Origin of the sequence: Rhizobium sp. CC1099, assembly GCF_029714385.1 — a bacterium.
Taxonomy (GTDB): Bacteria; Pseudomonadota; Alphaproteobacteria; order Rhizobiales; family Rhizobiaceae; genus Rhizobium.
The window spans coordinates 3,221,209-3,278,879 of sequence record NZ_CP121641.1; the positions used below are offsets into that span (position 1 = coordinate 3,221,209).

Below are 57,671 nucleotides of genomic sequence, written 5' to 3' on the forward strand. Positions count from 1 at the left end.
ACGAAGAAGAAGTAGTTGATGACGTGCTCGGGTGTGCCCTTGAAGCGCTTGCGCAGAACCGGGTCCTGCGTCGCAACCCCTACCGGACAGGTGTTGAGGTGGCACTTGCGCATCATGATGCAGCCCGCGGCAATCAGCGGCGCGGTTGCGAAGCCGAACTCGTCGGCGCCCAGCAGCGCGCCGATGATGACATCGCGGCCGGTCTTCAGGCCGCCGTCCACCTGCAGGGCGACACGCGAGCGCAGCCCGTTCAGCACCAGCGTCTGCTGGGTTTCGGCGAGGCCGATTTCCCAAGGGCTGCCGGCATGCTTCAGCGAAGTGAGCGGCGACGCACCCGTGCCGCCGTCAAAGCCGGCAACGGTGATGTGGTCGGCGCGCGCCTTGGCAACACCGGCGGCGACCGTGCCGACGCCGACTTCCGAGACGAGCTTGACCGAGACGTCGGACGTCGGGTTGACGTTCTTCAGGTCGTAGATCAGCTGCGCCAGATCTTCGATCGAATAGATGTCATGATGCGGCGGCGGCGAAATCAGCCCGACGCCGGGCGTCGAATGACGGGTCTTGGCGACCGTCGCATCGACCTTGTGACCCGGCAGCTGGCCGCCTTCGCCGGGCTTTGCACCCTGCGCAACCTTGATCTGCAGCACGTCGGCATTGACAAGATATTCGGTCGTCACCCCGAAGCGTCCCGAAGCGATCTGCTTGATCGCCGAGCGTTCCGGGTTCATCGAGCCATCGCGCAGCGGCATGTAGCGGTCGGACTCTTCGCCGCCTTCGCCGGTGTTCGACTTGCCGCCGATCTTGTTCATTGCGATTGCGAGCGTCGTGTGCGCCTCGCGGCTGATCGAGCCGAAGGACATCGCACCCGTCGAGAAGCGCCTGACGATATCGGCAGCCGGTTCGACCTCGTCGATCGATACCGGTTTGCGGCCGAGCTGCCCTGCGCTCTTGACCTTGAACAGGCCGCGGATGGTGTTCATGCGCAGCGCCGTGGTGTTCACCATTTCGGAGAATTCGCGGTAGTGATCCTCGGCATTGCCGCGAACGGCATGCTGAAGGGCTGCAACAGCGTCCGGCGTCCAGGCATGGCTTTCGCCACGCATGCGAAAGGCATATTCGCCGCCAATGTCGAGCGTGCTTGCAAGCAACGGGTCGCGGCCGAAGGCGGCCGTATGGCGAGCAACGGTTTCCGTGGCGATCTCTTCCAGCCCGACGCCTTCGATCATCGTTGCGGTGCCGAAGAAATACTTGTCGACGAATTCCGACTGCAGTCCGATCGCATCGAAGATCTGCGCACCGCAATAGGACTGATAGGTCGAGATGCCCATCTTCGACATGACCTTGAGGATGCCTTTGCCGACCGCCTTGATGTAGCGGTAGACGATTTCGCTGGCGTCCACTTCCTTCGGAAATTCGCCCTTGGCATGCATGTCGAGCAGCGTGTCGAAGGCGAGATACGGGTTGATCGCTTCAGCACCATAGCCCGCGAGCAGGCAGAAGTGATGCACTTCGCGCGGCTCGCCGGTCTCGACGACAAGACCGACCGACGTTCGAAGCCCCTTGCGGATCAGGTGATGGTGGACGGCAGCGGTCGCAAGCAGCGCCGGGATCGCGATGCGATCTGGCCCGATCTGACGGTCGGAGAGCACGATGATGTTGTAGCCGCCCTTGACCGCCGCTTCGGCGCGCTCGCAGAGACGGTCGAGCATATCCGGCATGCCTTCGGCACCACGCTCGACATCATAGGTGAAGTCGAGTGTCTTGGTATCGAAACGGTCTTCCGTGTGACCGATCGAGCGGATCTTTTCGAGATCGCCGTTGGTCAGGATCGGCTGGCGCACTTCGAGACGCTTGGCGTTGGCCATGCCGGTATGGTCGAGGATGTTCGGCCGCGGCCCGATGAAGGAAACCAGGCTCATGACAAGCTCTTCGCGGATCGGATCGATCGGCGGGTTCGTGACTTGGGCGAAGTTCTGCTTGAAGTAGGTGTAGAGCAGCTTCGACTTGTCGGACATCGCCGAAATCGGCGTATCCGTACCCATCGAGCCGATCGCTTCCTGACCCGTCGTCGCCATCGGCGACATCAGGATTCTCGTGTCTTCAGTTGTGTAGCCGAAGGCCTGCTGGCGGTTGAGCAGCGAAACATCGCGGCGCAGCGCACGCGGTTCGACCGGCTTCAGGTCTTCCAAAATAAGCTGAGTACGGTCGAGCCAGCTGCGATAGGGATGCTGGGTCGCAAGCTGCGACTTCACCTCGTCATCCGAGATGATGCGGCCTTCTTCCATATCGATCAGCAGCATCTTGCCGGGCTGCAGGCGCCACTTCTGGACGATGTTTTCTTCCGGAACCGGCAGCACACCCGCTTCCGACGCCATGATGACACGATCGTCATTGGTGACGAGATAGCGCGCCGGACGCAGGCCGTTGCGGTCGAGCGTCGCGCCGATCTGCTTGCCGTCGGTGAAGGCGACAGCAGCCGGCCCGTCCCATGGCTCCATCAAGGCAGCGTGGTATTCGTAGAATGCCTTGCGCTCAGCCGCCATCGACTGGTTGCCAGCCCAGGCTTCCGGGATCAGCATCATCACCGCATGCGACAACGAATAGCCGCCGCGCACGAGGAACTCGAGCGCGTTATCGAAACAGGCTGTGTCCGACTGGCCTTCGTAGGAGATCGGCCAGAGCTTGGAAATGTCCTCGCCGAAGAGCGGTGAAGACACCGACGCCTGACGCGCCGCCATCCAGTTGACGTTGCCGCGCAGCGTGTTGATTTCACCGTTGTGGGCAACCATGCGATAGGGATGCGCCAGCTTCCAGGACGGGAAGGTGTTGGTCGAGAACCGCTGGTGCACGAGGGCAACCGCGCTTTCAAACCGCGGGTCCGACAAGTCCTTATAATAAGCGCCGACCTGATAGGCGAGGAACATGCCCTTATAGACGACGGTGGATGACGAAAGCGACACCGGGTAGAAGTTGCTCTCCTCGCCTTCGAACTCGTCGTAGATGCGGTTGGAGATCACCTTGCGGAGCGTGAAGAGGCGGCGCTCAAACTCGTCGTTCGTCGCGGCATCCTCGCCGGTACCGATGAAGACCTGAACATGATGCGGCTCGGTGGCGGCGATATCCGGCGCCTTGGAGAGCGACGAGTTGTCGACCGGCACGTCGCGGAAGCCGAGGAAGACCTGGCCTTCCTCGGTGATCACATCCTGGATCACTTTCTTGAAGTGCTCGATCTGCTGTTCGTCGGGCGGCATGAAGATATGGCCCATGCCGTATTCACCGGCCTTCGGCAGGATGACGCCCTGCTTTGCCATTTCCTCACGGAAGAAACGGTCCGGAATCTGCACGAGAAGACCGGCGCCATCGCCCATCAGCGGGTCAGCACCGACGGCACCGCGGTGCGTCAGGTTTTCGAGGATGAAAAGGCCGTCCTTGACGATCTGGTGCGACTTCTGGCCCTTCATATGCGCGACGAAGCCGACGCCGCAGGCGTCATGCTCGTTGCGCGGATCGTATAGACCCTGTTTTCGCGGCAAACCGGAGGCGGATTTACGCGTATTGGCCGTTGCGCGCGCGTCTGCTGCTGCGAACTGGTCAAAACCCGTGGATGGCGTCTTCGTCATCTTTCCCTCCTGTCAAAGCCCGCGAGCGGGCGTCTCTTTGTCGCGCGCCGTCCCTTGATATGGGGTTCGGCGCGTGACAGCGCTGTTGCATTGTCGAAGATCCGGTCGCGTTGGCCCGCCAAAAGCGAGCCGCCGCGCTCCGCGCCTGCCAGTCGCCGCAGCGCTGCCAAGGCTGCGCTCGAGTGGACTATAGCGTGAAACCCTGCAAAGGTCAGGGCTTTCGGCGCCTCTTCGGCCGTAAAGGCCAAAATAGGACAGCAACACTGTCCTAATTCATCAGTTCTATGCCAGAAACCTATGCGCTCCGCAAGAGCGCGCGATTAAAAAATCGTCGATTTGCGACGGAAGATTGCCAAACGGACGAAAATGACGAAATTAAATTACCCGGCGCCGCACTATTTTGTTTATTGATTGCGGAATTCAATTTTTGTGATGCATTGCGACGCAGATGTTTGATCGCGTGAAGCTTTGGCGTAATGTCCCTGCCGAACTTGCCAACCCCACATTTCCCTAACGGTTCTTCCATGTATTTTGCTTCCGACAACTGGGCTGGCGCCCATGAATCTATTGCCCAACGCCTGCTCTCGGCTTCCGCCGGTTTCGCGTCCGCATACGGCACCAGCGATCTCGATAAAAAAGTCGAGGCACGCTTTTGCGAGGTCTTCGAGCGTGAAGTCGCCGTCTTTTTTGTCGCGACGGGTACGGCTGCGAATTCCCTTTCGCTCGCCAGCGTCCAGCGCCCCGGCGGCGTCACCTTTTGTCATTCGGAGGCCCATGTCATCGAGGATGAATGCGGCGCACCGGAATTTTTCTCCGGCTCCGCCCGCCTTGTTGCCGTGCCCGGTGCGTCCGGCAAGATCGATCCGGCAAAGCTTTCGGCGAAGATAGCAGGCTTCCCTGAGGATGCCGTGCATCACGGCCGCGCCAGTGCCATCACCATCACCCAGGCGACCGAGATTGGTACGGTCTACACGTTGCCGGAAATCGGCGAGATTTCAGCCATCGCAAAGAAGCGGAACCTGGCTCTTCATATGGACGGCGCCCGCTTCGCGAATGCGCTCGTCGCGCTTGGCGCAACGCCTGCCGAAATGACATGGAAACGCGGGGTGGACATGCTTTCCTTCGGCGGCACCAAGAACGGTTGCTGGTGCGCGGAGGCGATCGTCTTCTTTCATTCGGATCAGGCCAAAGAGATGCCTTTTATCCGAAAGCGTGCGGCGCAGCTCTTCTCCAAGTCGCGCTTCATCGCCGCCCAGTTCGACGCGTATTTCGACAACGATCTCTGGCTCGATCTTGCCCGCCATGCGAACAGCATGGCCGATGGCCTCCGTGGCGGCATCGGCGCCAGCAATTCCGCCAGGCTCGCCTGGCCCACCGCCTCCAACGAAGTCTTCGCCGTCGTCACCAAGAGCGCGGCGAGAACTGCTGAAAATAGGGGGGCGACGTTCTACGAGTGGCCGATTCCGGCCGCAACGCCTGACCTCGTTAACGACAACGAGACGCTGATCCGCCTCGTCACCAGCTTCGCCACGACAAAAGCCGATGTCGACGGCTTCCTGAAGTGCCTGGCGGCATAAAGCCCGGCAGCACCTAGTTCTGATGGCCGTAGACGGCGGATTGCGGGGCACCGTGATCCGCCTTTTCCGCTTCGTGCCCGATCACAAGGATCATCATTACACAGGCCACCAGCCCGGATACGAATAGTGCGCCATACATCATCGGTCCGTCCTTTCTTGCCCCGAACGACGACCAGATTGGATCCTAACGTAGAAGCCGGAATCTAACCAAATAGCTAAGCGACAAGGTTGAGAGGGGCTTAAAATGGCAGGCAACCGGTTAACCGCTGACAGCGACCGCCGTTTAAAATTCGTCCGCTGCTGCTGGAACTTTTCGGGAACAACTTCATTGATAGCTAGAAAGGTGAAAAGCGATGAAAAAGTTAGCTGTCGTGCTCATCTCAGCTGTGACTGCATTGACCAGTGTTCCGCCTGCCGAGGCATTTCCTGCGATCAATCTCGAAAAGCCGAAAGTCGTATCGAACATAGAGCAGGTTCGGGATCGCGACTGGAGCGGATGGAGCAATTTTGCTAGGCGCCGCTATCTTAAGAGTATGCGTAGCAATCGCGGCGCATACTATGGCGGTTCTCGTGGTTATCGCTCCAACAGATATTATGGCCGCCGATACCGCGATTATGACAATGACAACGACGCCGCCGCAATCATCGGCGGATTGGCGCTCGGCGCGATCGTCGGCGGTGCGTTGGCTCAGCCACGCTACTATGGCCCCCCGTCCTCCTATGCTTATGGCGGCAACGGTCATACGCGCTGGTGCTACAGCCGATATCGCTCCTATAGGGCCTGGGATAATACGTTCCAGCCGTACTATGGCCCGCGCCGGCAGTGCGTTTCGCCCTATTGATCGGCAAGCAACCGAAACTTGATCGGCAAGCACCCGAAACCCGCCGCCCGGCGGGTTTCTATTTTTGTGCGCCCGATCGCAGGCCCCGCACCTTCCCAAGAATGTCCTCCGAAAGCGCCGACACCAGCGCCTGATCGGCCCCTTTGCGCGGCACGAGCACGAATTCCACATCCTCCAGCAGCGGCAGCCTTGCCGTGCCGATCTCTTTCAATCCCGAGGGGGCCATGCTGCGCGGCTGCACCAGTACTCCCATTCCCGCCCGCGCCGCGGCCGTAAGCCCGCTCAGGCTGCCGCAGGTGCAGACGATCCGCCAAGGCACCTGCATTCGGCTGAGGGCCTCGAGCGCAATGCTGCGCGTCACACTTGGCGGCGGGAAGGCGATCAGCGGCAGCGGCCCTTGTGCGAGCACATGGTCCGGATCGCGCGCCAGCCAGACCAGCGGCTCGCGATAGACAAGCCGGCCGCGGGCATCGCCGAGCCGGCGTTTGGCAAGCACAAGATCGATCTCGCCATTGTCCTGCATCTCGTAAAGCGCACCCGACAACGCGACTGTCAACTCCAGATCGACCGATGGATGCGACCGCACGAAATCCTCCAGCACGGCCGGGAGCTGGCTGGTCACAAAGTCTTCCGAGACGCCGAGGCGGAGGCGGCCGCGCAGACTGTTCTCCTTGAAAAGCGATTGAACCTGCCCTTCGATCGAAAGCATCAGGCGCGCATGCGAAAGCAGCGCCTCGCCATCTCCGGTGAGCACGACCTTGTGGGTGTCGCGCGCGAGAAGCCTTCGCCCGAGTGAAGTTTCCAGCCGCTGGAGGTGCTGGCTGACGGTCGATTGACCGAGACCCAAACGCTCTGCAGCGAGCGTGAAACTGCCCATCTGCTCGACGGCGACGAAGCTGCGCAATTGCGTGAGATCAAGCATGGGCATCCCAATTCGCGATAACTGTTATTCCTTGCATCCTGATTCATAATGGACGACAAAACAACGAAATTCTAAAAATGCCGAGAAAGCATCATGCGCCGCTTCTTGCCCGATACCTTCACGATCCTGCTCGTTTGCACCGTCATTCTTGCCTCGCTGCTTCCGGCAAGCGGCATTTTCGCGGATTATTTCGGCGTCGCCACCGGACTTGCCATCGCCCTGCTGTTCTTCCTGCATGGCGCCCGGCTATCCAGCGACGTCGTCATTGCAGGCATCCTGCACTGGCGGCTGCACCTCGTCATTCTTCTGACGACATTCGCCATCTTTCCGCTGCTCGGCATGGCGCTCGGCCTCATCCCGGATTCGATCCTGCCGCAGCCGCTTTACCTCGGCATCCTTTTCCTGTGCGTCCTGCCATCCACGGTGCAATCCTCGATCGCCTTCACCTCGATGGCAGGCGGCAATGTGCCGGCCGCCATTTGCTCGGCCTCCGCTTCCAACATCTTCGGCATGTTCCTGACGCCGCTTCTCGTCGGCCTGCTCTTTTCCGTCGGCGGCCATGGCGGCTTTTCCTGGGACGCGCTGGAGCAGATCCTGCTGCAATTGCTTGCTCCCTTCGTGGCAGGCCAGATCCTGCAGCCCTGGATAGGCAATTGGATCCGCGCGAAGAAGAAAATCCTGATGCCGGTCGATCGCGGATCGATCCTGATGGTCGTCTATCTCGCCTTCAGCACGGCGGTCGTCGAGGGCCTGTGGCACACCTTCTCGGTAAGAGACATCGCGGTCGTCGTCGTGCTCGACATGTTGCTGCTCGCAATCGTCCTTTTGCTCACCATGCATGGCAGCCGCCTTGTCGGCTTCAACAAGGCCGACGAGATCACCATCACCTTCTGCGGCTCGAAGAAGAGCCTGGCAAGTGGGGTGCCGATGGCGAGCGTCATTTTCGCCGGCCAGTCGATCGGTGCCATCGTTCTGCCGTTGATGCTCTTCCACCAGATCCAGCTGATGGTCTGCGCGGTGATCGCGCAAAAATATGCCGCAGCGGCTGCGCATCAGATAACAAAAGAGGAAGCTGAAGAGGCTGCGAGCCCAGCCTGATCCGCGGCCAACAAAAAGCGGCGCCCCAACGGAGCGCCGCCTGTCTTTTCCTATCCTGGGAGGGATCGGTTAGTTGGCGACCTGAGCCTCGATAGCCTTCGGCGCGCTTACCGGCTCTGCGGCAATCGCGATCTTGCGTGGCTTCATGGCTTCGGGGATGCTGCGAAGTAGGTCGATATGAAGCAGGCCGTTCTTCAGCGAAGCGGCGGTCACCTCGACATGATCGGCAAGCTGGAAGCGGCGCTCGAAGGCGCGCTTGGCAATGCCGCGATAGAGGAACTCACTGCCCTCGGCGTTCTCTTCGCTCTTTACGCCCTTGACGGTCAGCGCGTGAGCTTGAGCCTCGATGGAGATTTCGCTTTCGTCGAAACCGGCAACGGCCATGGTGATGCGGTAGGTGTTCTCACCGGTGCGCTCGATATTGTAGGGCGGATAGGTATTGCCCTGATCCGGCTGAGCCAGGCTGTCGAGCATGGTGAAGAGACGGTCGAAACCGACGGTCGAACGATAGAGTGGAGAAAAGTCGACGTGACGCATGATGTCCTCCTTAAGGAAGCGACGTGTTGCGATAATGCCCCTGAAACCCCATATTCGGCAGCTTCGGGACGGTTCAGCGGACCCGTTTGGCACCCGCAGAATTCAGATGGTGATCGACTTTCCGCAGTTCAAGACCCTTTTGAAGCCCGGTGAACGGGGCATGAACGCGAGGTTCGGCATGCGTTCAGCAGCACCTCTGTAGAAGTAGCAACTGTCGGGTGATTAAACCGCCCGATGGCTGAAGTGCATCGTCCCTTCTTCTTCAGTCCGATTTTACGGCCGGCGCCGGGCACCCCTCACATCGCCCCGCCGGTCTCTTTTTATTCGCTCCGCGCTTAACAGTTGATTTTCCGTCTCCGTGCATTATCCCCTAGACTCAAGGCGGCATCGAAAGCAGCGGCTCATGGACAGCGTCCTTATTTCGACACCTGACAATCCGGTCCCGGAAAACCGTACCGAAGGCTATTTCGAGACGCATGACGGCTGGAAGCTGCGCTATGCGGTGTTCCGCTCCGATGCCCCCGCTGCAAAAGGCACGGTCGTCATCCTGCAGGGACGCAACGAATACATTGAGAAATATTTCGAGACGATCGGCGATCTAACGGCGAAGGGCTACTGGGTTGCGATCTTCGATCTTCGTGGCCAGGGCGGCTCGCCACGGCTGATCAAGAAACGACAGCATGGCCATGTGAGGCGCTTTTCCGATTACGAGCGAGACCTCGACACCTTTCTGGAAAAGGTGGTGCTGCCCGACACCCGCCTGCCCTTCTACCTGCTCGGCCATTCGACCGGTGGCCTGATTGCGCTTTCGGCGGCCCCCTATCTTGCAACACGCATTGAACGCATGGTGCTTTCCGCGCCCTTCATCGGCCTGATCGGCCAGGCAGCGTCCGCATCGACCATCCGCCGCCTGGCCGCGACGGCTTGCTCGCTCGGATTTGGCTCGCTGCCATTGAGCCGCAAGCTACGGGAGCTTCCTTTCCAGGACAATCCGCTGACATCGGACGAGGTGCGTTTCGAGCGCAACATTGCAATGATGAGGGATCATCCGGAACTGATGCTCGGCCCGCCGACCGCGCGCTGGGTCCATGAATCCTTCAAGGCGATCGACAAGGTACTCATGCCGAGCCACCTCTTTTCGATTACCATCCCGACGATCGTCATTGCCCCGACCCGCGACGGCGTCGTGCCCTATATCGCGCAGGAACGGCTTTCGCGCTATTTCCGCGCAGCCCAGCTCGTACCCATCAATGGCGCGCGGCACGAGATTTTTCAGGAGCGCGACGCCTACCGCGCCGCAGCACTCGCCGCGTTCCATGCGTTTATTCCAGGCAGCGACGCCGAGACCGCTGAAGAGGTCGAAGGATTCGGCGTCTAAACGGATGGCGACTTAGCGCTGCAGGATCGCAAGTGCCTGGTCGTAAACAGCACGGCTGCCGGCGGCGATGATCGAGCCACCGTTTTCGGGCCGCCCGCCGTCCCAGGTCGTGATGATGCCGCCCGCATTTTCGATCACCGGAATGATCCCGCCGACATCGTAGGGCTTGAGGCCGTTTTCGATCACGAGATCGACATGGCCGGCCGCGAGAAGTGCGTAGGCATAGCAATCCGTGCCATAGCGGAAGAGCCGGACCTGGCGTTCGATCTCACGATATTTCTCCATTTCCAAGCCGGTGAAGAGATGCGGCGAAGTGGTGAAGAGGATCGCGTTCGAAAGCGTGCCGCAATCGCGTGTCTTCAAGCGCCGTTCGCCCTCCGGTCCGCAATAGATCGAGCCGTTCTCATCCGCGAAATAGCGCTCGCCGGTGAAGGGCTGCTCGATCATGCCCATGATCGCCCGGCCGTTCTTCTGTAGCCCGATCAGCGTTCCCCATACCGGCACGCCGGAAATGAAGGCCCGCGTGCCGTCGATAGGATCGATGACCCAGACATAATCACGGTCCAGGCCAACATTGCCGTGTTCCTCGCCAAGAATGCCATGATTGGGAAAATGCTCTTCAATCAGCTTGCGGATTGCCGCTTCCGCTGCCCGATCGCCCTCGGTAACGGGATCAAAGCCACTCGAAAGCTTGTTCGTCACATCGAGGCCGGATCGGAATCGCGGCAGTGTCTCGGCCTTGGCGGCTTCCGCCAGGCGATTGAAGAACGAGCGGTCAGGAAGCATGGATGATCCGTTTTTTGGGCGGTGTGGCACGCATTTCTTAGCGGAGTTGCGTTCGAATGCAAATCTACCAGGCATTTTCTCGATATCTGCCTAAAGATTTTGCATTGCAAAATAATGATTGACAATTGTGCAGCGCAGCAGTAGCTTCTTCATACAGTCTTCTGACTGTAAATACCCTCCTTGGGTGTTTCCTCCCTAGACTTAGCCGCGCTGAACAGCGCGGTTCTTTTTTGAGCGACTGTCCGGGAGCTTATTCGGCAGCAAGCGCCGTATCGGTTGCAAACTGCTCCACGTAGCTGGCCATCTGCCGCATGAAGCCTGTGACGGCGTTGACGATCAGCGGAAAATCCGTGTGCTTTTCCAACGTCACTTCGTCCACGTAGATCGCCCGATTCACCTCGATCTGCAGGGCGTGCAGCCCGCGCGCCGGCCGGCCGTAATGCTCGGTGATAAAGCCGCCGGCATAGGGCTTGTTGCGGATGGCGGTAAAACCCATCTCCTCGAGAATACTGATCGCCGTACGCGAAAGTTCGGCCGATGCGCTGGTACCATACCGGTCGCCGATGATGAAGTCGGGCCGCGCATTGCTGCCTGCGACGCGGACATTGCCCGGCATCGAGTGGCAATCGATCAGCACGCCGAAGCCGAATTGCACGTGGGTGCGCGCAATCAGCCGGCGCAGCGCGGCGTGGTAGGGTTTGTAGATGCTCTCGACCCGATCGAGCCCTTCCTGCACCGGCAGCCGCCGGGCATAGATTTCCATATTCTCGGCAACGATGCGCGGAATGGTGCCGAGCCCGCCTGCCACGCGCAGCGAATTGATGTTCGCAAAAGGCGGCAACAGGCCATCGAACATGCGCGGGTCGAGTTCGTAAGGTTCGCGGTTCACATCCAGATAGGCGCGCGGGAAATTGGCGAGAAGCAGAGGGGCGCCAAGCAGGCTGGCGGCTGAAAAGAGCTCATCGACATAGTGATCCTCCGACCGGCGGATGGAGATGCCTTCGAGCCGCGACTGGGCGATAAATTCCGGTGGATAAATGCGGCCGCTGTGGGGAGAATTGTAAACGAAGGGAATGGTCTGCGACACGGGCTCACGGATCTCAAAAAGCTCGTACTCGCGAATTTCCGGCACCTTTTTCCCTCTTAACCATGTCACAGGACGGCTGCTTCGCCCATGTTGCCAGTTGCCTCACCGCAAGTCCATACTATGTAGCGGGGATGACAGCCTTGGGCAGGCAATTCACCGGTTGTTTACTGGCTAAAGTCTAGTGTAAATAGCTGGCGCCTCCCACCAAAAACCTATTCACCAATCGGTCTGGATAATGACTCAGAAGATACTGCTCGCTGAAGACGACAACGACATGCGCCGCTTTCTGGTAAAGGCGCTCGAAAAGGCCGGTTACAAGGTTCTTTCCTACGATAACGGCGCAAGCGCCTATGACAGGCTCCGGGAAGAGCCCTTCTCCCTGCTCCTGACCGATATCGTCATGCCGGAAATGGATGGCATCGAGCTCGCACGCCGTGCGACCGAGCTCGACCCGGACCTCAAGGTCATGTTCATCACCGGTTTTGCGGCCGTTGCACTGAACCCTGATTCGAAGGCGCCGAAGGATGCAAAGGTGCTTTCCAAGCCTTTCCATCTTCGCGATCTCGTCGATGAAGTGAACAAAATGCTTGCCGCATAAGGCTTGCGGGCGGCGGGTCACAAAACTTCAAAAAAGCCTATTGACGGCTCCCAAGGTTTTGTGATCTATGCGCCGCCATCGGATGGGCGTGTAGCTCAGCGGGAGAGCACTACGTTGACATCGTAGGGGTCACAAGTTCGATCCTTGTCACGCCCACCATTCGATCCTCTTGAAATTACAGAGGACTTCGTCAAACCGCTGATTGACGAGTTATCTTCCAGGACGTGAGCAGTCGTGCGTTACGACGCAAAACTGCTCCCTTGCCCAACACGGCTCACACAAGCCAGCCAAAACCCCATCAAATACTTTACTTCGTAAGCGTGGCGTCTTCAGATAGAGTTGCTGCGGTTTGCAAGTTCGGCGTCTCAGGGATTGCTGCGATGAAAAACATCGTGAACGCATAAACTGAGAACAACGTCAGCACCGCGGTCAATCGAATCATTCAGTATCTCCTTATTCACACGGACAGCTTGACCCATATCGGGGTTTTCCAAAACCGTTTTCTGAACGGGAGATGAACAAAAACTTGTGACGGGCCATTTTAACGATATTTTTACAACACATTTTGGAGAGTCTCACCTTTTCCCGCGGGTGCTTATAAGCCGGAAGAAGGAGGGTTTTTGATCGCGAAGGAGGTATTGCTCCATTCGAGCTAATCCTGTGAATAGCGGGAATCGACGCCGGCGGGCTGGACATTAGCAAAGAGAAATGTTTGCTTGGGAAGGCTGGCTGAGGGGCCGGCGGTTGGGGGTAAGCGATGAATATCGAAGAACTGCTCGACATGCAGGAGCGCGGAATACGCGACCGGATCCTCGGCTACGCTTTAAGCGACAATCCCATGTCGCGACCGGAATTGATGCCGATCCGTGATGCTTGGGAGCTTGAAGTCTGGTACGCCCGCTACGAGGCATGGCGCTTCGGTTGGGCCGTCGAGGACGCCAGCCGGTGCCACTGAGCGTTTGAATGGGCGAAGGCCCCGCGCAAGCAAGAGGTAAGATACAGAGGCCGGCCGTCGCTGTTGACGGCCACGCTTCCCGGAACGGGCCGCTATCCCTGCAGCGGCCCGTTTTCTTTGAGCGCGGCAAATTTCGGACACAGAAACATGCGACCCCCGTCCGGTAAACCAGCATGACAGGATTCCTGAACAGATGAGACTGACAGTGATTGCAGCTGCGGCGCTTTCCGCCGCAGCTTTCGCCTCCGGCGCCAACGCCGCCTCCCAGAATTTTCCAGGCGCCGGCGTTTCGACACTTACAGGCAAATGCGCAAAGCTCGTCGTTGGCAACGTGGATGCAACGAAGGGCTGCAAGGGCGAACTCGCCAGCGTGGGACTGCCGAACGGCCAGGTGACCTTCATCTTCACCTCAGGCGGGAAGATGCTTGGCTTCCAGGGCGATGGCACCGCGATCAAGCCGGCATCTAATGGCAATGCCAGGATTCCGCTCAAGATGGTGACAACCGGCGTCGGCGAGAAGATGACGGGCCAGGTCAAGGTGGCAGGCACCTGCACATTCGGCAACCCTTACGGCGGCAAGCCGGTCGTGATCGAATGCTCCGCGGAAAGCAAGGATACGGCCTTTACCGGCAGTTTCCGCACCAGCGGTAAGGCTCCGAAGCAGAAATAGACCTCAGGCGCACCACCCACCGGCGGCGCCAGGCTTGCGGGCAAGACCCTCGGTAATCAGTTGAGTGCCCAAGGAGCGGCCGCCGCGCGAAATCACGTGCGGCGCACCGGAACTGTCGGGCTTGCCGGCAGCGTTCATGATGAAGGGCCCGGCATTCAGAAATTTGAGCAGCCTCGATTTTGCGGCAAAGCCGATCCTCCGCTCGCCTTCGCAACGCGCGGCGCCGACATCCGGCACTACCATGTCCGCGACCAGGATCTTCTCGCCCTTGTACCAGAATATCCCACCGTCTCCGACGCAGTTCATATGCTCCCCCTGCCCACAATAGCCGAAGGCGGCGCGCGCGTTTTGCGGGCCGGCGGGTGAGGTCGCCGTTGAGGAGAGCTTCACAGGCTGCGCGGCAGGAACAGGAACGGCTTCGGGCGGCACGGGACGCTGCGGCTGCGAAGCAATGGCCTGCCTCGGCGCGCTCTTGGCGACAGCCGCTTTCGGCGAATCCGCCTTGATTGCAGCGGTAATCGCGGCTGTGTCCGGCGCCCGTGAGGCAAGAATCGGGCGCACGCTCTTCCAGTTGTCGTAAAGCGCGATACTGCCTACGGCAACGACACCGGCGAAGAGCCAGGGCAAGGCTCCACCATGGCCCCTGCCCTTCGATTTTGCGGATGATTTGCGGCGGCGGCCGCGAGTTGCAGTTCTAGCCATCTGGTCCGAATCCCGTGATGGGCCGATTATCGCCTCCCAATCCTTTCCGAAAGGTTGGCATGGAGCCGCAACGTCGAAGCGGACGAACAAAGAGCCACAGAAGACGTTAGCTCCGCGAAGAAATGTTCACCGAAGGGAGCGCCTTTTCCATGGATATCGTTTTTGCCGACATGTTCCCTGAATCCCGTATTCATTACCCGGTGATCTTTGCCCGGCTCATCGGCGCGATTGTGCTGGGCGGCATCATCGGCTTCGAACGCGAGGCGCAAAACCATGCAGCGGGTCTGCGGACCCATATTCTGGTGAGTCTTGCGGCAGCGCTTTTCGGCATCATTTCCATCGAATCCGTGCATATGCCGGGCTTTGCCAACGATCAGCAGGTCCGCATCGACCCGCTGCGCGTCATCGAGGCCGTGACGGCGGGCGTCGCGTTTCTGGCCGCGGGCATGATCGTCTTTTCCAGAGGCAGGGTGAAGGGCCTGACGACGGGAGCAGGCATGTGGCTCTCAGGCGCGATCGGCCTTGCCCTGGGCTTCGGCTATTGGCCGGTCGCCTTCTTCGCGACGGCGGCAGCAGTCTGCGTGCTCTTTGCTCTGGGTAAGATGGAGCAGCGCCTGGAGCGGAATTCTGGAAAGCAGCCGCCACCCGAAGACGATGCCGACTCATAAAAAACGCCCGGCATGCCGGGCGCGCTTTGTCGGCGATGAGAATTAGCCAGTCTTCCCTCTTGAATTGTCCTTGTCTCCAGGCGCGCTCGTTTCGCCATGAGCAATAATTCCGGATGCCGTTTCGCGCTTCTGGATATCAATGCCGTTCTCGGAGGCCTCTTTGAGAGCCTGCCACTCGTTTTCGTGTTTCAGATAGATGTCCTGCGGCACGAGATCAGTCGTCATGGAGTCCTCACATCTTTGTCCGGGCCTTAAATGCAAAAGCCCCGACATCGGTTCCCGCGCCGCCTGAAAAATCATTCGGCGCGCCGTTTGCGGCCTGCAAGGTCTGGACCGCCTTTTGAAAGATCGCCGCCGGTCACATGAGCCGGAACGTGAATGTCGTCCATCGGCGTCTGCGGCAGCGTCAGATCGACATGGTGCGGCGGCAGCACCTGCACCTTCTGCATGCGGTTCGGCTTTGCCCGCTTCATGCGGTCTGCCGCTTCCGTACGCTTGTCGGGAGAATGGGTCGAAGTTTGCATTCGTGGTCCCTCCTTTTTTTATCGCGCCGGCAATGGCGTTCCATTGCCTCAACCAGAGCCTAACGGGCGGGCGACTGCATGGTTCCAAAGAAAAGCTTCGGCGCAGACTGTGGCCGCCTTGACTGGCGCCACAGGTCGACTACCTAGAAGGCTGTCCGCGGCCAAAACGATGCGCATGGTTGCCCCCCGTGCAAAAGCATCGGCTGCCGGACAAACACTGGTGCCGGGCCCCTCTGGCGAGAGTTTTTACGGCGCTCTCGTGATGTCGGTACCGCCTGCAAATAGCCGGCGGATTTTCACTCGATGAAAAAGCTCACAATGCCTCGCGCGCATATCCCTTACGATATGCCGCGTTTTTCACTCACATCATCCTTCAAGAACGATGTCCGCATCAAAGAGGTGCGGCCATGAAGCAACCCATCAGCCACCAATCCACGCTCGGCTATTTCCGCTGGGCTTTCATCATCACGGCCGTTGGCCTGGCGCTCGGCGCTTTGCTGGGCTGGCAGTCCACCGGCACGATCAGCGGCATGGCGACTATCTTCTTTATCTGCACGGTTCTGGCCGTGCTGGAGATTTCCCTCTCCTTCGACAACGCGATCGTAAACGCCAACAAGCTCAAGGAAATGACGCCTGTCTGGCAGCATCGGTTCCTGACCTGGGGCATTATCATTGCCGTCTTCGGCATGCGCATCGTCTTTCCGCTGGCAATCGTGGCGATAGCCGCAAGTATCGGCCCGATCGACGCCGTGATCCTCGCCGCACGGCAACCGGCTGAATATGCGCGCATCATGAACGAAGCCCATCTGCCAATCGCCGCCTTCGGCGGGACCTTTCTTCTGATGGTCGGCCTTTCTTACTTCTTCGACCCTGAGAAGGACGTCCATTGGATCGTCTCTGTTGAAAAACTGATGTCGCGCGGTGCCACGGTCAAAGGCATCGAAATCGCCTTCGTTCTCTTATTGATCCTCACTTTCGCTTCATTGCTTGAAGGCCAAGAATCGACGACCTTCGTCTACAGCGCGATCTACGGTCTTGTCACATTCCTGGTGGTCGAAGTCATTGGCGCACTGCTGGACGCCTCGCAAAAGGCCATGGCAGAAGCGGCACGCGGTGGGCTTGGCGCATTCATCTATCTTGAGGTTCTGGATGCAAGCTTCTCGTTCGACGGCGTCATTGGCGCCTTCGCCCTGACGCAGAACCTTTTCATCATCGCCATCGGTCTGGGCATCGGCGCGATGTATGTACGCTCGATGACGATCATGCTCGTCGAAAACGGAACGCTGACGCATTACCGCTACCTGGAGCACGGCGCGTTTTACGCGATCCTGATCCTTGCGATCATCATGTACGTCCAGACCCTCTTCCACATTCCGGAAGTCGTCACCGGTCTCGGCGGTGCAGCGCTCATCGGTGTTTCGCTCTGGTCCTCGATCCGCCACAACAAGCGGAAGGAAGCCCGTGCGAAAGCAGCGAAGGCGCAGGCCGAAGTCCATTCACCTGCCCGCGAGCGGCTGGAGGCCTGACATTTCCGAAGCCGCAGCGTTTGCATGCGTTGCGGCCTGACGGACAAAAATAAAGCCCGCGACCAACCGGTTGCGGGCTGTTTCATGCGTGATGTATCGGGAAATTAACGGCCGAAATGGTCGAAGGCGTCCGGTGCGATACCGAGAACCTTGAGGTCCCGGGGCTTCGGACGGCGACCCGCTTCGAATGCAGCGCTTACAGCATTTGCGGCGCCGATGACTGCGAAGGCACGGCCGAAGAAACCTTCCCGAATGGACTTGCTGTAGGAGGACATTGTCTTTCTCGCTTTGGCTTCATTATTGACACCTCATATATGATGCGCTGCAGCATTTTCCACAAGTGACGGGATTTCAGGCCTGCCATGCAAAAACAAGCGGCCGGCCCATGTTTCAGGGCCGGCCGCAAGAAAGGGTTCGAGCAGTATTATTCTTCTTTAGTCTTCGCTTGCAGCAAGTTGCGAAAGAACTTCGCCGCGGCCGCGTATTCTCAAGATCAACGGGATGATGAAGGCCGCAGCCGCAACGATCAGCAACCCGGCTGCGATCGGCGACGTGACAAGCGTCGTCACATCGCCCTGGCTGATGGCGAGCGCCCGTCGGAGCTGCTGTTCGGCAAGCGGCCCGAGAATCAAGCCGACAACCACCGGGGCGATCGGATAGCCGAAGAGCCGCATGATATAGCCAAGTACGCCAAACGCGAGCAGCATGCCGAGCTCGAACACCGAGGGATTGGCGCCGATGGTACCAAGCGTCGCAAACAGCAGGATGCCGGCATAAAGCCAGGGCTTCGGGATCGTCAGCAGGCGGACCCAAAGCCCGATCAGCGGCAGGTTCAGAACCAGCAGCATGGCATTGGCGATGAGCAGGCTGGCGATCAGGCCCCATACGAGCTGCGGATTGTTCGCAAACAGCAGCGGACCGGGTTGCAGGCCGTATTGCTGGAAGCCGGCGAGCATGATCGCCGCCGTCGCCGTCGTCGGCAGGCCGAGCGTCAGGAGCGGCACCAGCGTACCGGCTGCCGATGCGTTGTTTGCCGCCTCCGGGCCTGCTACGCCTTCGATCGCACCGTGACCGAATTCTTCGGGGTTCTTCGCCAGGCGTTTCTCGGTCGCGTAAGAGAGGAACGTGCCGATTTCGGCACCGCCAGCCGGCATTGCACCGATCGGGAAGCCGATCAAGGTACCACGCAGCCATGCCTTCCAGGAGCGGCCCCAATCCTGGGCCGTCATCCAAAGAGAACCCTTGACCGCTTCGACCTTGTCCTCGCCGCGATTGCCTTGGGCTGCGATATAGAGCGTCTCCCCGATCGCGAACATGGCAACCGCAAGCGTGGTCACTTCAATGCCGTCCAGAAGATCCGGAATGCCGAAGGAAAGACGTGCCTGGCCGGTCTGCTGATCGATGCCGACCATCGCCAGCGCAAAGCCGATGAAAAGCGACGTCAGCCCGCGAAGCGCCGAATCGCCGAAAGCGGACGAAACGGTCACGAAGGCGAGTATCATCAGAGCGAAATATTCACGCGGCCCGAAGATCAGCGCCAGTTTGACGATGTAGGGCGCGATGAAGGCAAGGCCGAGCGTGGCTATGAGGCCGGCCACGAACGAACCGATCGCCGCTGTCGCCAGCGCCGGACCGCCGCGACCCGCGCGCGCCATCTTGTTACCCTCGAGCGCAGTCACGATCGAGGCGCTTTCACCCGGCGTATTGAGCAGGATGGAGGTCGTCGAGCCGCCATACATGCCGCCGTAGTAGATACCGGCAAACATGATCAGCGAACCGGCCGGGTCGAGCTTGTAGGTGACGGGGAGAAGAAGGGCAACGGTCAGCGCCGGGCCGATGCCCGGCAGAACGCCGACCGCGGTGCCAAGCGTGACACCGACGAACGCATAAAGAAGGTTCATCGGCTGCATGGCGACCAGGATGCCCTGGAAGAGGAATTCGAAGGTGCTCATCGCATCCAATCCTAGAAGAAGAGTCTCTCGAAGGGTCCGGCAGGCAGCGTAAGCTGCAGCAGCTGCGAGAAAATGATCCAGACGACGAAGCTGAAGACGATACCCGCCGGGATCGAAAGCCAGAGCTTGCGACGCCCAAAGCCGCGCGCCGTGAAGGCAAAGAGAATGCCTGTGGCAATCGAGAAGCCGGCCGTCTTCAGAAGCAGCATTTGCGCTGCAAGACCGGCAACAATCCAGATGACGGGAGCGACTTCCTGATGTTCCCGCTCGGGAAACTCATTGCGCAACGCCTCGAAGACGGTCCAGATGCCGAGGCCGATCAACCCGAACGCCACGACCTTGGGCGCGGTAGCCGGGCCGATGCGAGCATATTGGGCGATCGCTCTCATATGCGTGGCGTCCCAAAGCATGACGGCCGCAACGACGAAAAGACAGATAGCAATGATCAGCGCCGCCCAATCCGGGCGGCGCTTCGTTGCCAAGGGTGCGTTGCCCCTGCTCATTTAACAAGCCCGATCTCTTTGAGGATGCCTTCGGTTGCGGAGACGTCCTTCTCGAGCTGCGCCTTGAAGGCATCGCCTGCGAGGTATGTGTCGGCCCAGCCCTTCGTCTTTAGGATTTCCTGCCAGCCTGCCGACTTGGAAAGCTTGTCGAAATCAGCGGTGACGGCAGCCGTCTGCTCAGGCGTCAGGCCGGGAGCGGCGGCGACCATCCGCCAGTTCTGCACGCTGACATCGACGCCAGATTCCTTCAGCGTCGGAGCGTCGACACCGTCAATGCGCTTATCGCTCGAGACGGCGAGCAGGCGGAGCTGCCCGGCCTTCACCTGCGATTCGAACTCGCCATAGCCTGAAATGCCGGCCGTCACCTGTCCGCCGAGGATAGCGGCAAGCGCCTCACCGCCGCCCGAGAAGGCGACATAGTTGATCTTCGTCGGATCGACGCCGGAGGCCTTCGCGATGAGACCGACCGTGATGTGGTCGGTACCGCCGGCCGAGCCGCCACCCCAGGACACCGAGCCCGGATCAGCCTTCAGCTTGGCAACGAGGTCACCCATCGTCTTGATGTCGGACGATGCCGGAACGACGATGGCCTCATACTCGCCGGTCAGGCGAGCGATCGGTGTGACGTCCTTCAGCGTGACAGGTGACTGGTTGGTGAGAATCGCGCCGACCATGACATAGCCGCCAACGATCAGGGCGTTCGGATTGCCGCTATTCTGGCTGGCGAACTGCGCCAGACCGATGGTGCCGCCGGCGCCCGGAACGTTCTGAACCTGAACATTGCCAGAGATGCCTTCCTTCTGCATGACGGTCTGCAGCGAGCGGGCCGTCTGATCCCAACCGCCGCCGGGTGCGGCAGGCGCCATGATGGTGTAGTCGGCCGAATAGGCCGGCAGCGCGATAGCGGCTGCGAAAAGCGTAGCAAGGAAAGTATGCTTCACGATGTGTCCTCCGTGATCGCGGTGAGCGCCGCGTATTGTTCTCAAGGGAATCGAGAAGCGTTGCCGGGCAGCGGACATTGATGGTCCGCAATAGCGACGGAGACTCCTCCCGAAACGTCTACTCTCCGCCTCCACGAAGAGAAGTACCAGAACCGCACCACATCAAGCTGTCATTTAGCTGACATCGGCAGGATATCCAGCACCAAGGACACTTTTTTGCCGTAATTCAAGCATGAGCGCCCGGTTATGCCGGTGGCGTGCATCCCAAATCCGCTCCAATAAAGCAGGTAGGCGCGAACGCTATCCCACCTACTGTGTCCGCAGCACCTCGTTCCAATGGGCGATCAGCCGCGCGCGCTTGACCTGGTCGAGATAGACCATCAGGCCCGGGCTGACCGGAACGGGCCTGAGCTGGGCGCCGAGAAGCTCCTGCATGGTGTTGGCCGTATTCTCGCCCGCAACCTCGGGGCTGACCGCCGGGATCTGGAGTTTTCGGGCCATGATCGTCTGTCCTTCCTTCGACATGAAGAAGGTGAGATATTGCCGCCCGAGTTCCGGCTCCGCGGCAGCCTGCGGCACCAGCCCGATGCGCGACATCACGACTGTATAATCCTTCGGCAGCACGATGCCGACATCGGGGTGCCGCGACGCCCAGTCCGCCGCATAGGAGCCGAGAATGTTGTAGCCGAGCACGAAGCGCCCGTCGGCTACCCTCTCCAGGATCGCCGAACTCGTCGAATAGAGCTTGACGCCCGCAGCCCCCATCGCCCGGATCACCGACCAGATGTCCCCGAACTGCTCCTGGTCGCGCGCCATGAACAGAAAGCCGACGCCGGAGCGTTCGATGTCATAGGTGCCGATGCGGCCGTAAACCGCGTTGCCTTTGCGCTTCAGGTAATCGACGAATTCCGCCCGTGAACTTGGCACCGGTTCATGCAAGAAGCTCGGCTTGTGATAGACGAAGACGGCCGGCTCGAAGGTGAGTGCATAGGCCGTGTTGCGCCAGTTTGCCCATTTCGGCCATTGTCCGCTCATCGGCAGATTGCTGACCTGCGCATAGCCGTCGTTGGAGAGCTTGACCTGCAGGTCCATCGCTGATGAAAAGGCGAAGTCCGCCGTTTTCTTCCCGGCATCCGTCTCCCGCACGATCCGGTCATAGATCTCGCCCGTCAGCATGTCTTCATAACGCACGGCGACATCCGGATTGGCTTCCTGAAAGCCATGGATCATCGGCTGGGCGAGAGGCTCGTCGAGCGAGGAATAAACCGTCAGCACCCGCGCATCAGCCTTGCCGGATTTCGCGGGATAAAAGGCCTGATCCGCGGCTGCAAAACCGGGACAGAGCAGAAGCAGCAGAACAAGAAGTCTCCTCATGAGCGCAGAATGCATCACCACGCTTCAGCGGGCAAGGACGAGTAATTGCGGGCGCTGTCTCGCAACGCGACAAGAGCATTAAAAGACGCTAAGCTAATTTAGACAACCGTATGGAGGGGATATTGGAACGACGGCTGAGTGCCATACTCGCTGCCGACGTGGTGGGTTATAGCCGTCTGATGGGTATCGACGAGACCGGTACCCTGCAGGCGCTCAACCGCCACCGCTGCGAACTGATCGATGTCAGGATCTCCGACTACAAAGGGCGCATCTTCAAGCTGACCGGCGACGGAATGCTCGCGGAATTCCAAAGTGTGGTAAACGCTGTCGCCTGCGCTGTCGAAATCCAGCGCGAGATGGCTGTGCGCAACAAAGACGTCCCGCAGGATCAGCGCATCGAATTGCGGATCGGCATCAATCTCGGCGATGTTGTCATCGAGAACGACGACGTCTTCGGCGACGGCGTAAACGTCGCTGCTCGGCTCGAGCGCCTTGCTTCGCCGGGTGGCATTGTCGTTTCCGGCTCGGTTCGCGATCAGGTCGGCACGCGCCTCAATATCGGTTTCGAGTTCCAAGGTGAGCAATCTCTGAAGAACATCAAGCAGACTGTGTCGGTGTTCACGGTTCTCCTCGATCCGCCTTCTGCAACGGCCGGTGCGTCGGACGACCAAACCCGCAATACCTGCTTTATTGCCGTTCTGCCTTTCACCAACATGAGCGGCGATCCCGAGCAGGAGTATTTCGCGGACGGCATCACGGAAGACATCATTACCGACCTCTCCAAGATATCGAGTCTGCACGTCGTGCCGCGGCACACTGTCTTCACCTATAAAGGGAGTTCGCTGAAGGTAAAGCAGCTCGCCCACGAACTTGGCGTGCGATACATTCTCCAGGGTAGCGTCCGCATCGCCGGCGCGCGTGTGCGCATATCCGGCCATCTCATCGATACGGCGAACGGCGACCATCTGTGGGCCGATCGCTACGACCGGAATCTCACCGATATCTTCGCGATCCAGGACGAGATCACCAATTCGATCGTCGGCCAGCTCAAGATCCGGCTCCTGCCGGCCGAGAAGAAGGCCATCGCCGCCGAACCCACGGCCAATATCGAGGCCTATACCTACTACCTGCGAGGCCGCCAGCTATCGCACACCTGGACGAAGTCGTATCTGCAGCTTGCCCGCAGGATGTTCTGCAAGGCTGTCGAGCTGGATCCTGATTATGCGCGCGCCTATGCGGGTATTGCCGATTGCGATGCGGCCATACGCGATTGGGACCCTGAAAATGTCCCTCTCGAAACCATCCTGCAGATGAGCGCCCGCGCCCTCGAACTCGATCCTGATCTCGCGGAGGCCCATGCCTCCCGAGGTCTGGCCTTGCATCAGAACGGCCAGGATCAGCAGGCCATTGCAGCCTTCGAGCGGGCACTTGCACTTGAACCCAATCTTTATGAAGCGAACTTCCACTATGCGCGATTCTTCTTCATGCGCGGCGATTTCGCCAACGCCGTCCGCTACTTCACGCGCGCGGCGCACATCCGCACGGACGACTATGTCTCACCCATTCATTTGATGAGCGCCCACCGCTCGCTCGGCCGCATGTCGGATACGGAAAACTGGGCCAAGCTCGGGCTGCTGCGAGCGGAACGCGCACTGAATCTCAGTCCGGAAAATTCAGGACCGGCCCATCGCGGCGCCCTGGCGCTGGCGCATCTCGGAGACAGGGCGAGGGCAAGGGATTGGGCCGCCCGCGCCATCGCGATCGATCCCGACGACATCGTTGCGCAATACAATCTCGCTTGCGTCTACTCCGTCCTCGGCGACGTGGACGAAGCGATTGATATTCTGGAGAGGCTGATGCCGCGAAGCTCGGTCTACCACATCAAATGGTTCGATAACGACTCCGATCTGGATAACATCCGCAGCGACCAGCGCTTCCAGAAACTCCTGCTGGCAGCGCAGGAGGAACAACCCCGGGAGGTCGCTGAATAGAGCAATTGAGGCCGCCAAACTCGCGTTGATTGAATGACGCCGGGTTTTCTTTTGCCGCTGATGACATCCCCATTCACGGGCTGTAATCTTCTTTGTTGAACAACAGGAAACCACCCGTGCGCATTCTCCTTACCGAAGACAATATCGCGCTGGCCGACGGCCTGTCCGCGATCTTGCGCGGTACGGGGCATGCCGTCGATGTCGTCCACGACGGCGCATCCGCCAATGCAGTCATCGCGGCAGAAAATTTCGATCTCGTGATCCTCGACCTCAACCTGCCCGAGATGGACGGGCTGGACGTGTTGCGCAGCATGCGCGCCCGGCAGAACCAGGCGGCCGTCCTAATTCTGACTGCACGCGGAGCGCCGGAGGAGCGGGTCAGAGGCCTCGACCTCGGCGCCGACGATTACCTTATCAAGCCCTTCGACATTACCGAATTCGAGGCGCGCGTGCGCGTGCTGCTCCGGCGCCAGGCGGGCCTGCATTCGGCGACGGTGATGTACGGCTGCGTGTCCTTCGACCTCAAGTCCCGCACCTTTTCCGCCGGCAATATGCAGCTTGATATTCCCGCTCGCGAAGTCGGACTGCTTGAAATCCTCTTCATGCGTGCCGGCAAAGTCGTGTCCAAAGAGGCAATCACCCAGTCGTTGACGGCCTTCGACGATGACATTTCCACCAATGCGATCGAGCAATATGTCAGCCGGCTGCGCAAGCGCCTGGCACCGCATGGATTGACCGTGAAGACCGCGCGCGGCATCGGCTACTATCTCGACAAGCTTCCCGAGGCCTCATGAAAGCCGCCTATTCGCTGAGGCGCCGGCTGCTTTTCTGGCTGCTGATCTCCACCGCCATCATCGGCACGCTGGCGCTCGCCGACACATACCGGGAGGCGGTCGAGACCTCGAACATTGTTTCAGACCGTGTGCTTGCCGGTTCGGCGCTCGCCATTGCCGAGCGCGTCGTCGTGGCAGAAGACGGCGCTCTGGAAGTCGACATTCCCTATGTCGCGCTGGAAATGCTGACATCGGCCGCTCAGGACCGGGTGTTCTACCGCGTCGATGGTCCGCCCGGCAAATTCATTACCGGCTACCAGGCGCTTCCGGTTCTCAAGGAAACCAAGGGCGACGCAGCCGTCTTCGCAGACGATATTTTCCGCGGCGAGCCGATCCGCGTCGCGACGCTGGAGCGCTCCGCCTCAACCGGCATCCGCTCGGTTCCGTTTGTTGTCACCGTCGCGGAAACGACGATCGCCCGCCGTCAGCTGGCACGCGCGATCCTTTTCCGTTCGGCTGTCCGCCTTGCCTTCATGATCGCCGGTGCAGCCGTGATCGTCTGGATCTCGGTCACGGTCGCGCTCCGCCCGCTCTACAAGCTCCGGGACGCGATCGGCGAGCGCAGCCCGGACGACTTGCATCCGATCGAGCAATCGGTACCGAGCGAGGTGCAGCCACTGGTGGATACGGTGAACGGCTTCATGGTGCGCCTGCAGTCAGCCCTAGACGCGCTCCGGAATTTCACCGGCAATGCCAGCCATCAATTACGCACACCGCTTGCCATCATCCGAACTCAGCTCGCGCTTTCCGCCCGCGCCGCAACGCTGCCTGAAGCGCAGGACTCGGCCCTGAAAGGCGACCAGGCCGTCGCGCACGCCGAACGCATTCTCGCCCAGCTGCTGCTGATGGCAAAGATCGACGCCGCAACAGCCAAGGAGGCCCTGGCGGCCTCGACGATCGACATCGCCGCCATCGCCCAGGAGATTACCGGCGAACTGATCCCTCAAGCCGCGGAGGCCGGTATCGATCTCGGCTTTGAGGGGGATGGACATGCGATGATCCGCGCCGAACCCCTTTTGATCGGCGAGCTGCTGCGCAATCTTGCGGGCAACGCCATCGCATATGCCGGCAAGAGCGCCGAGGTTACCGTGCGGATTGCGCAGGATGGCGAAACCGTACGCCTCGAGGTTGAAGACAATGGTCCCGGTATCGCGCCGGAAAAGCTCGACGCCGTGCGCCGCCGCTTTTCGCGCGGCAACGACTCCGAGGCGCCGGGCGCCGGCCTCGGCCTCCCGATCGTCGAGGAAATCGCCAATCTTTTCAATGCGACGCTCACGCTCTCGCCTGCGACCAGCGGCAAGGGGCTCAAAGCCGCCGTCGCCTTTGCAAAAGTGTCGTAAAGGCTTCGCGGCGTTAACCTTTCCGCCTTGCTTTCTTTCGTTGCATTGCACACTATCGCGTCGGGAACAGCAAATGCCGCATAACGATGTGGCGTCGGACAAGGCAAAATATGTCGATCAAAGCCAGTATCTATCATCTGACGCACTACAAATACGACAGGCCGGTCCGCCTTGGGCCGCAGGTCATCCGCCTCAAGCCCGCCTCGCATTCAAAAACGCACGTGCTCAGTCATTCGCTGAAGGTCACGCCGTCGAACCATTTCGTGAACCTGCAGCAGGACCCCTACGGGAATTATCTTGCCCGCTATGTCTTTCCCGACCCGGTGACCGAATTCAAGATCGAGGTCGATCTCGTCGCCGACATGACGGTCTACAACCCCTTCGACTTCTTCGTCGAAGAAGAGGCCACCAGATGGCCCTTCGACTATCCGCAGACGATCCAGGAAGACCTCTCGATCTACATGAAACCGGAGGCCCCCGGCCCGCGGCTCAAGGCTTTCCTCGAAACGCTCGACTATTCGCCGGGCCAGCCGACCGTTGACATGATCGTCGGCCTCAACGCCCGCCTGCAGCAGCAGATCGGCTATGTCATCCGCATGGAGGCCGGCGTCCAGACGCCGGAGGACACGCTTGAAAGCGCCAGAGGCTCCTGCCGTGATACGAGTTGGCTGCTCGTTCAGGTTCTCCGTCACCTCGGCCTCGCCGCCCGCTTCGTCTCCGGCTACCTCATTCAGTTGACGCCCGACCTGAAGGCCCTTGACGGCCCCTCCGGTACGGAGGTCGATTTCACCGACCTGCATGCCTGGGCCGAAGTCTATCTACCCGGCGCCGGCTGGGTCGGCCTCGATCCGACATCCGGGCTGCTCACCGGCGAAAGCCACATCCCGCTCGCCGCAACCCCGCATTATAGCAACGCCGCCCCGATCTCCGGCGGCTATTTCGGCGAAGCCAATACCGAGTTCGCCTTCGACATGAAGGTCGCCCGTGTCGCCGAACATCCGCGCATCACCAAGCCCTTCTCCGAGGAGAGCTGGAACGAGCTCGACGCACTTGGCAAAAAAGTGGATCGTATCCTCAAAGCAGAAGATGTGCGCTTAACGATGGGCGGCGAGCCCACTTTCGTGTCGATCGACGATTTCGAATCCGAAGAGTGGAATACCGCCGCCGTGGGCCCGACCAAGCGGGAGAAAGCCGACAGCCTGATCCGCAGGCTTCGCCAGCGCTTCGCCCCGGGCGGCTTCCTGCATTACGGACAGGGCAAGTGGTATCCCGGCGAAAGCCTGCCGCGCTGGACCTTCTCACTCTACTGGCGCAAGGACGGAAAGCCGATCTGGCAGAATCCGGATTTGATCGCAGTAGAAGGCGCGGACACCGTCGCCAAGGCGGAAGACGCCGAGCGGCTGCTCACCGGCATCGCGCGCGAGCTGGCGATTACGCCTGATATGGTGCTGCCGGCCTATGAGGATCCCGCCGAGTGGATCGTCAAGGAGGGAAGCCTTCCCGAAAATGTCGATCCGTCGAATTCCAAGCTGAAGGATCCGGAAGAACGCAACCGCATCGCCCGCGTTTTCGAACGTGGCCTGACGGTTCCGACAGGTTATATCCTTCCCGTTCAAGCCTGGAATGCTCAGGCCTCAGGGCACCGCTGGATCAGCGAGAAATGGCAGACCCGGCGCGGCAAGATTTTCCTCGTCCCAGGCGACAGCCCTGTCGGATACCGTCTGCCGCTTGGTACGCTCCCTTACGTGCCGCCATCGCAATATCCCTATATCCACATCGCCGACCCATCGATCCCGCGCCAGCCCCTGCCCGAAGTTTTCGTGCCCGCCGGCCGCGCCATGCCGGAGGCCTCCTTCCAGCGCGACGAGAGCGGCCAGAGCCGTGTGGAACAGACGCTCGGCGAAATCGGCGGCGCGGTTCGCACGGCGATATCGGTCGAGCCGCGCGACGGCCGGCTTTGCGTCTTCATGCCGCCCGTCGAGCGCATTGAAGACTATCTCGAACTCATCGCAGCCGCCGAAAACGCAGCGGCCGAACTTGGGCTTGCCGTCCATATCGAGGGCTATTCGCCGCCTCAGGACGAGCGCATCAATGTCATTCGTGTCGCACCGGATCCAGGCGTCATCGAGGTGAATATCCACCCCGCCTCGAACTGGCAGGATTGCGTCGCAATCACCACCGCGATCTACGAAGAAGCGCGGATGACGCGTCTCGGCGCCGACAAGTTCATGATCGACGGCCGTCACACGGGCACGGGCGGCGGCAACCATGTCGTCGTCGGCGGCGCCAATCCGAACGACAGCCCGTTCCTGCGCCGGCCCGACCTCCTGAAGAGCCTCGTGCTGCACTGGCAGCGGCATCCCTCGCTCTCCTATCTCTTCTCCGGCATGTTCATCGGACCGACCAGCCAGGCGCCGCGCATCGACGAGGCCAGGCACGACAGCCTGTACGAGTTGGAAATCGCCCTCGCCCAGGTGCCCGCACCCGGCCGCGGCCCGTCGCCGCTTCCCTGGCTGACCGACCGCCTGTTCCGCAATCTCCTGATCGACGTGACGGGCAACACCCACCGTGCGGAAATCTGCATCGACAAGCTGTTTTCGCCGGATGGGCCGACCGGACGTCTCGGTCTCGTAGAGTTCCGCGGCTTCGAAATGCCCCCGAATGCGCGCATGTCGCTCGCTCAGCAATTGATGGTCCGCGCCCTCATTGCCCGCTTCTGGAAAAATCCCGCCGACGGCAAGTTCGTGCGCTGGGGCACTTCCCTGCACGATCGCTTCATGCTGCCGCATTTCGTCTGGGCCGATTTCCTGGATGTGCTTGCCGATCTCAAAGAAAACGGCTTCGAGGTCAGCCCGGAGTGGTTCAAGGCACAACTCGAATTCCGCTTCCCCTTCTGCGGCGAAGTGGAATACGAGGGCTCGAAACTCGAGCTTCGCCAGGCGCTCGAACCCTGGCACGTCATGGGCGAGGAAGGCGCGATTGGCGGCACCGTTCGATATGTCGACAGCTCGGTCGAACGACTTCAGGTTCGCCTCGAAACCAGTAATTCCTCGCGCTACACCGTCACCTGCAACGGCCGAACGGTGCCGCTGACACCGACAGGGACGTCCGGCGTGTCCGTCGCCGGCGTCCGCTTCAAGGCGTGGCAGCCGGCCTCGGGCCTGCATCCGGTCCTGCCGGTGAATACGCCGCTGACGTTTGACATTTATGATACATGGTCGAAGCGTTCGATCGGCGGCTGCATCTATCATGTTGCCCATCCGGGCGGGCGCAACTATGACACCTTCCCGGTAAACGGCAACGAAGCGGAAGCAAGGCGGCTCTCCCGATTCGAACCGTGGGGACATACGGCGGGCGGCTTCATTCCGCGCGCCGAGATCGGTTCGCCGGAATTCCCGCTGACGCTGGATCTCCGCAGGCCGGCAGGCATTTGACGAGCTAGGTTTTAATGGGCAAGAAACCGGCAATGGAGAAACGTAGGGACGAGGTTCCAAGCCGCGGCGGCAACGATGCGGCGTTCGGCTATGCGCCCCTGCCCGGCATTGCCGACGAGATGGTCGGCAACAACGGCGCCATCCGCCCGGTCTGGCAGCGCTTTCTTGCGGGTTTCGGGGCAATTCCCGAGAAGGAACTGACCGAGCGCTTCGCCCGAGCCGACCGCTATCTGCGCGATGCCGGCGTATTCTACCGCGCCTATGGCAGCAAGGGCACCGGCGAGCGCTCCTGGCCGCTGTCGCATATCCCGGTCCTGATCGACGAGCGCGAATGGCAGGCGCTTTCGGCCGGCCTGGTACAGCGCGCCGATCTGCTTGAGGCGATCGTTGCCGATATCTATGGCGACAACAAGCTGGTCGACGAAGGCTTCCTGCCGCCTGGCCTGATCGCCGCCAACCCGGAATTCCAACGCCCGCTTGCAGGCGTAAAGCCGGCGACCGGCCACTACCTGCATTTCTGCGCCTTCGAGATTGGCCGCGGCCCGGACGGAAACTGGTGGGTTCTGGCCGACCGTACACAGGCGCCGTCAGGTGCAGGCTTCGCGCTTGAAAGCCGCGTTGCCACCACGCGCGCCTTCTCCGATATCTATGCCGAAACCCCGGTTCACCGTCTCGCCTCCTTCTTCGGCGCCTTCCGCGATGCGTTGCAGACGATGAAACATTCCGGCGACGACCGCATCGGCGTTCTGACCCCCGGACCGGCAAACGAAACCTACTATGAACACGCCTATATCGCCCGCTATCTCGGCTTCATGCTGCTCGAAGGCGAAGATCTGACGGTGGTCAACGGCCGCGTCATGGTTCGCACGGTGGCCGGCCTGAAGCCGATCGGCGTCCTCTGGCGTCGCCTCGATTCCGCCTATGCCGATCCGCTGGAGCTGAACCAGAACTCGCATATCGGCACCCCCGGTCTGGTCGAGGCACTGCGTGCTGAATCGGTGACGATCGTCAATGCTCTCGGAACCGGCATCCTCGAGACGCGCGCCTTGCTCGCTTTCATGCCGACGATCTGTCGCCGCCTGCTTGGCGAAAAACTGTACCTGCCGTCGATCGCCACTTGGTGGTGCGGGCAGAAGGAGGAGCGCGAACACGTCGCGAAGAACATCGAGAAGATGGTGATCGGTCCCGCCTATTCGCGCGCTCCCTTCTTCGACGATAGCGGCGAGTCCGTCCTCGGCTCGTCGCTGCGCGCAACGGCAAAGGATTCGATCACCGACTGGCTGAACTCCGACGGCCCGAAACTCGTCGGCCAGGAAGTCGTCACGCTGTCGACGACGCCGGCCTGGGTAGACGGAAAGCTGACGCCGCGGCCGATGTCGCTTCGCGTCTTCGCCGCTCGCACGGCGAATGGCTGGCAGATCATGCCGGGCGGCTTTGCCCGCATCGGCGCCGGCGATGACGCCGCTGCGATCGCCATGCAGTCGGGCGGCGCGGCGGCAGACGTCTGGATCGTCAGCGACAAGCCGGTCGAGCGCCATACCCTTCTGCCTGCCGAAGGAAGCTTCACCCGCAACATGCCGGGCAGCCTGCCAAGTCGGGCGGCCGACAATCTCTTCTGGCTCGGCCGCTATATCGAGCGCGCCGAAGGAGCGCTGCGCATCCTTCGCGCCTGGCACGCGCGTTACGCCGAAGCTGCCGATCCGAGTCAGCCGCTGCTTGCCGATGTTTCGGAATATCTCGCTGCCGTCGACATCGGCACGGAAGAAGCCGTGCCCGAAACGTTGCTGCGCAACATCGACAGCGCCGTCTATTCCGCCAGTAATATCCGCGACCGGTTCTCGCCGGATGGCTGGCTGGCCCTGAACGACCTAGCCAAGACCGCGCACCGCTTCCATGTCAGCGTTGCAGCGGGCGACGACGCCAGCCATGCCATGACGATCCTGCTGCGCAAGCTCGCGGGCTTCGCAGGTCTCGTGCATGAAAACATGTATCGCTTCACCGGATGGCGCTTCCTCTCGCTCGGTCGCTATATCGAGCGCGGCCTGCACATGACGCGTCTTCTCGGCCACATGTCCGGCCCCGATGCCCCTGATGGCGCGCTGGATATGCTGCTCGAAATCGGCGATAGCGTCATGACCCACCGCCGCCGGTACAACGTCAACACCGCCCGCCTGACCGTCACGGACCTTCTGGCGCTCGACCCGCTAAACCCACGTTCGGTTCTCTTCCAGATGAACGAGATCCATCGCGAGGTCGAGCAGCTGCCGAACGCCTTCGTCAACGGCCAGATGTCGCCATTCTACCGCGAGGCCATGCGCCTGCATTCCGGCCTCGCCGTCATGACGCCGGAAACGATGACCGGCGAGTTCTACAAGAAGTTTGAACGCGAGCTCGAGCAGCTGTCCGACCTTCTCGCCCAGACCTACCTCGGGTGACCGCCGTGCTCTACGACCTCACCCTTCACATGGGATACACCTACGACACGCCGGCTTCCGGAGCGCGTCACATCATTCGGCTGATGCCGCTTTCGCTGCCCGACCGGCAGCGGCTGGTCGCAGGCTCGATTACCATATCTCCGTCGCCGGACGAGCAATCGCATTTCACCGATTTCTTCCTCCATCCGGCAACATCCATCCTGCTGCGGTCGCCGCACGAGACGTTGGATATCCGCATGCAGGCCCGCGTGCAGGTCGATAGCCGTTCGATCGCCGCCGATTTCTCGCCGGATCTCGACCGCCTGCCGAAGGAGGTCGCCGGCGTCTGGTCGCTGGAGCCTGACTCTCCGCATCATTTCCTCGCCAGCAGCCCTCGTCTCACGGAAACCCGCGCCATTTCGGACTATGCCCGGGACTGCGCGCCGCCCGGCCTTACCGTGCTGCAGATCGCCAATGCCTTGTGCACCCGCATCAACAAGGATTTCACCTACGATACGGAAGCAACGACGGTAGATTCCACGGCTCTCGACGCTTTCACCCTGAAGCGCGGCGTCTGCCAGGATTTCGTCCATGTGATGATCCTGGCGCTCCGCAGCCTCGGCATCCCGGCAGGCTATGTCTCCGGCTTCCTGCGGACGATCCCACCACCCGGCAAGGAACGGCTCGAAGGCGCTGACGCCATGCATGCCTGGGTCCGTGTCTGGTGCGGTGAAACCCTGGGCTGGATCGAACTCGACCCGACCAACGACATGCCCGCCGGCACCGACCACATCGTCGTCGCCTATGGCCGCGACTATTCCGACGTTGCCCCTGTCATCGGCGTGCTGAAAAGCTACGGCGGCCATCGCGCCGTGCAGGCCGTCGACGTTATTCCGATCAAGTGATCGGAAGACAGGAATAGCCGCTGCTTCCTGGAGCCTCGCGACCAGCAAGAGAAACCCTGTCTCATATGTTTTTGACTGCCTGAATCCCGAAATCAACCGACCTTGGCGGAAGCATCCGCATGTCTTCCTGGCCTCTGTGCCGGAATGTGCCAATGGCGAGGGAAAGTGTGTAGGACTGACGCAGAACCCGTCGCCACAGACGTTAATGCGCAAAAGCGCCAGCTGTCCTCTTGGCGAGAAGGTTATCCGGCAAACGCAGTAGATCATGTCCCAAAATCGCAAGGTATCTGCAATTTTAACGATTACCTTAAGACCTGTGGTAACAACCGCGCTGTAGATATGAAAACAGCATAAACCCTCTCTTGTTGCAGGTGACATGATGTCTCCCATATCTTTTCTGCGCGCCAACATTGCGCGCGTCTTACGCGATCGTTCCGGCAATTTCGCCATGATGACGGCGATTTTGATGCCAGTCGCGATTGGCGCCGCCGGGCTCGCCGTCGATGTATCCAACATGATGCTTTCGCAACGTCAGTTGCAGGAAGCCTCCGATTCGGCTGCGCTGGCTGCAGCCTCCGCGCTCGTCGCCGAAAAGGTCGATGTGAACGGTGCCAAGGAGCTTGCCAAGAACTTTGTCATCGGCCAGATGTCAAACTACATTGACGATTCGGACACCATCGCGGCCCTAAAGGATGCAATGTCTGTTGTTGTCACAGAAACCGCATCCGGTTCGGGCGGCAAGACTTACAAAGTTGAGGTCAAAACTGCCTACAACATGGACAATAGCGCGCTGATGCGCATCTTGGGCAAGGAAAGCACGGAAATCGGCTCATTGTCCAAGACGGAGAGCAGCACCGAAAACACCGTCACAAAGAGCTCGCTCTCGATGTATCTCGTGCTCGACCGTTCGGGCTCGATGGCCGAGGATACTACGACCTCGCATACGTACACGGAAAGCTACAACTGCGGCTCGAGAAACAACCCAAAGACCTGCGATCGAACCGTTACGGACTACTACACCAAGATCCAGGCATTGAAGCTGGCCGTTTCGAGCCTGCTGACCCAGTTGAATACCGCCGATCCTAATCTGCAATACGTCCGCACCGGCAGCGTCTCTTACAATATCGCAATGCAGTCGGCGTTGAATCTGGCCTGGGGAACGTCTGCCGTGTCAACCTACGTCAACGCTCTGACCGCGACAGGCGGGACAGATTCAAGCGATGCCTTTAAGACGGCATATGACAAGATTATCGACCCGGCCGAGAATACAGCGCATTTGAACAAGAACGGCCTGACGCCCGACAAATACATTGTCTTCATGACGGACGGCGACAACAATTACATTTCAGCCGATACTGAAACGAAAAAATGGTGCGACTTGGCGCGCGACAAAAATATCACGGTCTATACGGTTGCGTTCATGGCTCCCGATCGCGGCAAGGCGCTGCTAAGCTACTGCGCGACGAGCTCTTCAACCTATTTCGCAGCCGAGAACATGGCCTCGCTCGTCGCGGCCTTTAAGATAATCGGCTCATCGGCCGCCAAACAGAACATACGCCTGACCCAATAAAATTCGGCGCTCATCCTTTCAAGGAAAAGCCGCTCCGGAACAAACCGGGGCGGCTTTTCGTTTAGGGCTAATCTCGCGCATCAGACCGGGAAAACCAATTGAAATCAAGTCCCTTATGCCGGTGAACACGACGGTTTCGCAAATTTTTGCTTTCGCTAAATCCCTTGTTGCAAGTGCTTGGTAACGATGCATAAACTGCCGTGACCGGCGTGCGTGCAAAGTCGGCTTCGTCAGACGTAACGCACTGAAACTAAATCAAAATTGGCGAGATATGACGATGAACCCCGTTTCCAAGCCGACCATCCCTTCTCCCGCCCCGCGCAGTTCCCGCCCGGAAATTCTAGCCGAAGAAATCATCGAACGCCTGACTTACCGCATCGGCAAGGATGCAAAAGTTGCCAAGCCGCATGACTGGCTGACGGCGACTATCCTCGTCGTTCGCGACCGCATCATTGACAAATGGATGGAGTCGACGCGCAAGGTCTACGCGACAGGCGACAAGCGCGTTTACTACCTGTCGCTTGAGTTCCTGATCGGCCGCCTGATGCGCGATGCCGTCACGAACATGGGCCTGATGGAGCAGGTGCGCGATGCACTCGCCTCCCTCGGCGTCGATGTCAACGTGATCGCCGGCCTCGAGCCGGATGCTGCTCTCGGCAACGGCGGCCTCGGGCGCCTCGCGGCCTGTTTCATGGAAAGCATGGCAACGGTCGAAGTGCCGGCCTATGGCTACGGCATCCGTTATGTCCACGGCCTCTTCCGTCAGCAGCTTGCCGACGGCTGGCAAGTGGAATTGCCGGAAAGCTGGCTCGCGCATGGCAACCCTTGGGAATTCGAACGCCGCGAAAGCGCCTATGAAATCGGCTACGGCGGCACCGTCGACGTCGCCAACAACGCCGAAGGCGAGCCGCGCTATGTCTGGAAGCCGGCAGAGCGCGTCATCGCCGCTGCCTTCGACACACCGGTGGTCGGCTGGCGCGGCAAGCGCGTCAACACGCTGCGTCTCTGGTCGGCCCAGCCGATCGACCCGATCCTGCTCGACGCCTTCAATGCCGGCGACCATATCGGTGCTCTGCGCGAAAGCAACAAGGCGGAAAGCCTGACGCGCGTGCTCTATCCGGCAGATGCGACGCCCGCCGGACAGGAGCTGCGCCTTCGCCAGGAATTCTTCTTCTCCTCCGCCTCGCTTCAGGACATCCTGCGCCGCCACCTGCAGCAGTATGACGATTTCACATCGCTGCCGGACAAGGTGGCGATCCAGCTGAATGACACGCACCCCGCCGTTTCGGTTGCCGAGCTGACGCGCCTGCTCTGTGACGTTCACGGCATGGATTTCGAGCAGGCCTTCGATATCGTCCGCCGCACGATTTCTTACACCAACCACACGCTCCTGCCGGAAGCTCTCGAGACTTGGCCGATCCCGCTCTTCGAACGGCTGCTGCCGCGTCACATGCAGCTGATCTACGCGATCAATGCCAAGATTCTGCTTGAGGCCCGCAGGGAAAAGAACTTCTCGGACACCGAAATCCGGGCGATCTCGCTGATCGACGAGAGCGGCGACCGCCGGGTGCGGATGGGAAATCTCGCCTTCGTCGGCTCGCATTCGATCAACGGCGTATCCGCCTTGCATACCGAACTCATGAAGGTCACGGTCTTTGCGGACCTGCACAAGCTCTATCCGAACCGCATCAACAACAAGACGAACGGCATCACGCCACGCCGCTGGCTGCAGCAATGCAACCCCGGGCTCACCAGCCTTATCCGCGAGGCGATCGGCGACGAATTCATGGATGACGCCGAAAAGCTCAAGCCGCTCGAAAAATTCGCCACCGATCCGAGCTTCCAGGAAAAGTTCGGCTCCGTGAAGCGCGCGAACAAGGTGGCGCTCTCCAATCTTGTCGCCAGCCGCATGGGCGTGAAGCTTGATCCTTCCGCGATGTTCGACATTCAGATCAAGCGCATCCACGAGTACAAGCGCCAATTGCTCAACGTTGTCGAGGCGGTCGCTCTCTACGACCAGATCCGCTCGCATCCCGAACTCGACTGGGTGCCGCGTGTGAAGCTCTTTGCCGGCAAGGCGGCGCCGAGCTATCACAATGCCAAGCTCATCATCAAGCTCATCAACGACGTCGCCCGCACGATCAACAACGACCCGGCCGTCCGCGGCCTCCTGAAAGTGGTCTTCGTGCCCAATTACAACGTCTCGCTTGCCGAGGTCATGGTGCCCGCCGCCGACCTCTCCGAGCAGATTTCGACGGCCGGCATGGAAGCCTCCGGCACCGGCAACATGAAGTTCGGTTTGAACGGAGCGCTCACGATCGGCACCCTGGACGGGGCGAATGTCGAAATGCGCGACAATGTCGGCGCCGACAATATCGTTATCTTCGGCCTGCGCGCCGATGAAGTCGCCGATGCCCGCACCGATGGACACAACCCACGCGCCATCATCGAAAGCTCCCGGGAACTGTCGCAGGCGCTGGCTTCGATTGCCGGCGGCGTCTTCTCGCCGGATGACCGCAATCGCTACGCCCAGCTGATCGATGGCATTTATTCGCACGACTGGTTCATGGTCGCCGCCGATTTCGACGCCTATGCAGCCGCCCAGCGGGACGTGGACCAGATCTGGAACAAGCCGTCCTCCTGGTATGCCAAGACCATCAACAATACCGCGCGAATGGGCTGGTTCTCCTCCGACCGCACGATCCGGCAGTATGCCGATGAAATCTGGAGAGCCGGATGAAAACGCCGAAAGTCGCGCTTGAAGTAAAGCGTCCCTGGGAAATTTCGGCAGACGAAATAACGGCAATCCTTGCCGGCTCGCACGCTAATCCATTTGCTGTGCTCGGCGTGCATGAGGCAGGTGACAGCTACGCTGCCCGCTGCTTCATTCCCGGCGCCGAAGAAGTCACCGCCTTGACGCTCGACGGCAGCGTCATTGGCGAACTGACGCAGCTCCATCCGGATGGCTTTTTCGCTGGCCCGGTCGCGCTGGCGAAACGGCAGCCGGTGCGCTACCGCGCCCGGCGCGACGATGCGGAATGGGCCGTCACAGACCCGTACAGCTTCGGCCCCGTGCTCGGCCCGATGGACGACTACTACGCGCGTGAAGGCTCGCATCTCCGCCTCTTCGACAAGATGGGGGCGCACTGGATCAAGCACGAAGGCGCGCAGGGAATCCATTTTGCCGTCTGGGCGCCGAATGCCCAGCGCGTTTCCGTCGTCGGCGATTTCAACAATTGGGACGGACGCCGACATGTGATGCGTTTTCGCGCCAGCGCCGGCATATGGGAAATCTTTGCGCCGGATGTCCCGACGGGCGTCCCTTACAAGTTCGAGATCCGCGGCCATGACGGCGTTCTCCTGCCGCTGAAAGCCGATCCTTTTGCGCGGCGCAGCGAATTTCGTCCGAAGACGGCCTCCGTCGTTGCACCTGAACTTCTGCAGGAATGGCAGGACGAAGACCACCTCAAACACTGGAGCGAAACCGACAAGCGCCGCCAGCCGATCTCGATCTATGAGGTGCATGCCGGTTCATGGCAGCGCCACCAGGATGGTTCCTTCCTCTCCTGGGACGAGCTTGCTTCCAGCCTCATCCCCTACTGCGTCGACATGGGCTTCACCCATATCGAATTCCTTCCGATCACCGAACATCCCTACGATCCGTCATGGGGCTACCAGACCACCGGCCTTTACGCGCCGAGCGCCCGCTTCGGCGAACCGGAAGGCTTTGCGCGTTTCGTGAACGGCTGCCACAAGGTCGGCATCGGTGTCATTCTCGACTGGGTGCCCGCGCACTTCCCCACCGACGAACACGGCCTCGGCTGGTTCGACGGCACCGCACTTTACGAGCATGAGGATCCGCGCAAAGGTTTCCACCCGGATTGGAATACGGCGATCTACAATTTCGGCCGTACGGAGGTTCAATCCTATCTCGTCAACAACGCGCTCTATTGGGCGGAGAAATTCCATCTCGACGGCCTGCGTGTCGATGCCGTCGCCTCGATGCTCTATCTCGATTACTCGCGCAACCACGGCGAATGGATTCCGAACGAATACGGCGGCAACGAAAACCTCGAGGCCGTCCGCTTCCTTCAGGACATGAACACCCGCATCTACGCCGAGCACCCGGGCGTCATGACCATTGCCGAGGAATCGACCTCCTGGCCGAAGGTCTCGCAGCCGGTGCATGAAGGCGGCCTCGGCTTCGGCTTCAAGTGGAACATGGGCTTCATGCACGACACGCTGAGCTACATGAAGCGTGATCCGATATATCGCAGGCATCACCACAACGAACTGACCTTCGGCCTGCTCTACGCCTATTCGGAAAACTTTGTTCTGCCACTCTCCCATGACGAAGTCGTGCACGGCAAAGGTTCGCTGATCGCAAAGATGCCTGGCGATGACTGGCAGAAATTCGCAAACCTGCGCGCCTACTATGCCTTCATGTGGGGCTACCCCGGCAAGAAACTGCTCTTCATGGGCCAGGAATTTGCGCAATGGAGCGAATGGAGCGAGGCAACCTCGCTCGACTGGAACCTGCTGCAATACCGCATGCACGAAGGCATGCGCCGCCTCGTACGCGACCTTAACTTCACCTACCGCTCCAAGCCGGCGCTGCACGCGCGCGATTGCGAAGGCGACGGTTTCGAATGGCTGATCGCCGACGATCACGAAAACTCCGTCTTTGCATGGCTGCGCAAGGCACCGGAACACAAGCCGATCGCCGTCATCACCAATTTCACGCCGGCTTACCGCGAGAACTATTCCATCCGCCTGCCGCTCGAAGGCCGCTGGCGGGAAATCCTGAATACCGATGCCGATATCTACGGCGGCAGCGGCAAGGGAAATGGCGGGCGCGTGCAGGCCGTCAACGCCGGCGGCAGCATCGTTGCGTCGATCACCTTGCCGCCGCTGGCGACGATCATGCTTGAACCTGAGACTTGAAGACTGGTGGGAGGAGTAGACAATGGTAGAAAAGCGCATTCAGCCACTTGCCCGCGACGCAATGGCCTATGTTCTGGCCGGCGGCAGGGGAAGCCGCCTCAAGGAACTCACCGACCGGCGCGCCAAGCCGGCGGTCTATTTCGGCGGCAAATCACGTATCATCGACTTTGCACTGTCGAACGCGCTGAATTCCGGCATCCGCCGCATCGGCGTCGCGACGCAGTATAAGGCTCACTCTCTGATCCGCCATATGCAGCGTGGCTGGAACTTCTTCCGTCCCGAGCGAAACGAAAGCTTCGACATCCTGCCAGCCAGCCAGCGCGTCTCGGAAACGCAATGGTACGAAGGCACTGCCGACGCCGTCTATCAGAACATCGACATCATCGAGGATTACGGCGTCGAGTACATGGTCATCCTTGCAGGCGATCACGTCTACAAGATGGATTACGAGTGGATGCTGCAGCAGCACGTCGATTCGGGCGCGGATGTCACCATCGGCTGCCTGGAAGTGCCGCGCATGGAAGCCGTCGGCTTCGGCGTTATGCATGTGGACAAGGCCGACCGGATCATCGATTTCGTCGAAAAGCCCGCCAATCCGCCAGGCATTCCGGACAAACCTGATTTTGCGCTGGCGTCCATGGGGATCTACGTCTTCCACACCAAGTTCCTGATCGACGCATTGCGCCGCGACGCAGCCGATCCGAATTCCAGCAAGGATTTCGGCAAGGATATCATCCCCTATATCGTGAAGAACGGTAAGGCGGTCGCGCACCGCTTCGGCCAGTCCTGCGTCCGCTCGGATTTCGAACACGAACCCTATTGGCGCGATGTCGGAACGATCGAAGCATACTGGCAGGCGAATATCGATCTGACGGCGATCGTCCCGGAACTTGATATTTATGACAAATCCTGGCCGATCTGGACCTATGCGGAAATCTCGCCACCGGCAAAATTCGTCCACGACGACGAAGACCGCCGTGGCTCGGCCACCTCCTCGGTCGTCGCCGGCGATTGCATCATCTCCGGCGCCACGCTTCACAAAAGCCTTCTTTTCACCGGTGTTCGCGCTAACTCCTATTCGAAATTGGAGGGAGCCGTCGTCCTGCCGAGCGTGAAGGTCGGCCGGCGCGCGCAATTGAAAAACGTCGTGATCGATCATGGCGTCGTCATTCCGGAGGGCCTTGTCGTCGGCGAGGATCCGGAACTCGATGCCAAGCGGTTCCGGCGGACGGAAAGCGGTATTTGCCTGATTACGCAACCGATGCTCGATAAGTTGGATCTTTAGACATATGAAAGTTCTTTCGGTTGCGTCCGAAGTCTTCCCTTTGATCAAAACAGGGGGCCTTGCCGACGTGGCCGGCGCCCTGCCAATCGCACTCAAGCAGTTCGGCATTGAGACGAAGACCCTCATGCCCGGCTACCCGGCAGTCATGAAGGTCATTCGCGATCCGGTCGTTCGCCTGCAGTTCGATGATCTGCTGGGAGCGCCCGCGACGGTGCTGGAAGTGGAATATGAAGGCCTCGATATCCTCGTTCTCGACGCTCCTGCATATTACGATCGCATGGGCGGTCCCTATCTCGACCACACGGGCAAGGACTATGCCGACAACTGGCGGCGTTTCGCGGCGCTATCGCTGGCGGCTGCCGAAATCGCCGCGGGCCTGATGCCGGACTGGCGGCCGGACCTCGTACATGCCCACGACTGGCAAGCCGCCATGACGCCGGTCTATATGCGCTACTATCCGACGCCTGAGCTGCCGACCGTTCTGACAATCCACAACATGGCATTCCAGGGCCAGTTCAGCGCCGACATCTTCCCGAGCGTGCGCCTGCCGCCGCATGCGTTCTCGACCGAAAGCATCGAATATTACGGCCATATCGGCTTCCTGAAAGGTGGCCTTCAGACTGCGCACGCGATCACCACCGTAAGCCCCACCTATGCCGAGGAAATCCTGACGAACGAGTTCGGCATGGGGCTGGAAGGTGTCATCGCCAGCCGCCGCGACGTGCTGCACGGCATCGTCAACGGCATTGATGCTGAAGTTTGGAATCCGGCAACCGATCCGGTCGTCCACACACATTACGGCGTCACGACACTTAAAAATCGCGAAGAGAACCGCAAATCGATCGCCGAATTCTTCCGCCTGCATGATGACGGCGCGCCGATCTTCAGCATCATCAGCCGCCTTACCTGGCAAAAGGGAATGGACGTGATCGCTGCGACCTGCGACGCAATCGTCGCCCTCGGCGGCAAGCTTGCCGTCCTCGGCTCCGGCGATCCAGCGCTTGAAGGCTCGCTGCTTGCCGCAGCCGCCCGTCATCCCGGCCGCATCGGCGTCTCGATCGGATATAACGAGCCGATGTCGCACCTGATGCAGGCCGGCTGCGATGCCATCATCATTCCCTCGCGTTTCGAACCTTGCGGTCTCACCCAGCTTTACGGCTTGCGTTATGGCTGCGTGCCGATCGTGGCACGCACCGGCGGTCTCAACGATACCGTGATCGATGCCAATCACGCCGCGCTTGCAGCGAAAGTCGCAACGGGGATACAGTTTTCTCCCGTCACCGCAGAGGGTATGTTGCAGGCAATCCGGCGTGCACTACATCTCTTCGCGGACCAAAAAGTCTGGACCCAATTGCAAAAGCAGGGCATGAAATCGGATGTCTCGTGGGAGAAGAGCGCCGAGCGCTACGCTGCCCTCTATTCAAGCCTCGCCCCGAAAGGCAAGTGACAGAAATGAACAAATCTGTATCCACAACGCCCTACCAGGACCAGAAACCCGGCACGTCGGGTCTCAGGAAGAAGGTCCCGGTCTTCCAGCAGCCGAACTATGCTGAGAACTTCATCCAATCGATTTTCGATTCTCTGGAAAGCTATCAGGGCAAGTGCCTCGTCATTGGCGGCGACGGACGCTACTACAATCGCGAGGTCATCCAGAAGGCGATCAAGATGGCCGCCGCCAACGGCTTTGGAAAGGTCATCGTTGGCAAAGGCGGCATTCTTTCGACCCCGGCTGCCTCGCACATCATTCGTAAATACAAGGCTTTCGGCGGCATTATCCTTTCTGCCAGCCACAATCCCGGCGGCCCGACCGAAGATTTCGGCATCAAATACAACGTCAACAACGGCGGGCCGGCGCCGGAAAAGATCACCGACGCGATCTATGCGCGCACCAGGGTGATCGACAGTTACAAGATCGCCGATTTCCCGGACGTGAACCTCGATCGCATCGGCAAGGAAGAACTGCCCGGCGGCATGATGCTTTCGGTCATCGACTCGGTCGAGGACTATACCGCGCTGATGGAGGAGCTCTTCGATTTCGGCGCGATCCGCAATCTGATCAGCCTCGGCTTCCGAATCGCCTTCGATGCGATGAGCGCCGTTACCGGCCCCTATGCCAAGGAAATCTTCGAAAACCGTCTTGGCGCGCCGCTCGGCTCGGTGCGAAATTTCATGCCGCTGCCGGATTTCGGCGGGCATCATCCGGATCCGAACCCTGTCCACTGCAAGGAACTCTATGACGAGATGATGGGCGAGGACGCGCCCGATTTCGGCGCCGCTTCGGACGGCGACGGCGACCGCAACCTCATCATCGGCCGCGGCATCTTCGTCACCCCTTCAGACAGCCTGGCGATCCTCGCAGCCAACGCCAATCTCGCGCCGGGATATTCCGGCGGCCTGGCAGGCATCGCACGCTCCATGCCGACCAGCGGTGCTGCCGACCGCGTCGCCGAAAAACGCGGCATCGGCATGTATGAAACGCCGACCGGCTGGAAATTCTTCGGCAATCTGCTCGATGCCGGCATGGCAACGATCTGCGGCGAGGAAAGCGCCGGAACCGGCTCCAGCCACGTCCGCGAGAAGGACGGCCTCTGGGCCGTACTCCTCTGGCTGAACATCCTTGCCGTCCGCGGCGAAAGCGTTCAGGACGTCGTTACCCAGCATTGGCAGACCTATGGCCGCAACTACTATTCCCGCCATGACTATGAAGGCGTGGATACCGACGCTGCAAACGGCCTGATCGATAATTTGCGCAGCCAGCTTGCAGCCCTGCCGGGCAAGACCTTCGGCGGCTTGACCGTCGAAAAAGCGGACGACTTCGCTTATCACGATCCGGTCGACAAGTCGGTCAGCGAACATCAGGGTATTCGCATTCTTTTTTCGGGCGGCTCGCGAGTCGTGTTCCGCCTCTCCGGCACCGGGACGTCCGGTGCGACGCTACGTGTTTACCTGGAGCGTTACGAGCCAGATTCGACCCGGCACAACATCGAGACGCAGGAGGCGCTGGCCGACCTGGTCGCCGCCGCGGAAAGCATCGCGGACATCCGCAAGCACACGGGCCGTGATGCACCTTCGGTGATCACCTGATCGGAGGCTCATGCGGGCGGACAACAGGGCTAAAGGGGGCGCGATCCTTTTCGAAACCGGCGTCGAATTCGCCGTCTGGTCGCAGCATGCCACAGAGATCCAGCTCTGCCTCTTCGATGAAACCGGCAACAAGGAACTCGCGCGCCTGCCGATGGCGCGCGAAAACGGCCATGTGCACCGGCTTTTCGTCGACGGTCTGAAGGAAGGCGCCTGTTACGGCTTACGGTCCGACGGCATCTATGCTCCGGAAAACGGTCTCTGGTTCGATCCGTCCAAGCTTCTGGTCGACCCGTACGCCAAACAGCTCGACCGGCCGTTCCGCCATGATCCGCGTCTCGGCATCTTCGGCGAAGACACGCAGAACCTGATGCCGAAGGCGATGGTGACCCGCGATACGAAAGTGACGTTGGCGAAACCCCTCTTCAAGCCAGGCGGTTTTATCTATGAAGTCGCGGTCAAACCCTTCACGATCCTCCACCCGGACGTTCCCGAGACGCAGCGCGGCACCGTCGCCGCCCTTGCCCATCCCTCAGTGATTGCTCATCTCAAGCGGGTCGGTGTCGATGCCGTCGAGCTGATGCCGATCACCGCTTGGATCGACGAGCGCCATTTGCCGCCGCTCGGACTAGCGAACGGGTGGGGCTACAATCCCGTTGCCTTCATGGCGCTCGATCCGCGCCTCGCGCCGGGCGGCATGGCCGAACTGCGCGATACGGTTGCGAAGCTTCGGGCCGAAGGCATCGGCGTCATTCTTGACCTCGTCTTCAACCATACCGGCGAGAGCGACCGTTACGGCACGACGCTGTCGCTGCGCGGCCTCGACAATCGCTCCTTCTACCGGCATCTGCCCGGCCGGCCCGGCGAGCTTGTCAACGACACCGGGACCGGCAACACCGTCGCCTGCGATCATCCCTATGTCCGCCAGCTCATCATCGATAGCCTCCGACATTTCGTCCTCGGCGCCGGCGTCGATGGTTTCCGCTTCGATCTGGCGCCTGTCCTCGGCCGCACGGCAAACGGCTTCGAGGCCCATGGAGGGACACTCTGCGCAATCCTCGACGATGACGTGCTCGCCGAGCGCATCATGATCGCCGAGCCTTGGGATATCGGTCCGGGCGGCTATCAACTCGGCAATTTTCCAGCTCCCTTCCTCGAATGGAACGACCGCGTTCGCGACGATATCCGCTGCTATTGGCGCGGCGACGACTGGAAGACCGGGCCGCTCGCAACAGCACTGGCCGGCTCCTCCGACATTTTCTTGCGAAACGGCGGAACGGCGACGCGCAGCGTCAATTTCCTCGCCGCCCATGACGGTTTCACGCTGAAGGATCTCGTTGCCTACAGTCATAAGCACAACGAAGCGAACGGCGAGGAAAACCGCGATGGCCACAACGAGAACCATTCGTGGAACAACGGCATCGAGGGCGAAACGCGCTATCGCGATATCATCAAGAAGCGCCGTGGCGATCTGAAGGCGCTGATCTCGACGCTCTTTGCCAGCCGCGGCAGCATCATGCTGACGGCGGGTGATGAAGGCGGGCGAACACAGCGCGGCAACAACAACGCCTATTGCCAGGACAACGAAATCACCTGGGTCGACTGGGAGGCGCTGGATGAAGAATTGATCGCCCACACCGCCTTCGTGGCAGCATTGCGAAAGCGCTTCTCCGTCTTCTCCGAATCCGGCTTCTTCGACGGCAACGGCGATGTCGAATGGATATCCTCCTCGGGCAATCCGATGACCGTTGGAGAGTGGGAGACTGCGAATCTCTCCACGCTCGGCATGCTGCTCACAACGCGCGACCGCGACAGCCGCAGACAGGTGCGTCTGGCCGTGCTTTTCAACCGATCGAACAATGCGATGGACTTCGTCTTCCCGCCCCCAGACACTGCCGCGTGGCGGCTGTTGAGCGCGTCCGGCAACTCCGAGAAGCTTGGCGCGGCCGTGATCGTTCCGCCGCGGTCGGCCATCTTTTGCGTCGGGAATTGATTCAAGCCGCAACGAATGTGAATCGTTGTCGTAATTGTCATAAATCCACTGTAAGCAATTGAGCAGGCGGCTTTTTTCATGGGGAATTTATGGTCAGGGAAATTTCGCTCGCGGAAGTCCGCGGGCTCATTGGCACGAAAACAGGGCTTTCAGATTGGATTCTTGTCGATCAGGCGATGATCGACGCTTTTGCGCACGCCACCAACGACCATCAGTTCATCCATACCGATCCGGCCCGCGCGACAACCGAAAGCTCCTTCGGCGGCACGATCGCCCATGGTTTCCTGACGCTCTCTCTGCTTTCCACAATGAATTACAATGCGTTGCCCAAAATCCGCGAGCAGACGATGGGTATCAACTATGGATTCGACAAGGTGCGCTTCATGGCGCCGGTCAAATCCGGCACCCGCATCCGCGGCCATTTCATCCTCGCCGACGCACGCTTCCGCGGCGCCAGCATGCTGATGACCACATATGAAGTGTCCATCGAGATCGAAAACGAGAAGAAACCCGCGCTTACTGCGAACTGGATCACCATCATCCAGTTCGACCCGAAGGACCGGCCGGAGGAAACCTGAGGAGCAGGCTCTTTGGAAATCCCCGCGCAGTTTAATATCCTCGAAAACCGGGAGCTGGGTTGTAAACCACAGGATGAATTCGGCGTTGGTGGAGACACTCTTCTGGGAGGATGCCCGATATCGGCTCCTTGAGGACCTTGCCGAATATACCGCCAAGACCATTGATGGCGCGAAGTTAACGCTGTTCGTATGGCGGGAATTTTGCGAACGCGCAGTTCCGCCCGCGATCAGTTCAGCGGCCATTGAATTGCTGAAAGCGGCTTTGCGTCCTTAGCCGCTCTCGCGCGATTTCACGGCCGGCGTGTCAGTGCCCCGCATCTTCTGCCGCCTCGGCCAGCAGACCGAAGACATAGTCGGAAAACGACCGCCAGCATTCGATCCGGTACGTATCGTCCTCGGTGCGGAAGAACACGACTTCCGCCTTGCCGAACAGCGTGCGCGAGCAGGCGCCGACCGGAAATGTGCCGATCGACAGGTCCTGCGGGCAGCCGCCCGAAAGCGCGGCTTCGGCGCCGGGGCCAGAGACGATGATGCCGACATTGCGATGGGAGACATCCGTCGCCGAATGAAGGAGGCTGACACCTGATAACAAGGCCATCAGATCTGCGCCGTCTTCATCGATCACCAGCCATTCGTCGGGGCCGAGCCAGAGCACTGAACGTCCACCCTTACGGCCCGAGGTTTTCGGCGCATCCGGGATCGTGACGCCGAGAGCCGATGAAAGAGCTTTAAGCGAAGCTGCCGGCGCCCGCAGCGCCACCCGGCTCGCCGCAGGCGCAGGCGTCAGCCGCACAGTGGCAGAACCGCCGTGGTTGCCGGAAAGAGCGGATTTGCGAATTGCCACATCAACCATTGATCCGGCCTCCTTCTTTGTCAAAGAACACCATGTCCGTCACTTCAACGGCAATCGTCTTGTCCGGCATTGGTACATAAAGAGTCTCGCCTGCGCGCGCCCGGCCGCCGGCGACCAGCGCGAAGGCGATGGACTTGCCGAGGTTTTCCGACCAGTAGGACGAGGTCACATGACCAAGCATGGTCATCGGCTTCGGCTCGTTCGGATTGGCGACGATCTGTGCGCCCTCTTCGAGCACCAGCTTCGTATCCTTCGTAACGAGACCGACAAGCTGCTTGCGGCCTTCCCTGACGAGATCGGGACGCTTCAGCCCCCGAATACCAACAAAATCCGTCTTCTTCTTGGAAACGGCCCAGGAAAGACCTGCGTCATCCGGCGTGACCGTGCCGTCCGTATCCTGTCCAACGATGATATAGCCCTTTTCGGCGCGAAGAACGTGCATCGTCTCGGTGCCGTAGACGCAGGCGCCGAGCGGCTCGGCATTTGCCCAGACAGCTTCCAGCACCGACTGGCCGAAATCGGCTGGAACGTTGATTTCGAAGCCGACTTCGCCAGTAAACGACACGCGGAAGAGGCGCGCAGGTACGCCGCAGACCTTGCACTCGCCAACGCTCATATGCGGGAAGGCCTCGTTGGAAATATCGAGCCCCTCAACGAGCGGCGCGACGATCTCGCGCGCCTTCGGACCTTGCACGGCAATCACAGCCCACTGCTCGGTAACGGAGGTCAGCCACACCTTCAGGTGCGGGAACTCCGTTTGCAGATAGTCTTCCATGTGATGAAGAACGCGCGGCGCGCCGCCTGTCGTCGTCGTGACATGGAAACGGTCATCCGCAAGACGCCCGACAACGCCGTCGTCGTACACGAAGCCGTCTTCGCGGGCCATGATGCCATAGCGGCACTTGCCGGGTTTCAGCGTGTCCCAGGCATTAGTGTACATCAGGTTCATGAACTCGGCCGCATCCGGGCCGACGACCTCGATCTTGCCGAGCGTCGAGGCATCAAAAACGCCTGCGATGTCGCGAGCCGTTTTGCATTCGCGGGCAACCGACTGATGCATCGTCTCGCCGGCGCGCGGATAGAACCAGGCACGCTTCCAGTTGCCGACGTCTTCGAACACAGCGCCATGCGCCGCTTCCCACTGATGCATCGGCGTCTTACGCGCGGGATCGAAGAGCTCGCCGCGCGAATGGCTGATCAGCGTGCCATAGGTGACCGGCGTATAGGGCGCACGGAAGGTCGTGAGGCCGACCTGCGGGATTTCCTTGCCGAGCATTTCGGCGGCGATCGCCAGACCGTGCATGTTGGAGAGCTTGCCCTGGTCGGAGGCCATGCCGTTCGTCGTGAAGCGCTTGATGTGCTCGATCGAGTGCATGCCTTCGCGCACTGCAAGACGGATGTCCTTGGCGCAGACATCGTGCTGGAAGTCTATGAAGGCCTTGGCGCTCGTCTCCGGGCCGGCACCTTCGGCAGCACCGATCATACCTCCGGTCCAGTCATAGGCCTGCTCGGCCGAGATGCTGATCTTGCCACTGCCCGATTTTCCGACGGCTTGCGCCATCAGCTCGCCGGCCGCAAGAGACTCTTCGATCGTCTGCTGCAGGCCGTCCGTGCCGTTGCAGGCGCCGACCGACAGGCAGTCCTGCGCATAGGTGCCGGGCAGGAAGCGCTGGCTTTCCGGCTCGAACTTCACCTTGCCGCGCGACTGCGAGAAGAGGTGCACCGACGGCGTCCAGCCGGCCGAAACCAGCAATGCGTCGACCGCAACTTTGCGCGGCGAGCCGCCGCCGTTGCGGGCGACGGTCATCGATGAGACGCGGAGCTTGCCCGAAGTATTGATGACCGATTGTCCAGCCAGCACCTCGATACCGAGCGAACGCGCTTCGGCAAGAACTGCAGCCCCCGGCGTCTGGCGGCAATCGACGATCGCAGCGATTGCCACGCCGGCACGCTTCAGGTCGAAAGCGGCTTCATAGGCCGAGTCATGGGCGGTGTAGACACCAACCTTGGCTCCGACGGCGACGCCGTAGTGGTTCAGGTACATGCGCGCGGCAGACGCCAGCATGATGCCCGGGCGGTCGTTGTTTCGGAATACCATGTGCCGCTCGATTGCACCGCTGGCGAGGATCACCCGCTTGGCGCGGACCTGCCAGAGACGCTCGCGCGGCAGGTCACGGCCTGGCTTGGCGATATGGTCGGTCACGCGCTCGGCAAGAGCGATGAAATTATGGTTGTAGTAGCCGAAGGCCGTCGTGCGGGTCAGAACCTGCACGTTGTCCATCGCCTTCAGCTTGGCAGCCGCCTGCTGCGCCCAGACGTAGCCTTCGATGCCGTCGATCTTCACGCCGCAGTCGAAGCGCAACGCACCGCCGCATTCCGCCTGCTCGTCGCAGATGATGACGCGGGCGCCCGTCTCAGCCGCGGCAAGGGCAGCGGAGAGACCTGCAACGCCCGCACCGGCGACGAGCACGTCGCAATGCGCATAGCGGCTTGCGTAGTGATCCGGATCCCCTTCCGTCGGCGCGACGCCGAGACCGGCGGAACGTCGGATGAGTGGCTCATAGACATGCTTCCAGGCGGCCTTCGGCCACATGAAGGTCTTATAGTAGAATCCCGCCGCAAAGAACGGCGAAAGCAGATCGCTGATGCCACCGACGTCAAAAGCAAGTGACGGGAAGCGGTTCTGCGACTTGACGATCATACCGTCGAAGACTTCCTGAACCGTGGCGCGCACGTTCGGCTGCTTTCGCGCCGAGTCTCGGGCAACGTCGATCAGCGCATTCGGCTCTTCCGCACCGGCTGAAAGGATGCCGCGCGGGCGGTGGTACTTGAAGGAGCGGCCGACGAGATGCACGCCGTTGGCGATCAGCGCCGAAGCGACGGTGTCGCCTTCGAGCGCGGTATAGCTCTTGCCGTCGAAAGTGAAGCGGGCGGTTCTCGCCGGCGTCAGGCGTCCCTTGCCTGGAATTCGGTTCGCGCCGCTCATTTCGCCTCTCCTTCCGTCGCTTCATAGGTTTCGACGGGGGCGTGCGGGACGCTCGCAGCGCCTATTTCAGGCTTTGGCTCGCCTGCCTTGTAGGTCATGATGAATTTGTCGCTGATGGTGTCGCGCGCTGCATTGAAGAAACGGCCGCAGCCGTGGATGTGCCGCCAGCGTTCGAAGATCAGACCCTTCGGGTTGTCGCGCAGGAAGAAATACGCCTCGAATTCCTCGTCGGAAATCGAAGCGATATTCTGGGGCCGCGCAATATGCGCGTCGCCAGCGCCACGGAATTCGAGCTCGGAGCGCTCTTCCTGACAGTATGGGCAGTAGATCAGTAGCATTGGATTCCCTTGTCGGAAGTGCGTGGTCAGTGCGCGACGGCGGCGGCTGCCGCTTCGTCGATGAGCCGTCCGGTGCGGAAGCGATCCAGCGTCAATCCGGCATTGAACTTGTGCGGCTCGTCGCGGGCGATCAGGTGCGCAAAGAGATTGGCCGAACCCGGCGTCGCCTTGAAGCCGCCCGTTCCCCAGCCGCAGTTGACATAGAGCCCCGGAACCGGCGTCTTCGACTGGATCGCCGAACGGTCCGGCGTATTGTCGACGATGCCGCCCCAGGAGCGCATCATCTTCACGCGGCGGAACATCGGGAAGAGCTCGCAAATCGCATCAAGCGTATGCGTGATGATCTGCAGGCCGCCTGTCTGCGAATAGGAATTATACTGGTCCGTGCCAGCGCCGATGACGAGCTCGCCTTTGTCGGACTGCGAGATATAGGCATGCACCGTGTTCGACATGACGACACAGGGAAAGATCGGCTTCAGTGGTTCGGAAACCAGCGCCTGCAGCGGGCTCGATTGCAGCGGCACGCGCACGTCCGCCATCTTCATCACGGTCGTCGAGTGGCCGGCCGCGGAGACGCCGACCTTCTTCGCGCCGATGAAGCCGCGATTGGTTTCGACGCCAACAACCCGCCCGTCCGGTCCGCGGCGGATGCCGGTGACTTCGCAATTCTGGATGATGTGAACGCCGCGATCCGACGCCGCTCGGGCATAACCCCAAGCGACCGCATCATGACGCGCCGTACCGCCGCGGCGCTGCAAGGCGGCGCCGTTAATCGGATAACGCGCAGCTGCGGAAATATCGAGCGGGGGGCAATAAGCCTTCGCCTGCTCCGGCGTCAGCCATTCATTATCGATGCCATAGAGCCGGTTGGCATGGATATGCCGCTTGAAGGACTGCTGATCGTGGATGTTGTGCGAGAGCATCATCACGCCGCGCGGCGAATACATCACATTGTAATTCAGATCCTGCGACAGGTTCTCCCAGAGCTTCATCGAATGCTCGTAGATGTGCATGCTCTCTTCATAGAGATAGTTCGAGCGGATGATGGTGGTGTTACGGCCGGTATTGCCTCCGCCGAGCCAGCCCTTTTCCAACACCGCGACGTTGGTGATGCCGTGCTCCTTGGCAAGGTAGTAGGCTGCTCCCAGACCATGCCCGCCGCCGCCGATGATAATAACGTCGTATTGCGCACGCGGCTCCGGCGAAGTCCACTGCCTCTCCCAGCCCTTGTGGCCCCTGAGCGCTTCCCGTGCCACGGCAAAAACCGAGTATTTCCGCATCCGCCTTCATCTCCTTCAGGGAAAGGCATTTTCTTCGTGGCCATACAAATCGCAAATCGAAATGCGGCACAACGTTTCTTTTGCGACGCGAACGGGCTTTTGTTTGACATGGGTGGAACAAGTGCTGATGACACTGAGGTTGCCGCATCCGCCCACCCGCACCGGATTAGTCCGACTAACCCAAGAGGGCAGGAAGACGAGACGCGAAATCACATGCTAATATTCCTATTCCTAGGGGTGTTCCCATGTCGTATGTGCGTCTTGCCGCAGCCACGGTGTTCAGCGCGGTGCTTTCCAGCTCCATGCCGGCCTCCGCAGCCGAGCAGGTTGGCCAGGCGGTCCGCATCAAGACGGAAGTGACCGGTCAAACGGGACCGCTGACCGTAAATGCCGCAGTCCATCGCGACGAGCGCATTCGTACATCGAAATCCGGTCTCGGCCAGTTTCTCTTCCGTGACGGCACCAAGCTTGCGGTCGGCTGGGGTTCGTCAGTCGTCATCGACAAATACATCTTCGATGACTCTCAATCGGTGAAAAAGCTGAGCATCCGCGCAGCGAAGGGAACTTTCCGCTGGATCAGCGGCAGTTCGAAATCGTCCGCCTACCAGATCCTGACACCTGCGGGCACGATCGGCGTGCGTGGCACCGCCTTCGATTTCTATGTCGGCCCGGATGGAACGACGGCCGTCGTCATGCTGAATGGCGCCGCCCAGTTTTGCGGCCCGGGCGGCTGCCGGCAACTGACACGCCGTTGCGACAGTGTCGTTGCGACACCCAACGGCAACATGACGGATGTGGCGCGCGTAAACCAGGGCGTCCTTCGAAGACTGGGAACGCCACGCGCCCTCCCATTCCTTTCCGGCAGTCAGTCGCTTTCCGGCATGATGGGCGGCGGCTGCGGATTGACGGCGGCACTGCAGCGGCCCGATAACCTTCAGCGCCAGGCGCCGGCCGTCTCGCCTCCGGAACCGAAGCCGGAGAAACCGAATAAACCTGACAAGCCGGATAAGCCCGATAGACCACACAAACCCGACAAACCTGACAGGCCGCATAAGCCGGACAAGCCCGACAAGCCCGACGGGCCGCATAAGCCGGACAAGCCGCATGACCACGACAGGCCGCATAAATCACATGATCACCACCGGGGCGATCACGACAGAGACCGCGACAAGGGCGACCATCACCATGGCAAGGACCGCGATAGGGATCGCGGCGAACGGAACCACCATCGCTGATAGGTCATTCTGCTGGGCGCGCTTCCTCAGAAATCGGTTCATCACGGAAATGATCGGCCCTGCGGGAAATCCGGCGATAAAATTCTGCCAGGCCGGGAGCGATCATTTTGGTCTTCAACCTGATGGCACTGACGATCCTGCGCGTGTCGGGCGAGCGCGAGCGAAATGCCTCGACAAGCTGATGGTGGAGCTGCCGCAGCTCTGCAAATTCGGCCGATTGCGTCACGCGCTCATCCCCGACGACGGCGAATAGGCGCGTCCGGCTGCTCTTTCCCTTCAGGCCGAAGGTGCCCGCCTCAAGCAGCGCAGCACCTAACTGCAGCCGCGCTGTGTCCTCCGAAATCAGAATATCGAAGCCGATTTCCTTGCAGGAGGATTCGATCCGCGCAGCAACGTTCACGGCATCGCCGACGGCCGAGTAATTGAAGCGCGTTTCGGCTCCCATATTTCCGACACAGGCAACGCCGGTATGGATACCGATGCCGATGCCCACCGGTTGATCCTTGCCAAAGCCGAAGGCATCGGCAGCATTGAGCTCGGCAAGCGTTTCCCGCATGGCCAGAGCGGCGCGCACCGCCTTCGTCTCGTGATCGGCGACATCGACTGGCGCATTCCAGAAGGCCATGATCGAGTCGCCGATGAACTTGTCGAGCGTGCCCTCATTGGCGACGACATGGCGGCTCAGTGCGTCGAGCAGCGTGTTCAGGAATCCGACCACGGCCCTCGGCGGAAGCCGCTCACTGATTTCGGTGAAATGACGCACGTCGACGAACATGACCGTCAGTTGCCGATCGTCGCCGCCAAGGCGCAGTGCGTCGCGCGTATGCTCGATACGATAGAGAAGCGATGGTGACAGATATTGCCCGAAGGCGCGGCGAACCTCGCGCCGTTCCCGGTCGATCACCAGAATGCGGAACGACGTCGCGGCGAAATGCGTCACTGATCCGCTGATGATCGGAGCCAACGGATCGAAAAGAAGCCCGGCGTAGGAAAAGCAGAGCCACGAGGCGACAACAGCAAGCGCAGTAATCGCCAAACCACAGGCTAGGGCTACCGCCGGGCTAACGAAGGTCGTCAGGATCACCAAAAGGCTGCCAAGCACTGCGATGGCGAATATCTCCAGGCCATCCGCCCAGTCCGGCCGCGACAGATAGCGGCCGTTCAAAATCTGCTCGAGGGTCTGCGCGTGCAGCGAAACCCCCGGCACATTTTCTCCAAGCGCCGTGACACGGATATCCTGCAGCCCCGCGGCCGATGTGCCGATAAAGACGATACTTCCGTTTATCGCCGCGCTGACTTCGGCCGAGGCACCTTTTTCTGCAAGCACATGCCGCGCGGAGACATATCTCTCCGCACGGTCTGGGCTGACATAGAGCCATAACTCGCCGGCCGCCGTCACGGGGACGACAAAATCGCCTGTCTTGACTGAGACCATGACGCCGGCCGCATCCGGAGCACCCGCCAGCACATAGGTCGAGACACCCTGCGCAACACGCAGTGCCTCCAGCGCCAGATTCGGATAAAGCTGCTCCCCATCCGTCAGAAACAGCGGAACTGCCCGCACGACCGACGAAGAGCTGCCCGGATTGAGACTGATATGACCGATGCCGGCGGCGTTCGCTTCAAGGCGCGGACGTAACGGCGTTGCGGCATTGATATGCGGGGGTGCGCCGACGGGACTCTCGCCGGTGAAGGCGAAGCCTGCCTTGACGGACGGGCGATAGGTTCCCTCGTTGGTCAAGCCGAAGCCGAGCACGACAGGCTTATCGGCAATAGTATCGGCGAAAATCTCGTCATTGTCCGGTAATTGCGACAGCAGCGACGGATCGATGCCGGGCACATTGCCGACGACAGTACGTGGCGAAAGCCGGTCGGGCTCGGCAAAGAGAATGTCGAAAGCGATCGCCGCCGCACCCATCTCGGACAGCCTGTCGACGAGCAGAGCCAGCCTGTCTCTCGGCCACGGCCACTGGCCGAATTCGCGTAGCGATGCCTCGTCAATATCGATTACCCGAACCGGCAGCTCTTCGAAGGACCGCGGCGATACGCGCTGGTATTCGTCGAAGGTCACATCGCGGATCGATCGCAGCAGCTGTGGATCGCTGGCCCGCAGCAGCGTGAGCACGGCAACAATCGCCAAGCCGATAATGACACCGATTTGCTGCGCGCGTGTCATGAACCGATGGCGCCCCCTACGCTGCAAGCCGCTGAGCAGCGAAGAAAGGCTACGCCGCTTTAGCGCCGAACGCCATCCTGTCGCAGAACTGGCACGCAGCATAAAGAGAGATTGTGTTGGAGCGCGTGGGAATCGGACAGGCAGACGCCTTCAAGGGGAAGGACCACGGTTTGCAAAGACCTATTGGCCGGCCGATTTGACTGAAACCTTGCGCTTTCTTTTCGGAGCCGGAAGTTCGGGCTCAGCTTCGGCCTGCCGCTGCAGACGGAGGGCTTTCAGCTTCTCCGTCTTTTTTTCACGCAGTTTTGCTTCGTCTGCAATAATCGCCCGCGCCGTGTGATCCGTGGCTTCCGCCTTGTCGCGGGCCGACATCTTCGTGGCGTTGAAGAATGCGTCCTTTGTGGCAGTCATTCACTTTTCCTTGGATGGTTCGCGATTTTGAAAACCACGCTCGCAAGCGACACTCAACGTGTGTTTGCGGCCTTTTTGGGCATCGGCAGCAAACCTTCGCGCTGCATCTTCTTGCGCGCGAGTTTCCGCTGACGGCGGATAGCTTCGCCCTTTTCGCGGGCGCGCTTCTCGGATGGCTTTTCATAGGCGCTGCGCGCCTTCATTTCACGAAACAGACCTTCGCGCTGCATCTTCTTCTTGAGAACGCGAAGAGCCTGGTCGACATTGTTGTCCCTGACGAGAACCTGCAAAATCTTATCCTTTCGCGGCAATGGCATGCCGTATCGTTAACGAGGGGAGGCGTTACTTTCGAACCTTGATGCTGGACGTCTTCAGCCAAGGCTCGGCATTGGAAGTTTGGGCTACGTGAGCGCCTGAAATCCGCGGCGGGGATTCGGTCGCATCGATATCAAGCGCTGTTATCCTGCGCTCGAAGTTTTCGGCCTCGAACCGAACACGGTACTGTACATGTCCATGGTCGTTCGGCAGGATGCCGACGACCTCGCATCGCCTGTCGGCAGCGGCCGTTCGGGTGAGACCGGACTTCAGCACGACAAAGTCACCTATTTTATAGGTCGGCTTTGCCTTATAGTTCGGCTTTGGCATCACGGTGCTCTTTCAAAATGTCAAAAAGGCCGGGCGTTTTACCCGACCTCTTCCCGTCATTCAGCCCGCTGCCAGTACATCCGTGGTCAGCCGTGGCAAATGACAAATTACGCGGCCTGAAGATTATCCGCTGCGTTCTTGCCGGACTTTTTGTCCCGGACGAGATCGTAGCGTACCTTCTGCCCGTCGGACAACGCGCTCATGCCGGCACGCTCCACGGCGGAAATGTGAACAAATACGTCGGTCGAACCATCGTCCGGCTGAATAAAGCCAAAGCCCTTGGCGCTATTGAACCACTTAACCGTGCCTGAATTCATGAACGATCTCCTTTCAATCGCTGCACTGCCGGGAAATTATTCGCCGGCTCTTATCGAGAGTTGAGAGGAAATCTGACAGAGCGCTCAGCGCGTGACAAAGGTCACAAGCAATATTCGATAGGCTCATATATAGGGGTATTTCTGCATACCGCAATAGCAAATGCATTTCTGGGCACCGCATCCGCCAAGCAGGCGGAAGGCTTATCCGCCATTTTTTCCGCAGATCGCCATATCAGTCTGGACTTCGTGTCATCGATCTGTTATCCCGCATCACCAATCGCAAGGCTCCGGCCGCGCGAACCGTATAATTTTGCCCTGGCGCTGTGCCGCCGCTGGTGTCAACCAAAACCAAAGGAACGTGATTCTCGTGCAGGTACTCGTCCGCGATAACAATGTCGATCAGGCTCTCCGCGCTCTCAAGAAGAAGATGCAGCGCGAAGGCATTTTCCGCGAAATGAAGATGCGCGACTACTACGAGAAGCCGTCGCAGAAGCGCGCCCGCGAGAAGGCCGAAGCTGTTCGCCGCGTTCGCAAGCTGGCTCGCAAGCGGGCACAGCGCGAAGGTCTGGTCGCACGCTAAACGGTGCCGTCGTTATTTCGACGTTTTCAGATGCATGTTGGCGGGGGCGATTACGTGTCGCCACCGCCTTTTTATTTTTGCTGCTGAAGATCGCATATCCGATTGCCCCCGGATATGACGCATGGGGGAAGCGCACGAATGGCTGATTTCTTGTTCACCTCGCCCCGGTCCTTGCGCGCGCCGAAAGCGACGCTGCTGCCGGTGCTTGCAGTCCTTGCCGCA

At 60.3% G+C, this 57,671-nt stretch carries 49 protein-coding genes, 1 tRNA gene and 2 pseudogenes (2 of these 52 only partly in view); 28 read left to right on the forward strand and 24 right to left on the reverse strand.

All coding sequences use genetic code 11. The features are described from left to right. Window positions 1-3,620: the 5' portion of a glutamate synthase large subunit gene (gene gltB, locus QA644_RS16200; protein WP_283069528.1), read on the reverse strand. The gene continues 1,102 nt to the left of window position 1, outside the view; 3,620 of the gene's 4,722 nt are visible here — the first part of the coding sequence; its start codon is at window positions 3,618-3,620; the stop codon falls past the left edge of the window. Between the two features lie 524 nt (window positions 3,621-4,144). Here gltB and QA644_RS16205 point away from each other — a divergent pair. Further along, on the forward strand, window positions 4,145-5,197 hold the full coding sequence (locus tag QA644_RS16205; RefSeq protein WP_074069658.1) for a low specificity L-threonine aldolase: 1,053 nt from the start codon (window positions 4,145-4,147) through the stop codon (window positions 5,195-5,197). 13 nt (window positions 5,198-5,210) lie between these two features. Here the strand turns inward: QA644_RS16205 and QA644_RS16210 are convergent, their stop codons facing one another. Continuing rightward, window positions 5,211-5,339, reverse strand: coding sequence for a hypothetical protein (locus QA644_RS16210; protein WP_267285075.1), 129 nt, complete (start codon window positions 5,337-5,339; stop codon window positions 5,211-5,213). Window positions 5,340-5,550: 211 nt separating this feature from the next. On the opposite strand from QA644_RS16210, the gene QA644_RS16215 reads away from it, so the two are divergent. After that, window positions 5,551-6,039, forward strand: coding sequence for a BA14K family protein (locus tag QA644_RS16215; RefSeq protein WP_283069533.1), 489 nt, complete (start codon window positions 5,551-5,553; stop codon window positions 6,037-6,039). A gap of 58 nt (window positions 6,040-6,097) precedes the next feature. On the opposite strand, the gene QA644_RS16220 is transcribed toward QA644_RS16215, so the two are convergent. Then, entirely contained in the window at window positions 6,098-6,961 is an 864-nt protein-coding gene (locus QA644_RS16220; protein WP_283069535.1) for a LysR substrate-binding domain-containing protein, read from the reverse strand. Window positions 6,962-7,054: 93 nt separating this feature from the next. Between QA644_RS16220 and QA644_RS16225 the strand changes: the two genes are divergently transcribed. Continuing rightward, window positions 7,055-8,059: a bile acid:sodium symporter family protein gene (locus QA644_RS16225; protein WP_283069536.1), complete on the forward strand. Its 1,005-nt coding sequence runs from the start codon at window positions 7,055-7,057 to the stop codon at window positions 8,057-8,059. Window positions 8,060-8,128: 69 nt separating this feature from the next. Here the strand turns inward: QA644_RS16225 and QA644_RS16230 are convergent, their stop codons facing one another. Then, window positions 8,129-8,596 (reverse strand): Hsp20 family protein, encoded by a 468-nt coding sequence (locus QA644_RS16230; RefSeq protein WP_074069662.1) that lies wholly within the window; start codon window positions 8,594-8,596, stop codon window positions 8,129-8,131. Between the two features lie 403 nt (window positions 8,597-8,999). On the opposite strand from QA644_RS16230, the gene QA644_RS16235 reads away from it, so the two are divergent. After that, entirely contained in the window at window positions 9,000-9,974 is a 975-nt protein-coding gene (locus QA644_RS16235; protein WP_239596960.1) for an alpha/beta hydrolase, read from the forward strand. 12 nt (window positions 9,975-9,986) lie between these two features. Here the strand turns inward: QA644_RS16235 and hisN are convergent, their stop codons facing one another. Next, on the reverse strand, window positions 9,987-10,760 hold the full coding sequence (gene hisN / locus QA644_RS16240; protein ID WP_239596958.1) for a histidinol-phosphatase: 774 nt from the start codon (window positions 10,758-10,760) through the stop codon (window positions 9,987-9,989). 250 nt (window positions 10,761-11,010) lie between these two features. After that, a complete protein-coding gene (locus tag QA644_RS16245; RefSeq protein WP_283069537.1) occupies window positions 11,011-11,892 on the reverse strand; it encodes an N-formylglutamate amidohydrolase in 882 nt (293 codons plus the stop codon). A gap of 190 nt (window positions 11,893-12,082) precedes the next feature. Between QA644_RS16245 and cpdR1 the strand changes: the two genes are divergently transcribed. Next, complete coding sequence (gene cpdR1 / locus QA644_RS16250) at window positions 12,083-12,445, forward strand: response regulator CpdR1 (RefSeq protein ID WP_003542883.1); 363 nt, start codon at window positions 12,083-12,085, stop codon at window positions 12,443-12,445. 84 nt (window positions 12,446-12,529) lie between these two features. Further along, window positions 12,530-12,604, forward strand: a tRNA-Val gene (locus QA644_RS16255). Window positions 12,605-12,752: 148 nt separating this feature from the next. Here QA644_RS16255 and QA644_RS16260 read toward each other — a convergent pair. Beyond that, on the reverse strand, window positions 12,753-12,887 hold the full coding sequence (locus QA644_RS16260; protein WP_022715855.1) for a hypothetical protein: 135 nt from the start codon (window positions 12,885-12,887) through the stop codon (window positions 12,753-12,755). 315 nt (window positions 12,888-13,202) lie between these two features. Here QA644_RS16260 and QA644_RS16265 point away from each other — a divergent pair. After that, window positions 13,203-13,385, forward strand: a pseudogene (locus QA644_RS16265) (CrpP-related protein); the annotation flags it as partial. 208 nt (window positions 13,386-13,593) lie between these two features. Beyond that, window positions 13,594-14,070: a hypothetical protein gene (locus tag QA644_RS16270; RefSeq protein WP_039846091.1), complete on the forward strand. Its 477-nt coding sequence runs from the start codon at window positions 13,594-13,596 to the stop codon at window positions 14,068-14,070. 3 nt (window positions 14,071-14,073) lie between these two features. On the opposite strand, the gene QA644_RS16275 is transcribed toward QA644_RS16270, so the two are convergent. Beyond that, on the reverse strand, window positions 14,074-14,772 hold the full coding sequence (locus QA644_RS16275; protein ID WP_239596954.1) for a hypothetical protein: 699 nt from the start codon (window positions 14,770-14,772) through the stop codon (window positions 14,074-14,076). A 149-nt stretch (window positions 14,773-14,921) separates the two neighbouring features. Between QA644_RS16275 and QA644_RS16280 the strand changes: the two genes are divergently transcribed. Beyond that, a complete protein-coding gene (locus tag QA644_RS16280; protein ID WP_239596952.1) occupies window positions 14,922-15,440 on the forward strand; it encodes an MgtC/SapB family protein in 519 nt (172 codons plus the stop codon). Window positions 15,441-15,482: 42 nt separating this feature from the next. Here the strand turns inward: QA644_RS16280 and QA644_RS16285 are convergent, their stop codons facing one another. Beyond that, window positions 15,483-15,665 (reverse strand): hypothetical protein, encoded by a 183-nt coding sequence (locus QA644_RS16285; protein ID WP_283069541.1) that lies wholly within the window; start codon window positions 15,663-15,665, stop codon window positions 15,483-15,485. A 71-nt stretch (window positions 15,666-15,736) separates the two neighbouring features. Beyond that, window positions 15,737-15,964: a hypothetical protein gene (locus QA644_RS16290; protein WP_283069543.1), complete on the reverse strand. Its 228-nt coding sequence runs from the start codon at window positions 15,962-15,964 to the stop codon at window positions 15,737-15,739. Between the two features lie 407 nt (window positions 15,965-16,371). On the opposite strand from QA644_RS16290, the gene QA644_RS16295 reads away from it, so the two are divergent. Further along, entirely contained in the window at window positions 16,372-17,490 is a 1,119-nt protein-coding gene (locus QA644_RS16295; protein WP_194728194.1) for a DUF475 domain-containing protein, read from the forward strand. Between the two features lie 104 nt (window positions 17,491-17,594). Here QA644_RS16295 and QA644_RS16300 read toward each other — a convergent pair whose 3' ends face one another. The 5 genes from QA644_RS16300 to QA644_RS16320 form a co-directional block, all read right to left on the reverse strand. Further along, on the reverse strand, window positions 17,595-17,765 hold the full coding sequence (locus QA644_RS16300) for a hypothetical protein (RefSeq protein ID WP_166677317.1): 171 nt from the start codon (window positions 17,763-17,765) through the stop codon (window positions 17,595-17,597). Window positions 17,766-17,924: 159 nt separating this feature from the next. Continuing rightward, window positions 17,925-19,442 carry a tripartite tricarboxylate transporter permease gene (locus QA644_RS16305; protein ID WP_039846994.1) on the reverse strand — a complete coding sequence of 506 codons (1,518 nt, stop codon included), beginning with the start codon at window positions 19,440-19,442 and terminating at the stop codon, window positions 17,925-17,927. Window positions 19,443-19,453: 11 nt separating this feature from the next. Beyond that, window positions 19,454-19,945, reverse strand: a complete 492-nt coding sequence (locus QA644_RS16310; RefSeq protein ID WP_022715865.1) for a tripartite tricarboxylate transporter TctB family protein — start codon at window positions 19,943-19,945, stop codon at window positions 19,454-19,456. After that, window positions 19,942-20,886 carry a tripartite tricarboxylate transporter substrate binding protein gene (locus QA644_RS16315; RefSeq protein WP_283069549.1) on the reverse strand — a complete coding sequence of 315 codons (945 nt, stop codon included), beginning with the start codon at window positions 20,884-20,886 and terminating at the stop codon, window positions 19,942-19,944. Before QA644_RS16315 ends, QA644_RS16310 begins: the two co-directional genes overlap by 4 nt. A gap of 309 nt (window positions 20,887-21,195) precedes the next feature. Beyond that, on the reverse strand, window positions 21,196-22,242 hold the full coding sequence (locus QA644_RS16320; protein WP_074070431.1) for an ABC transporter substrate-binding protein: 1,047 nt from the start codon (window positions 22,240-22,242) through the stop codon (window positions 21,196-21,198). A gap of 140 nt (window positions 22,243-22,382) precedes the next feature. On the opposite strand from QA644_RS16320, the gene QA644_RS16325 reads away from it, so the two are divergent. The 15 genes and pseudogenes from QA644_RS16325 (at window position 22,383) to QA644_RS16395 (ending at window position 46,902) form a co-directional block, all read left to right on the forward strand. Further along, window positions 22,383-24,251, forward strand: a complete 1,869-nt coding sequence (locus QA644_RS16325; RefSeq protein WP_074069671.1) for an adenylate/guanylate cyclase domain-containing protein — start codon at window positions 22,383-22,385, stop codon at window positions 24,249-24,251. Window positions 24,252-24,367: 116 nt separating this feature from the next. Next, window positions 24,368-25,045, forward strand: coding sequence for a response regulator transcription factor (locus QA644_RS16330; RefSeq protein WP_039846099.1), 678 nt, complete (start codon window positions 24,368-24,370; stop codon window positions 25,043-25,045). Next, a complete protein-coding gene (locus QA644_RS16335; RefSeq protein ID WP_283069551.1) occupies window positions 25,042-26,424 on the forward strand; it encodes a sensor histidine kinase in 1,383 nt (460 codons plus the stop codon). The genes QA644_RS16330 and QA644_RS16335 overlap by 4 nt, the downstream gene beginning before the upstream one ends. Window positions 26,425-26,534: 110 nt before the next feature. Further along, window positions 26,535-29,858 (forward strand): transglutaminase family protein, encoded by a 3,324-nt coding sequence (locus tag QA644_RS16340; protein ID WP_283069553.1) that lies wholly within the window; start codon window positions 26,535-26,537, stop codon window positions 29,856-29,858. Between the two features lie 14 nt (window positions 29,859-29,872). Beyond that, on the forward strand, window positions 29,873-32,293 hold the full coding sequence (locus tag QA644_RS16345; protein ID WP_283069554.1) for a circularly permuted type 2 ATP-grasp protein: 2,421 nt from the start codon (window positions 29,873-29,875) through the stop codon (window positions 32,291-32,293). After that, window positions 32,290-33,177 (forward strand): transglutaminase family protein, encoded by an 888-nt coding sequence (locus tag QA644_RS16350; RefSeq protein ID WP_074069676.1) that lies wholly within the window; start codon window positions 32,290-32,292, stop codon window positions 33,175-33,177. The genes QA644_RS16345 and QA644_RS16350 overlap by 4 nt, the downstream gene beginning before the upstream one ends. A 379-nt stretch (window positions 33,178-33,556) precedes the next feature. Then, a complete protein-coding gene (locus QA644_RS16355; RefSeq protein WP_283069556.1) occupies window positions 33,557-34,747 on the forward strand; it encodes a TadE/TadG family type IV pilus assembly protein in 1,191 nt (396 codons plus the stop codon). Between the two features lie 277 nt (window positions 34,748-35,024). Continuing rightward, complete coding sequence (locus QA644_RS16360) at window positions 35,025-37,487, forward strand: glycogen/starch/alpha-glucan phosphorylase (RefSeq protein WP_074070433.1); 2,463 nt, start codon at window positions 35,025-35,027, stop codon at window positions 37,485-37,487. Continuing rightward, window positions 37,484-39,691 carry a 1,4-alpha-glucan branching protein GlgB gene (gene glgB / locus QA644_RS16365; RefSeq protein ID WP_283069558.1) on the forward strand — a complete coding sequence of 736 codons (2,208 nt, stop codon included), beginning with the start codon at window positions 37,484-37,486 and terminating at the stop codon, window positions 39,689-39,691. The genes QA644_RS16360 and glgB overlap by 4 nt, the downstream gene beginning before the upstream one ends. A gap of 22 nt (window positions 39,692-39,713) precedes the next feature. Beyond that, on the forward strand, window positions 39,714-40,976 hold the full coding sequence (glgC, locus tag QA644_RS16370; protein ID WP_074069678.1) for a glucose-1-phosphate adenylyltransferase: 1,263 nt from the start codon (window positions 39,714-39,716) through the stop codon (window positions 40,974-40,976). A 4-nt stretch (window positions 40,977-40,980) separates the two neighbouring features. Next, window positions 40,981-42,423, forward strand: a complete 1,443-nt coding sequence (gene glgA, locus QA644_RS16375) for a glycogen synthase GlgA (protein ID WP_283069561.1) — start codon at window positions 40,981-40,983, stop codon at window positions 42,421-42,423. A gap of 5 nt (window positions 42,424-42,428) precedes the next feature. Then, window positions 42,429-44,060, forward strand: coding sequence for an alpha-D-glucose phosphate-specific phosphoglucomutase (locus QA644_RS16380; RefSeq protein ID WP_194728202.1), 1,632 nt, complete (start codon window positions 42,429-42,431; stop codon window positions 44,058-44,060). Window positions 44,061-44,070: 10 nt separating this feature from the next. Continuing rightward, complete coding sequence (gene glgX / locus QA644_RS16385) at window positions 44,071-46,050, forward strand: glycogen debranching protein GlgX (protein WP_283069562.1); 1,980 nt, start codon at window positions 44,071-44,073, stop codon at window positions 46,048-46,050. An 89-nt stretch (window positions 46,051-46,139) separates the two neighbouring features. Beyond that, a complete protein-coding gene (locus QA644_RS16390; protein ID WP_194728204.1) occupies window positions 46,140-46,628 on the forward strand; it encodes a MaoC family dehydratase in 489 nt (162 codons plus the stop codon). Window positions 46,629-46,640: 12 nt separating this feature from the next. Next, a pseudogene (locus QA644_RS16395) lies at window positions 46,641-46,902 on the forward strand (hypothetical protein). 30 nt (window positions 46,903-46,932) lie between these two features. Here QA644_RS16395 and QA644_RS16400 read toward each other — a convergent pair. Genes QA644_RS16400 through QA644_RS16415 form a run of 4 tightly spaced genes read right to left on the reverse strand, consistent with a single transcriptional unit; the run spans window position 46,933 to window position 52,085 of the window. Beyond that, window positions 46,933-47,481, reverse strand: a complete 549-nt coding sequence (locus QA644_RS16400) for a sarcosine oxidase subunit gamma (protein ID WP_239596927.1) — start codon at window positions 47,479-47,481, stop codon at window positions 46,933-46,935. Beyond that, the gene (locus tag QA644_RS16405) at window positions 47,474-50,467 is read right to left on the reverse strand and encodes a sarcosine oxidase subunit alpha (RefSeq protein ID WP_283069567.1); all 2,994 of its coding nucleotides are present in this window, start codon (window positions 50,465-50,467) and stop codon (window positions 47,474-47,476) included. Before QA644_RS16405 ends, QA644_RS16400 begins: the two co-directional genes overlap by 8 nt. Continuing rightward, window positions 50,464-50,805: a sarcosine oxidase subunit delta gene (locus QA644_RS16410; protein WP_074069685.1), complete on the reverse strand. Its 342-nt coding sequence runs from the start codon at window positions 50,803-50,805 to the stop codon at window positions 50,464-50,466. The genes QA644_RS16405 and QA644_RS16410 overlap by 4 nt, the downstream gene beginning before the upstream one ends. Before the next feature lie 26 nt (window positions 50,806-50,831). Further along, entirely contained in the window at window positions 50,832-52,085 is a 1,254-nt protein-coding gene (locus QA644_RS16415) for a sarcosine oxidase subunit beta family protein (protein ID WP_074069686.1), read from the reverse strand. Between the two features lie 245 nt (window positions 52,086-52,330). On the opposite strand from QA644_RS16415, the gene QA644_RS16420 reads away from it, so the two are divergent. Then, the gene (locus QA644_RS16420) at window positions 52,331-53,320 is read left to right on the forward strand and encodes a FecR domain-containing protein (protein ID WP_283069569.1); all 990 of its coding nucleotides are present in this window, start codon (window positions 52,331-52,333) and stop codon (window positions 53,318-53,320) included. Between the two features lie 4 nt (window positions 53,321-53,324). Here the strand turns inward: QA644_RS16420 and QA644_RS16425 are convergent, their stop codons facing one another. From QA644_RS16425 to QA644_RS16445, 5 genes are all read right to left on the reverse strand, one after another. Then, window positions 53,325-55,496 (reverse strand): adenylate/guanylate cyclase domain-containing protein, encoded by a 2,172-nt coding sequence (locus QA644_RS16425; protein ID WP_283069570.1) that lies wholly within the window; start codon window positions 55,494-55,496, stop codon window positions 53,325-53,327. A gap of 180 nt (window positions 55,497-55,676) precedes the next feature. Continuing rightward, the gene (locus QA644_RS16430; RefSeq protein ID WP_039846116.1) at window positions 55,677-55,907 is read right to left on the reverse strand and encodes a hypothetical protein; all 231 of its coding nucleotides are present in this window, start codon (window positions 55,905-55,907) and stop codon (window positions 55,677-55,679) included. Between the two features lie 53 nt (window positions 55,908-55,960). Then, on the reverse strand, window positions 55,961-56,197 hold the full coding sequence (gene rpsU, locus QA644_RS16435; protein ID WP_022715889.1) for a 30S ribosomal protein S21: 237 nt from the start codon (window positions 56,195-56,197) through the stop codon (window positions 55,961-55,963). A gap of 52 nt (window positions 56,198-56,249) precedes the next feature. After that, window positions 56,250-56,552: a cold-shock protein gene (locus QA644_RS16440; RefSeq protein ID WP_194728208.1), complete on the reverse strand. Its 303-nt coding sequence runs from the start codon at window positions 56,550-56,552 to the stop codon at window positions 56,250-56,252. 107 nt (window positions 56,553-56,659) lie between these two features. After that, window positions 56,660-56,869: a cold-shock protein gene (locus QA644_RS16445; protein WP_028739741.1), complete on the reverse strand. Its 210-nt coding sequence runs from the start codon at window positions 56,867-56,869 to the stop codon at window positions 56,660-56,662. Window positions 56,870-57,236: 367 nt separating this feature from the next. Here QA644_RS16445 and rpsU (QA644_RS16450) point away from each other — a divergent pair, with 367 nt between their 5' ends. Together rpsU (QA644_RS16450) and QA644_RS16455 are read left to right on the forward strand one after the other, a co-directional pair. Then, a complete protein-coding gene (gene rpsU, locus QA644_RS16450) occupies window positions 57,237-57,449 on the forward strand; it encodes a 30S ribosomal protein S21 (RefSeq protein WP_003585885.1) in 213 nt (70 codons plus the stop codon). Between the two features lie 138 nt (window positions 57,450-57,587). Beyond that, window positions 57,588-57,671 carry the beginning of a tetratricopeptide repeat protein gene (locus tag QA644_RS16455; RefSeq protein ID WP_283069573.1) on the forward strand. It continues 786 nt past the right edge of the window, so only the first 84 of its 870 coding nucleotides appear in the window; the start codon lies at window positions 57,588-57,590; its stop codon lies beyond the right edge, outside the window.

Excerpts from the sequence above, each read along its gene's own strand:
- QA644_RS16205 (WP_074069658.1), top strand. The coding sequence starts at position 4,145 with ATGTATTTTGCTTCCGACAACTGGGCTGGCGCCCATGAATCTATTGCC.
- QA644_RS16210 (WP_267285075.1), bottom strand. The coding sequence starts at position 5,339 with ATGATGTATGGCGCACTATTCGTATCCGGGCTGGTGGCCTGTGTAATG.
- QA644_RS16215 (WP_283069533.1), top strand. The coding sequence starts at position 5,551 with ATGAAAAAGTTAGCTGTCGTGCTCATCTCAGCTGTGACTGCATTGACC.
- QA644_RS16220 (WP_283069535.1), bottom strand. The coding sequence starts at position 6,961 with ATGCTTGATCTCACGCAATTGCGCAGCTTCGTCGCCGTCGAGCAGATG.
- QA644_RS16225 (WP_283069536.1), top strand. The coding sequence starts at position 7,055 with ATGCGCCGCTTCTTGCCCGATACCTTCACGATCCTGCTCGTTTGCACC.
- QA644_RS16230 (WP_074069662.1), bottom strand. The coding sequence starts at position 8,596 with ATGCGTCACGTCGACTTTTCTCCACTCTATCGTTCGACCGTCGGTTTC.
- QA644_RS16235 (WP_239596960.1), top strand. The coding sequence starts at position 9,000 with ATGGACAGCGTCCTTATTTCGACACCTGACAATCCGGTCCCGGAAAAC.
- hisN (WP_239596958.1), bottom strand. The coding sequence starts at position 10,760 with ATGCTTCCTGACCGCTCGTTCTTCAATCGCCTGGCGGAAGCCGCCAAG.
- cpdR1 (WP_003542883.1), top strand. The coding sequence starts at position 12,083 with ATGACTCAGAAGATACTGCTCGCTGAAGACGACAACGACATGCGCCGC.
- QA644_RS16260 (WP_022715855.1), bottom strand. The coding sequence starts at position 12,887 with ATGATTCGATTGACCGCGGTGCTGACGTTGTTCTCAGTTTATGCGTTC.
- QA644_RS16270 (WP_039846091.1), top strand. The coding sequence starts at position 13,594 with ATGAGACTGACAGTGATTGCAGCTGCGGCGCTTTCCGCCGCAGCTTTC.
- QA644_RS16275 (WP_239596954.1), bottom strand. The coding sequence starts at position 14,772 with ATGGCTAGAACTGCAACTCGCGGCCGCCGCCGCAAATCATCCGCAAAA.
- QA644_RS16280 (WP_239596952.1), top strand. The coding sequence starts at position 14,922 with ATGGATATCGTTTTTGCCGACATGTTCCCTGAATCCCGTATTCATTAC.
- QA644_RS16285 (WP_283069541.1), bottom strand. The coding sequence starts at position 15,665 with ATGACGACTGATCTCGTGCCGCAGGACATCTATCTGAAACACGAAAAC.
- QA644_RS16290 (WP_283069543.1), bottom strand. The coding sequence starts at position 15,964 with ATGCAAACTTCGACCCATTCTCCCGACAAGCGTACGGAAGCGGCAGAC.
- QA644_RS16295 (WP_194728194.1), top strand. The coding sequence starts at position 16,372 with ATGAAGCAACCCATCAGCCACCAATCCACGCTCGGCTATTTCCGCTGG.
- QA644_RS16300 (WP_166677317.1), bottom strand. The coding sequence starts at position 17,765 with ATGTCCTCCTACAGCAAGTCCATTCGGGAAGGTTTCTTCGGCCGTGCC.
- QA644_RS16305 (WP_039846994.1), bottom strand. The coding sequence starts at position 19,442 with ATGAGCACCTTCGAATTCCTCTTCCAGGGCATCCTGGTCGCCATGCAG.
- QA644_RS16310 (WP_022715865.1), bottom strand. The coding sequence starts at position 19,945 with ATGAGCAGGGGCAACGCACCCTTGGCAACGAAGCGCCGCCCGGATTGG.
- QA644_RS16335 (WP_283069551.1), top strand. The coding sequence starts at position 25,042 with ATGAAAGCCGCCTATTCGCTGAGGCGCCGGCTGCTTTTCTGGCTGCTG.
- QA644_RS16340 (WP_283069553.1), top strand. The coding sequence starts at position 26,535 with ATGTCGATCAAAGCCAGTATCTATCATCTGACGCACTACAAATACGAC.
- QA644_RS16345 (WP_283069554.1), top strand. The coding sequence starts at position 29,873 with ATGGGCAAGAAACCGGCAATGGAGAAACGTAGGGACGAGGTTCCAAGC.
- QA644_RS16355 (WP_283069556.1), top strand. The coding sequence starts at position 33,557 with ATGTCTCCCATATCTTTTCTGCGCGCCAACATTGCGCGCGTCTTACGC.
- QA644_RS16360 (WP_074070433.1), top strand. The coding sequence starts at position 35,025 with ATGAACCCCGTTTCCAAGCCGACCATCCCTTCTCCCGCCCCGCGCAGT.
- glgB (WP_283069558.1), top strand. The coding sequence starts at position 37,484 with ATGAAAACGCCGAAAGTCGCGCTTGAAGTAAAGCGTCCCTGGGAAATT.
- glgC (WP_074069678.1), top strand. The coding sequence starts at position 39,714 with ATGGTAGAAAAGCGCATTCAGCCACTTGCCCGCGACGCAATGGCCTAT.
- glgA (WP_283069561.1), top strand. The coding sequence starts at position 40,981 with ATGAAAGTTCTTTCGGTTGCGTCCGAAGTCTTCCCTTTGATCAAAACA.
- QA644_RS16380 (WP_194728202.1), top strand. The coding sequence starts at position 42,429 with ATGAACAAATCTGTATCCACAACGCCCTACCAGGACCAGAAACCCGGC.
- glgX (WP_283069562.1), top strand. The coding sequence starts at position 44,071 with ATGCGGGCGGACAACAGGGCTAAAGGGGGCGCGATCCTTTTCGAAACC.
- QA644_RS16390 (WP_194728204.1), top strand. The coding sequence starts at position 46,140 with ATGGTCAGGGAAATTTCGCTCGCGGAAGTCCGCGGGCTCATTGGCACG.
- QA644_RS16400 (WP_239596927.1), bottom strand. The coding sequence starts at position 47,481 with ATGGTTGATGTGGCAATTCGCAAATCCGCTCTTTCCGGCAACCACGGC.
- QA644_RS16405 (WP_283069567.1), bottom strand. The coding sequence starts at position 50,467 with ATGAGCGGCGCGAACCGAATTCCAGGCAAGGGACGCCTGACGCCGGCG.
- QA644_RS16410 (WP_074069685.1), bottom strand. The coding sequence starts at position 50,805 with ATGCTACTGATCTACTGCCCATACTGTCAGGAAGAGCGCTCCGAGCTC.
- QA644_RS16415 (WP_074069686.1), bottom strand. The coding sequence starts at position 52,085 with ATGCGGAAATACTCGGTTTTTGCCGTGGCACGGGAAGCGCTCAGGGGC.
- QA644_RS16420 (WP_283069569.1), top strand. The coding sequence starts at position 52,331 with ATGTCGTATGTGCGTCTTGCCGCAGCCACGGTGTTCAGCGCGGTGCTT.
- QA644_RS16425 (WP_283069570.1), bottom strand. The coding sequence starts at position 55,496 with ATGACACGCGCGCAGCAAATCGGTGTCATTATCGGCTTGGCGATTGTT.
- QA644_RS16430 (WP_039846116.1), bottom strand. The coding sequence starts at position 55,907 with ATGACTGCCACAAAGGACGCATTCTTCAACGCCACGAAGATGTCGGCC.
- QA644_RS16440 (WP_194728208.1), bottom strand. The coding sequence starts at position 56,552 with ATGCCAAAGCCGAACTATAAGGCAAAGCCGACCTATAAAATAGGTGAC.
- QA644_RS16445 (WP_028739741.1), bottom strand. The coding sequence starts at position 56,869 with ATGAATTCAGGCACGGTTAAGTGGTTCAATAGCGCCAAGGGCTTTGGC.